Raw genomic sequence first — 57,671 nt, 5'->3', positions numbered from 1 at the left:
CTCAGGCTTTGCAGCATATATTTTACCTGCGGTCCGAGTAATACCACCTGATAGCGGGAAAACTGTTCGTCAAACTCCGCTACGCCAAACGCGTTGATCTCAACGGCTAATTCCCGTTGCGCGGCGGCTTCCACCATTTTCCGCACCAGCATGCTGGTGGACATCCCTGCTGAACAACACAACATGATTCTGTACATGGTTACTGTTCCTCGCCTTTGACACTAAAGTGAGGCTGATTGGATATCATATGGAAACCGGTTTCCATCGACAGCAATCAGAAGTGTGATGCGCGTCAATAAGCCAGATTAGCGGTTTTTTTTAATTCGATTAGGGTCACAAAATTGACCGTAAAAGCGAAGAGGAGGTGGCTTATGGAAAATCGGTTTCCACGACTGGATGAAATGGCTATACTTTGGCCGGCGAACCATTGCGCAGATAAGCAAAGTGAGCATTTTTTGGCATAGCGCCGTTTTCAGGGGAGAAAAATGTCTACTATCAACGATGTATCGCGGCTGGCTGGGGTATCGAAAGCCACAGTTTCCCGGGTGTTGAGCGGTTCACGCGGCGTAAAGGAAGCCAGTCGGCTGGCGGTCCTGAAAGCCGTCGAAGAGCTGAACTACCGGCCAAACGTTATTGCCCAGTCGTTATTCAGCCAGACCACCCACTGTATCGGCGTTATCTGCGCGCAGGAAAACGTTAATCAGATCACCGCCTGGCTTTTCGCTCTGGAAAAGCAGCTTCGTCAGCATCAGAAGCATCTGTTATTGCGCTTTGCCCATAGCAAAAGTGACGTTCTGACCGCGCTTGACGAGCTGAGCTGTGGACTGTGCGATGATGTGCTGATCATTGGCGCGCGTTTTCCCCTTAATATTGATGATGAACATGTCATTCTGGTCGACTGCGCCGAAGCGGAAGGGCCGAACAGTATCCAGTTCGATCACGCTTTTGCCGCCGAGACCGCCAGCAATTTCCTGATTAATCAGGGCCGTCGCCAGATCGCCCTCATCCAGCCTGAGAACGGGGGCACCGCCGGGCAGGTCTTACAGGGTTACAAGCTGGCGCTGGAAAATAACCTTTTACCTTTTAACCGTAACCTGGTGATTACTGATGCGGTCTCTTCGTCGGTGGCGATTCAGATGCTGCTGAATAATGCCAGCAGCCGGAATTTCAACGCCTTGCTGGTGGCTAATGAGCAGGAAGCGCAAAGCGTTATGGCGCAGTTACAGGCCTTTAATAAAGCGGTACCGGATGACGTAATGGTATTCAGCCTGGCGGGATCGGTGAATTTACCCGGTTTACCCACTATTCCGGCAATTGAATACTCTCTCGATGCGATGGCATCACGTATTGTCGGCTGGTTAACCGCCACCACCCAGCAGATGCTGGGCAGTTCGGTATTACGTGGCGATCTGATTATCCCTGACTGGCGGCAGCGCTGATTTTGCAAGGCGGATTAGGCGACGTCGCTTTGCTGATGTTGTAAAAAGTGACAGGTTGCGCCCAGCATGCCGGAATCGTTGCCGAAGGTAGCGGTATCAATGCGAATATCAATTTGATATTTTTCCAGCTGCCGTGAGAGCTCATCAATAAAGGGTTCACGTTCGGTAATTCCCCCGCCGATGAAAATAGTCTGCGGGTCAAATACGCTGAAAAGATTATATAAACCGGCGGCGAGATCCTGATAAAAGCGATCAACTACCTGTTGTGCCTGCTCATCGCCCTGATCAAACGCGTCGAACACATCCTTACCACTGACATCATCGACCGGCTGACCGCTGAGCCGACTGAAATTTTCGCGCAGGGCGGTCATGGTGCAACTCTTTGCCATGGTATGGGGTTCGATATTGTTGTCGGTAGGGCGTGACGTCAGCAGACAGCCAAATTCTCCGGCACGATTGCGGCCACCGCGGATCAGCGCACCGTTACAGAAAGCCGCGCCGCCTAAGCCGGTGCCGATGGTCAGCATCAGAAAATCATCCAGCTTCTTCGCTTTTCCCAGCCAGCGCTCGGCCAGTAAAGCACAGTGCGCATCATTCTCAACCGTCGCCGGCAGCGAGGTTTTATCGGTCAGCCACTGGCTCAGGTTAAACTGATCAAAGTCGCGAATCGTGCCGCCCATCGCAATATATCCGCTCTCCGGATCAATATAACCCGGCGTGCTGACCGCAATGCCGCTGCATGATGGGTTTTGCTTTAGCCAGGCGATAATCTGTTCCAGTATTTTATCCCGATCGTTATGTGAGATATCAGCACTGTCGCTGGCCAGAATATTTCCCTGAGCGTCGATCACGCCCATTTTTAATGAGGTCCCGCCAATATCAAAGGCTGCAATGTTCATCTACGTTCTCTGCGTTTATTGTCGTGAATATCTAGTGTAGCGCTGAAAATTAATCGTAAGCGGTGGCAGGTGGGTAATATTGTCAGGAAAAGTACGGAAATATAAAGTTGATAGCGCACGCCGTTCCGGAATAAGAATTATCTGGCAAGAGACAATCTTAACCAACGTTTTCCGGCACGGCGGCGGGCAGTCAGTTATTAACCTGTGATCTGACCACAAATAACCAACCACACGGATGAGGCTGCGTTTCCATGCCGTGCAGTGATAAGCCGCACGGCATAGTGGCCTGGGATGAGCCCGAGGAGGCTACCACTTACGCAACAGCAGGCTGGCATTAACCCCGCCAAAACCAAAGCCATTCGACATGGCATACTCCAGCGCCATCGGGCGGGCGTTCAGCGCCACCAGATCGAGGTTACCCGCTGCGTCATCGGGATGATGCAGATTGAGCGTCGGCGGCACCTGTTGATGGCGCAGCGCAAGCAGCGTGAATATTGCCTCTATGCCGCCCGCCGCGCCCAGCAGATGCCCGGTTGCCGATTTCGTTGAGGTGATCGCCACCGCTGAATCGTCGCCAAATACTGAGCGAATGGCCGCGAGTTCACCGCGATCGCCGACCTGGGTCGAGGTCGCATGGGCGTTAATGTGCTGGACCGCTTCCGGACCGATACCGGCCTGACGCAGAGCGAGTTTCATCGCCCGGGCTGCGCCGCTGCCATTTTCCGGGCTGGCGGTCAGATGATAAGCATCAGCACTGGTACCGTAGCCGACCAGTTCTGCCAGCGGTGTTGCGCCACGCGCTTCGGCATGGGCCAGCGACTCGATCACCAGCAGACCAGCCCCTTCCGCCATCACAAAACCGTTACGGTCGCGATCAAACGGACGCGACGCCTGATGCGGATGATCGGCAAAACCGACCGACAGCGCGCGTGCGGCCGCAAAGCAGCCCAGCGTTACCCGGTCCAGCGCGGCCTCGGTGCCGCCGCAGATGGCGATATCGGCTTCACCACTTCTGATCAGACGCGCGGCATCCCCAATCGCCTGCACGCCAGCGGCACAGGCGGTGACGGGCGCGCCCAGCGGTCCGGTAAATCCATGTTTGATCGAGACATGACCCGCTGCCATATTGGCGAGAAAAGAAGGCGCCGTGAAGGGAGAAAGCCGGCGCGGGCCGCGTGCGTCGGTAGTACGTACCGCTTCCGCAATCGCGCCAAAGCCACCCACGCCGGAGGCAATGAGGGTGGCGGTGCGTTCACGCGCGGCTTCATCTTCAGGCTGAGGATGCCAGCCCGCCTGCTTCAGTGCTTCGTCTGCGGCCAATAGCGCAAATTCAATAAAGCGGGCCATCTTTTTGCGCTCTTTCGGCAGGATAAAGGCTTCAGGATCGTAGCCAGCCAGCGGATCTTCATCGACCGTCGGGACGCTGCCGCCCACCGAAATGCCGGTGCCGGCACTCATCTCTTCGGACAACCCCCGTATCCCCGACTGACCCGCGTTCAGGCGTTGCCAGACCGTCTCCACTCCGCAACCCAATGGCGAGACGATGCCCATACCGGTAATCACAATACGTTCAGACGCGGCTGAATGACTCATGCAGTTCCTCCTGTAGTGGCTCTGCAAGGTGGTGATTTACCGGTTGCAGAGCCGTGGTTTGATCGATGCACGCTTTCAACCTTAGCGCGGATGACGGAACCCTGCGTAACAGGGACGCACAACGCCACGTCCAGCCCGCCGTGTTTAACCGGAAGGAAATGCCAGGCGCAGCAGCACAGGGTGTCTGAAGATGTTCTCAGACCGGCTACCAGCATTGATCATGTGACCATTTAAGTCAATGGTCACTTTTCAGGGTGCCAGACTGCGTAACACCAGCGCCGCCAGTTGTACTGAGGCTGCTTCCGCCTCATCGAGGTTGTACTGCAGCAGAACCGGGCTGGCATAGGGTTTAATCACCCGGTAGATCGCTTCTGCGGCTTCGTCTGCCGGCGTTTTACGTTCAAATTCGCCCGCCTCTCTGCCCTGACGAAGGATCTGATGAATCAGATTCAGCAGCCGTTCTTCATGCGCCTGGGCCGATGGCCAGCGATCGCGCGAGGCGACTGCAGCAATGTCATAGAGTTTGCGATCGTGGAAAAACAGTTCGCTGCCGGTGGTTGAAAGCGTGCGAAACAGCCGGCGTAGCTGTTCAGCCGCGCCAGGTGCCTCGCTGATGGCGGCTTCCACACGCTGCATGATCATTGCCAGCCGGTTAGCGCAGATCACTTCGCCAATGGCCTGTTTGGATTCAAAGAATTTGTAGATATAAGCCTTTGAAAAGCCAATCGCCCTGGCGAGATCGGAGACGGTGGTTTTCTCGTAGCCGTAATGGGCGAAGTGCTGCATCGCGGCATCGACGATCTGGTCGCGAACGTTATGTTCAGCCGGGCCGCGGCCGCCGTTATCGGTAAACTGTTCTGTCATTTTAACGCCTGATAGGTAGAGTCGGTTGCAAAGTGACCGGTGAAGGATATGGTCACATTTTAAGCCTTTTAGCGGCCGAATGCCATGTTTCCGGCCTGAAGCGGGCGCGGCGCGGATCGCGCCGCTGAGGAAAGGGAAAATTATTGCCGCAGGCTGCTGATCGGAATGTTCCACTGACTGAGCTTGTTGTAGAGCGCGGTGCGTGAAATCCCCAGCAGCTTAGCCGACTGGCGCACGTTGCCGCCCTGCGCGCGAATTGTCTCCAGGATGCAGGCCCGCTCATTATCCTGCAGCAGGCTGGTGGCGGCGGTGGTGGTGGCCGGTGACATGCTGCTGATAAATTCCGCGGGTAAATCGGTCAGTTCAATGCTGCTGCTCTGGCAGAGATTCACTATCCGCTCCACCAGGTTCTCCAGTTCGCGGACATTGCCTGGCCAGTGCCAGGCCTGCAGGCAGCGCATCGCTTCCGGTGCCACCTGCGGCGGCGTCTTATTCAGTCGCTGGCATAATGCGTGGATAAAGGTCGTGACCAGATCGGGGATGTCGCTTTGACGTTCCCGTAAGGCGGGAATGGTCAGGGAAATGACGTTAAGGCGATAGAAAAGATCGCGGCGAAAGGCACCCTGTTCCACGGCGCGCTGCAGGTCGCAATGGGTTGCCGCCACAATGCGGACATCCACTTTAACCGGCTGCGCCGCCCCGATGCGCAACACTTCATTTTCCTGCAGTACGCGCAGCAGGCTGGTCTGCGCTTCCAGCGGCATCTCGCCAATCTCATCAAGAAACAGGGTGCCGCCATCGGCCAGTTCGAATTTCCCTGCCGAGCCACCGCGCCGTGAACCGGTGAAGGCACCGTCGACGTAGCCAAACAGCTCGCTCTGCACCAGATCGCGCGGCAGCGCGCCACAGTTGACCGCCACAAAGGATTCCTGTGACCGGCTGCTGGCGTTATGAATCGCCTGGGCAAACAGCTCTTTACCGGTACCGCTTTCGCCGGTCAGCAGCACGGTGCTGTCGCTGCGGCTACTGGCGCGTGCATCCTTGATCGCCTGTTGCAGCACAGGCGCGCTGCCACGAATCATCCCGAAGGTGTAGCTGGCGCTGACGCCAAGCACCCGCCGGGTGATTGCCCGGATACGCTGATTTTCTCGCAGCGATAAAATACGGCCGCCATCCGGTGCCGGCATCAGTGACACCAGACAGGAGACGCTGCGTCTGCCATCGGGGCGAAACACCATCTCACGGTCGTTGCAGCAGGGAAGGGTGAGCAGCGAACCCGATTGCGGCTGCAGCAACCGATCGATATGCGCATTGTCGGCATCTATTCCGGCGAAAATCTGCCGGGCGTAGCGATTCAGGGTTTTGATGCGGCCATCGCGATCGCAGACCACGACGCCTTCATTCAGCGTTTCCAGAATCGATTGCTGTTCGGCTAGCAGACGGCGCAGAGTCAGCTGTTGTCCAATCGCCTCTGCGGCGGCCTGGACGGTACCAAGCGTGTGAACATTAAAACTGTCGGGAGTGGCCGTCAGCGTCAGCACGCCGATCATCCGGCCGCTGGCATCACGAATCGGGGCCGCAGCGCACTGCTGGTTGCGTTCGCGTAGTGCCAGCTTCCAGTTTTCTCCGCTCAGCACATAGACCAGCCGCTGTTCGCGTAAGCAGCGTGCGGTGCAGTTGGTGCCCAGCACCTCTTCACGCAGGATGCTGCCGACCGGCGTCAGGTCGCTGCCGCAGTAGCTCAGCACCACGCCCTGCGCATCGGTCAGATTGATGTGGCCATCCGGATTATAGGCCAGCAGATTCTGCATCACGCTGTGCGCCACGGCGATTAGTTCACTGTTGTGGCTGAGAATGGCGGACACTTCATCCGGTTCCGGTGCGCTGTAGCTGAACCGGCCCGGATCAATGCCGCGCTGCCGGGAACGTGTCCACGACTGCAGGATGCTGCTGCGGATCCAGTGCGGCTGCTCATCCGCCACAAAGGCCTGCCATCCCTGCGCAAGCAGCTGTTCCCAGCGCGCCGCTTCGCTGCCTTCCGGCAGACTGAAAATTGCGTCGCTCTCTTCTTTATTCGGCAACAAATCATGCAGCGTCGGCATTGCACTCTCCGGGTCGGGATGAAATGTCCATTTTAATGACATGTTAAGTTGACATGTAAATTTTATTTTCACCTGAGAGCGGTTATCTGAGAGGTCGTTCACATAAAACCCAGCTAAAAAACTGGCACCTGTTTTGCAATCCTGACGCTAACGGCCACCTGTAAAAAATAACGGGAAAGTTAAAGCGTTATGCGAAAACATAATCTGAAGTTACTGCTGTTTATCTGTTCGATTGCCTCACTCAGTGGCGTCATTCTTGGCTATGACGCCTCGGTGATTTCCGGAGTGATAGAACCGTTAACAGAACATCTGGCTTTATCGCCGTGGCAAAGTGGCTGGGCTGTTTCAAATGTGATCCTCGGGTGTGTGGCGGGAGCCTGGTGCGTCGGCGCGCTCTCTGACCGGATCGGTCGTAAGCCGACGCTGGTGATCACCGCCCTGTTATTTACGCTGTCAGCGGTGGGGTCTGCGCTGGCCGATACCCTGACCCAGTTTGTACTTTACCGGCTGATCGGCGGGCTGGCCGTCGGCATGGCCTCGGCGATTACGCCGCTCTACATTGCTGAGATCTCACCGAAAGACTGGCGCGGCCGGATGCTTGGCCTGCAGCAGATGCTGATGGTGGGCGGGCAGGTGACGGTCTATGTGGTCAACTATCTTATCGCCCGCGGCATGTCCCATGCGTGGATCGTCAGCGAGGGCTGGCGCTGGATGCTGGCGTCCGGCGTGGTGCCTTGCCTGCTGTTTCTGGCACTGGTGCCGTTCATGCCGGAATCACCGCGCTGGCTGGCGCTGAACGGTAAACGCGATCGGGCTCTGGCGGTGCTGACACGTTTATCGACGCCGCAACATGCTGCCCGCCTGCTGGCAGAAATCAGCGCTTCCGCCGCCAGCCACGGTGATGGTCATGCCCGCACCGGCTTGCTGCGGGATGCCCGGGCGCGCTATATCCTGCTGATTGGCTGTGCCATCGCCATCCTGCAGCAGATCTCCGGCATCAATATCCTGCTCTATTACGCACCGTCGCTGCTGCAGAACATCTCCTCCGACACCCAAACCTCCCTGTTCCACAGCATTTTTCTGGGAGTGGCGCTGCTGGCCGGTGTGGCCTTTTGCCTCAATGCGGTCGATCGCTGGGGCCGGACCCGCTTACTGCGCTGGGGGGCGCTGGGCTGTGCGCTCTGCCTGATGATGACCAGCTGGGCCTTTATTGCCCAGACCGGCGGGCTGCTGCCGGTGATCGGCCTGGTGGCGTTTGTGCTGATTTTCGGCATGTCGTGGAGCCTGGGCGCCTGGTTACTGATCTCGGAAATCTTTCCCAACCGAATCCGCGCCGTCGCAATGGGTTACGCCTTCTCGTCAATGTATCTGGCCAATTTTATTGTCACTCAGAGCTTCCCGATGATGAATCGCAGCAGCCTGTTGATGACCCACTTCCACGGCGCGTTTCCACTGATGCTGTGCACCGTCGGCTGCCTGGTGGCCTTCTGGTTCGTACAGCGTTTTCTGCCGGAAACCCGCGGCGTCTCGCTGGAGCATATTGAGCCGCTGATGTTATCCAAATCCCGTCGCTTTGCCGCTGAGGCACAGCAGACCTCTGAACCCTCTATCCAGCCTGACTGGGCAAACAATAAATAAACAGGAGCTGTTATGAATCATAAAACTGTGCGTGTGGGATTGATCGGCGCAGGCCGAATGGGCAGTTTCCATGCGGAGAATCTGGCACTGCGGGTGCCAGGGGCTAAGCTGACGGCGGTCGCCGATCTGCAGCCAGGTGCTGCGCAAAAGCTGGCGGACCGGCTGGGCGTGGAGAAAGCCTACACCGATTTACAGGCGTTACTGAACGACAGTGACATTGATGCGGTGGCGATTGCGACCCCGGCCCGTACCCATGCAGAGCTGGTGATTGCCGCCGCGCAGGCCGGTAAGCATATCTTTTGTGAAAAACCGATGGCGGTGACGCTGGAGGAAGCTGATCGGGCGATCGCCGCGGCAAAAACGGCGGGCGTGGTGTTACAGGTCGGCTTTAACCGTCGCTTCAGTGCTGGCTTTGCTGCCGCTATCCGCGCAGTAAAAGCCGGAGAAAACGGCACCACGCAACTGAGCCGCTCGGTCACCCGCGATCCCGCGTTACGCGATCCGGCGCCGATCCCGCAGTGGACCATCTTTCTTGAAACGCTGATCCACGACTTTGACACCTTGCTGCATTTCAACCCCGGCGCACGACCGGTTGAAGTCTATGCGCTGGCGGATGCCCTGGTACGGCCAGATTTCAAAGATAAAGGGCTGCTGGATACCTCGGTGGTGACCATCCGCTTTGATAACGGGGCGATTGCCACGGCTGAAGCGAATTTCCAGGCGGTCTACGGTTATGACGTGCGCGGCGAAGTGTTTGGCAGTAAAGGCATGTTGCAGGCGGGCAATATTAATCAGGATAACTGCGTGCGCTATCACGCCGACGGTATTGCGATAGCAACTTCACGGATGGACACCGATCTGCTGCGTGACGCTTACGTGGCGGAGATGGCCGAGTTTGCACACTGCATCCTGCACGGTGAGACGCCGCGCGCCACCGGTATCGATGCGCGGAATGCGCTGGAAATTGCGCTGGCCTGTATCGCGTCGGTGCAGCAGCACAAGCCCATCCTGCTGGGAGCACGCTAATGGCCAGTTATCAGCTCTCTGTCTGTGCCGAGATGGTGTTTCTCGATCTGCCGTTTATCCACCGGGTTGAACGCATTCATGCGCTGGGATTTGGCGTCGAGATCTGGAACTGGGCTAATAAAGATATCGATGCGCTGGTAGCGACCGGTGCGCGTTTCACCTCGATGACCGGTTATCTGAGCGGTAACCTGACGGATGAGGACCAAATCGAACCGCTGCTGCAAAGTGCTGAAACGTCGCTGGCGATTGCGGAACGGCTCAACTGCCCGAGCCTGAATCTGCACGGCACCGGACTTGATGCCAACGGCCAGGCGGTCAGACCGGTTGAGGTGGTGACCGGAACGATGTGGCTCAAAGCGGCAGAGACGCTGGGCCAACTCGCCGCTCTGGGTGAACGGGCCGGACGCGTCTTTACCCTGGAGAACCTCAACCTGGCGGTTGATCATCCGGGGACGCCGTTTGCCCGCGCGGCGGATACCCTGGCGCTGGTCGAGGCGGTTAACAGTCCGGCGCTGAAGATGAATCTGGATCTCTATCATGCCCAGATTGGCGAGGGCAATCTGATTGAACTGATCCGCCGCTGTGGTCCGGCAATCGGTGAAATTCAGGTGGCGGATGTACCGGGACGGAAGCAGCCCGGCACCGGGGAAATCAACTACCGCGCCATTGCACGCACGCTGGCTGAAGTGGGCTATTCCGGCGTTGTTGCACTGGAAGGCTGGGCCGAGGGCGACAGCGAGACGGCGCTGAGGCAGTTCCGCGAACATTTTACCCTGTAATCACTTCCCCGTCGGGTATTTGCCTGTTGCCCGACGGTCTATTAATAATAAAACCCTACAGGATTACCCTATGAAAACCAGACTGTTAGCGTTGTTTCTCGGTATGCTGGTCAGCGTGTCGGCCGGTGCGAAAACGCCAAAAATTGGCGTCGCACTGGCAAATTTTGACCTTAATTTTGTCTCGATCCTGCGAACTCAGATGGTCGGGGAAATCAAGACACTGAAGATGGACGGGCAGTTCGTGGATGCTAAGGGCGATGTTGCTCTTCAGGTTCAGCAGGTTGATGATTTTATCAACCAGGGTGTGGATGCCATTATTCTCAACCCGGTGGATACCCAGGGTGTGCAGCCGATGATCAAAGCCGCCCAGTCAGCAGGGATCCCGCTGGTGTTTGTTAACCGTAAACCGGAAGTCAGGTTGCCGGCAAATATGGCCTATGTGGGCTCAGATTCTGCGCTCGGCGGCGAGATGCAGATGGAAGCGCTGGCAAAAAAGATGAACTATCGCGGCCACGTCGCCATTCTGATGGGGGCTTTATCGAACGAAGAGGCGCGTGAGCGTACGCGTGCCGTAGAAGCGGTAATTGCAAAATATAAGCAGATGGCGGTGATCGAAAAACAGACCGCGCGCTGGCAGCGTAATGAAGCGGTGGATGTGGTCTCGGGCTGGTTGCTGAATCAGCGACCCATCGATGCCATCGCCGCCAATAACGATGAAATGGCGATTGGAGCAATTATGGCGCTGAATCAGGCGAAAAACAGTCATATTCTGGTGGCGGGCATTGATGGAACTCCGGATGGTCAGCAGTTTGTTAAAAACGGCAAAATGACGCTGACCATTTTTCAGGATGCAAAAGGGCAGGCGATCGGCGCGGTAAAAGTGGCAAAAGCGCTGCTGGATAAACAAAAAGTCGAAGAGCTGAACTGGATCCCTTACCAGACCATTACCCACGACAACTACACTGAATTTGCCGCGGCAAATCAGCCATAATATAAATTTAAGCTGTTGATATTAATGGTGTTTAAATCCATCGCCAGGCAACGCAGAGTTTGCCTGGCGCGTAACAAACCGTCCTGCTGTGTTAATGCCTTTCCCGCCATTCTGTCACCTTTAGTGATTCTTTATATAAGCTGCCTTATACTGTGAGCAATTAGCTTAAATTCAGTGATTTCTTAATGATTTATATAATCGATGACAGTATTACTTATAATTCAGATGATTGTACGCTGACTCATCTTCCTACTGAGGAATCTATCAGTCTGAGCATCTCTTCTGGCCGCCTTTTTGAACGCCTGCTGAATTCAGAAGGGGAAATCCTGGCGCGGGATAACCTGCTGACAGAAGTGTGGGATAAATATGGCCTGCGTGGCTCGAATAGCAACCTGAATCAGTATCTCAGTATTCTGCGACGTGCGCTTGCGGCCTATGGCTGTGAAAATTTGATTATCACCATTCCTAAGATTGGGATACGCATAAACACAGAGATTAAGATTGAAACGCAGCCGTCACCCGCCATGCCTGTCGCGGAGCCTGAGCCCGATATTGCAGCCGAAGCATTAACGGTGGCACCGACTGAAAGCAGTCCGATAACACCTGAAACCCCACAAAATGTCATCAGTAAGCCCAGCCATTTTTCCCGTCGCGAACTCTTTTTCGTCTTATTTTCGCTGCTTCTGCTCGCTGCCTGTGGCTATTACTGGTTTGTCGTTTCGTCTGAACGATCCCTGGTCTCGACAACAATAAAATTGCCTGGCGGGTGTGACGTGGTGATATTAAAGGGGGTGGACGATACTGAACGGCAGTCATTGGATAAACAGTTGCTGGAGATTATTAAAGAAAATAATCAACCATGTGATGCCAGTCGGCGCTTCTATTTTGATAATAATACGGCCTTTACGACCCGTAATTTTGGCCGGACGATTTTATCCTCCTGCAAGATTAACGGTCGCGGGGATATTATTTCATGTGACAACTTTTATTATCTCGACTGGAGGAACATTTGAAAAGGAGCATTGCATTTATTCTGGCGCCGGCCGCTTTGTTGCTGATGGTGACCGTTGGATTCGATTATTTCAGCTCCCGGATTGAGCCATTCCCCTTTCGCTGCTCGACCTTTACCCATTACGATCTGAGCCGAAACGAAGGAAGCCGGATAGAGTTTCAGTTAACCCAGGACTTACGCTTTGATAGTAAAAATTCTGGCTATCTTTTACTAAACGGGCAGGCCGTTGCAGATAGTAAAACCACGATTGTTAACCGCAGGATTGTCCTTTCCCGCGGCGAGAAGGTTGATTACGACACTTACCGCTACGCGATTAACGACATTGTAAGCGCTTCAACAGATACGACACCCGATGCGGTGTTCACTCTGTTGCTGGCGGAGCTGACACTGGACCCCTCTTATCTGCAGTTTGATGTCGATAAAATCGACGCACGTTCTTATCTGATTGGCGGGCCTCTCTCTTACCTGTTTACCTGCCAGCGTTACTGAGCATGAAGATCCCTTAGTGGCTTTGTCTGTTTTTCTGATAAAAAAAAGCCGCTAAAAAGCGGCAAAATCATGACAAGCATGAAACAACTGAAAAATGAACAAAGAAACGGGTATTGCCCGGCGGCTCGCCGGGCAAGGGTTAATTATGGGTCCTGAAACTGGCCAGCGTCCCGGAGAAACCAGCTATCTCTTTGTCAGTTAACGGCCCAGGTTTCGAGATTGAAAAAATCAGCAGATCATCCATATCCAGGGTAAAAATAGCCTGCCTCTGGTATTGACGAATGTTATCAGGGCGTAAAAAATCATAGCTGATTAATATCCCATTAGTGACATTATTACCCAGCACCACCGGTTCATACGGCGCCTGATGCCACTCTTTTATTTGCTTTCTTAACATGCTGAGCTGGCTTTCAATATATTCTTCTATGCTGTTGTGATTGCCCAGCCCATCCCGGGAAAGGGTAATGGGAGGCAGGCCAGATCGTTTGTCAATCAGCGTGTTGATCGTTCTTTCACTGTATCCTTCAGGTAGCGTAATGGTGCCTTCGCTAAATTTGCACATGTGATTATTCATTCGGTCCTTCCATTTTTTGGCCATTGTCTGCACGGGAAAATAACTGCTCGGCAGTAATTTCGCTGATTTTACCGTTATTCAACATAACGATTCTGTCTGCGCTGCGGATAGTTTCCGGGCGATGCGCAATAATAATACGTGTGATATTCATTTTCTTAATGGCAGTATTGATCTGCGTTTCATTATAAATATCGAGGTGACTTGTGGCCTCATCCAGCACCAGAATTTGTGGATCGCGATAGAGTGCTCTCGCCAGCAAAATACGCTGTAACTGACCACCGGAAAGAAAGGAGCCCATATCGCCGACCAGGCTTTGATAATTCATTGGCATTTTCATGATATCGCCATGAATTTGTGCCAGCCGCGCCACGCGAGTGATTTTCGCCTGGTCAGGTTCATTATCAAAGAAGCTGATGTTTTCACTGATCGAACCCGAAAAGAGAATATCATCCTGCATGACACAACCAATGCGATTGCGGTGATGTTGTAAGCCGGTCTGCTTGATATCCAGACCGCCTACGCTGATCACACCGCTTTCGGGATGTAACAGACCGAGAATAATTTTGGCCAGCGTGGTTTTACCCTGACCCGACGGCCCGACAATAGCGATACTCTCACCGGCTTTAATAGAGAGGCTGACATCGTCAATGACCCAGGATTCGGTTGGCGCATAGCGAAAGCAAATATGCTCCAGCGCGATATCGTTCGATGTCTGCGGTTCGTCATCGTGATCGATCTGATGAGGACTGGCTTCGTCATTCGGCTCAGTTTCAGACAACACGATGTCTGACAGACGTTCTCCATGCATACGCAGCATACGGAAATCAATGATCGCATTGATCAAACCGGCACCACGGCTCATGAACTGATCTGAGAAGCTGATGAAGGCCGTAAGCATACCGGCAGAAAAGTTACCATCCAGAACCTGTAATGCCGCCAGCCACACCAGCACCACTCGGCCCACCGACGTCAGTATTCCCTGTGCGGACCCAAACAGGATATTGAGCTTCTGCATCACTATCCCTTTATTGGTGCTATCCACCAGATAATTCATATAGGCGGCGAGACGCGGAACCTGCTTGTTGTTGGTTTTCACCGCCTGGATACCGCGTAGCGTTTCCAGCAGTGAGGACTGCGTGCGCGCTGAGCTGATGATCTGCTCTTCATTGGCGCGGCGCACCGGCTCGTAGGCCATGAAGCGCAAGATGCCATAAGCAATGAACAGCGCAATGACTAACCAGGCGAGTTTGGCGTTGTAGATAAAAAGCATCATTACGGTGACGATCGACATTACCCCATCCAGCACGGTACTGATAAAGCGTGAAGTCAGCGTGCTTTGAATGGTATTAAGCGAACCGTAACGAGACAGAATATCGCCGACGTGACGCGATTCAAACCAGTCGAGTGGTAGCTTCAGCATGTGCTGACAGACGTTGATCGTCCACTGTACGCTGAGCTGACTGGAGAACCAGGCCATCACCCATGAGCGCAGAGCAGAAATCATGGTCTGGAACAACGCAATCATGATGAAGCCAACCCCCAACAGGGTTAACAGCGAATAGTCGGCGGAGACCAGCACCATATCCATCACCCATTGCATAAAAAAGGGTGATAACACACCAAACAGCTCCAGTGAGATTGACAGGATAAGCACCTGAACGAAAGCGGACTTCACGCCCGTCACGCTGCCGACCAGCTTCATCATTGAAATGCTGGCTTTTTCCTCTTTTACTTCAAAGGTTGAAGAGGGGATCAGTTCCAGTGCCACGCCGGTGAAGGCTTTAGAGGCTTCTTTGAATGTCAGCTCCCGAACGCCGCGCGCCGGATCGTGAAGCGTAATTTTATTGCCGCTCACTTTTTTCAGCACAACAAAATGGTTGAGTTCCCAGTGCAGAATGCAGGGCATACGCAACTTAGACAGCTCTTCCAGGTCAACGCGCAGCGCGCGCGAACTCATATTCAGCTGTTGTGCCATCGAAATGACATTGGCAAGAGTGGCACCTTTGAGCGAGGTAGCAAACTTCCTGCGCAGAGTGATCATGTCGATCTCATGCCCATGATAGTTGGCAATCATGCCCAGGCAGGCGAGTCCACATTCGGTCACCTGTGACTGACGGATGACAGGCAGACGGTTAAACCATCTGAAATTAAGTTTATCTTTTAACAACACAGCACAGACCTTTTAATCAGAGCGAAATTTTGTGACCGAGCGCGAATAACGGCTCAAGGACCCACTCGTAAAGACGACGTTTATCGACGATAAAATCGGCGTCCAGCGCCATACCGGGTTTCAGCGGCTCATTTTGCATGTAGGCTTTGATAGTCTGTTTATCCAGCGCCACCAGTACCCGATATTGCTGCTCCTGAATGTTGCCTTTACCGGTTAATGTTGAGACTTCCTGAGGTGTCAGTGCCGTACGTGAAACTTCGATGACTTTGCCGTATTGCTGACCGAACTTCTGGTAAGGGAAGGCTTTATAACGCAGCACGACACGTTGTCCTGCCTGGATAAAACCAATAGATTGGGTATTCACCATGATGCGGGCCACCAGTTCACTGTCACTGGGCAGGATGGCAATGGCCGACTGACCTGCATTCAGCATCTGACCGTTTTTGATCATAATCATGCCGACGTAACCGCTTTTGGGGGCACGTAATTCAAAAGAACGGCGAGCTTCGTTTTCAACCAGAGACTGACGGTTATCTGCCAGCTGTCGCTCTATATCGTTACGTTTTTTCTCGTCGTCGAGCGGCTTCTCATGCAGTTGCTGCTGCGCCTGCAGGATTTTCTGCGCAATATCCAGCAGTTGCCGCTGATATTCCTGATAGCGTGCCTGGCCGTCGAGCAGCGTTGATTCCTGCTCTTCCACCTGGCGGCTTGAGGCGTATCCCTCGTTATGCATCGCTTTCAGCTTGGTCAGCTGCAAGCGCGCCAGCTCAACCTGCTTTCTGCGATGCGCTAACTGAAGCCGCAGTTGCTCTTGCTGCAATTTCAGGCTGCTGATCGTCTCTTTCAGCCCCTGCATCTCTACGTCATGCAGTTTGCTAAGGGTTTCCAGATCCTGCTGCAGACGTTCGCGCTGCGCGGCCAGGTTTTCTGAGACCACCTGACGCGTCTGACCAAATTGCGTCGAGACTTCAGATGAGAGCACCATCAGCACATCGCCTTTCTCTACGCGCTGGCCTTCTTTTACCGGGATATCGATAACGGTCGCGCTGACCGGAGGCGGAATAATCAACATGCCGTTTTTCGGTAATAACTCGCCGGTAGACGATTCATATTTGGTGTAGCTGCCAAAAATAAAGAAAAGTGTGGTCGCTGCAGTAATCACCACGACGATGGAAATAACCAGCCATCGGTAAGGTGGACAATAAAGTGCGACGGTACCCAGACTGCCGCGATTAGCAGCATCAAGTGCTTCCTGGCGAAAAAGTGACTGTTCCATTTAACTATTCATCATATGTAAGTGGGTTAACGGCACTGAAAGAAATTCAGCATGTCGATTGATAACGATCCGGTGCTGAGTGCCAGATTAAGCAGGGCGGTTAAATAATTCAGCCGTGCTTCAGCCTGATCTTTCAGCGCGCTGTAATATTTTTGTTGGGCATCCATTTCATCATTGACCGTACGAAAGCCCATTTCGCGCCCATACTTAACCGAGACGACTTTTTCGCGCGCCGAAGAAACCGCATTTTTTTCCGCATCAATAAGCGCCTTGCCATTTTTGAGGCTCAGCCAGGCAGAACGGGTGTCCTGAACCGCTTTGCGTTGCGCTTCGATGGTGCTGTACCTGGAGGCCTCGCGGCGATAAGACGCTTCAAATGATTGTGACAGCTGACTGCCGCCGGCAAAGAGCGGAACGGAGACATTTACGCCGTATTGCAGGTTATTACTTTTCGAGTTGGTGCCGAAAATTGCATCGTAAAGGAAGTTCTGGTCGTTATCGTTGCGGCTCCAGTTTTTGCCATAACTGGCATAAAGCGACACCACAGGCATGTGAGCAGCATCGGCAGCCAGCACATCGGCATCGGCCTGGTCGTGCTGGAACATCGCAACTTTGATATCGGTGTTGCGCTGCTGACTGGCGCTGATCGCTTCGGTTAGCGTGGAGTAGGGCGTTGAATTAAGGCACTGAAAATTAACCGGCTCCAGCGTATCCGGATTGACGCCGGATAATCGGCGAACCGCTTCACCGGCAAGCAGTAACTGATTGCTGGCTTCAATTTCTTTGGCCTGAGCGATGGCATAGTTCGCTTTCGCCTCATCAACTTCTGTACGCGTATTTTGCCCGTTACTCAAACCTGCCTGAAGCTTGTCCATTTGCTGTTTGAAGTTATGGCTAGCGGCCTGTGCGGCCTGTAAGACTTCCTGCTGATAGAGCACGGTAAAATAAGCATTGGCAACGGTACCCAGCAGTTTTTCCTCTGCCTGACGTGCCTGTGCTTCGGCGGTGTTGGCAATCGCGATACCTTTACGCCAGCCCGCATACTTACTCATATCAAACAACGGTTGCCTGACTCGGACATCATAGTTATGCGAAGTGACGCCGCTCTGGTATTTCTTATCCGGTTGCTCCTGGCGATCCCAGCTTCCTTCAAGCGTGAGAGTCGGCAACATTCCTGACATTCCCTGCCAGTATTTTTGTTTATCTGCTTCGCTGGTTTGCTTACTCGCCTGTAAAGCCGAGTCATAATTTAATGCGGCCTGTGCAGCCTGCTGCAGATTTGTGGCATGCACATAAACAGGCATACACATAAACATCAGCATGAGTTTATTTAATTTATGGATTTTCATGTTTTTCGCTGTTTCAAAAAATTAAATGCCTGGGTTAAATTAATTCCTGGGCAAAAACATACTTTATTAGATCTGTATTTGAGTGCAGCTGTAGCTTGCGCATTGCGTTATATTTTTGCGTTGCGATGGTGCTGACGCTGCGCTTACGTATTTTGGCGATATCCATCAGGCTGTAGCCCATCGCGAATAAACGGATGATTTCATTCTCTGAGGGAGACAACAGACTGTTTGTTTTGCTGGCTTGGGTATCAAGCGCCAGGTGTTTCATTTTTTCTGAATAATAAACCCCCTTGTTGGCTGAATATATCCATCGAAAAGCCTCAATCAGCTGCCTGCGATCGTCACGTTTACTGATAATGCCCTTGATAGGAATTTGCAATACTTTATTCAGAATAGCCTGGCTGGTCTGAGCGGTGAAGATAATAATATTAAGGTCAGGCAACTTCTTATGAATCTCCTCAATTTTATTGACGCCGTTCAAATCATAACGCTCAAAGCTAAAGTTAAAGTCTGTAATGAGTATGTCTGGGGCATCCTCCTTAAGGTTTAATAGTAAATCCTCTTTATCAACCGGATAAGCGTTAATTTCGTGCTGAACGAATTCGGTTGATAAAATTGACTGGACTGAGTAAATAATGAAGGGACTCTCATCAGATACACCAATCCGTAGCGTATTTTTTCTTTGGGGCAAATCCACTGACGAATCCTTTGATCAGTTAGAGATGATTGAAATGGCAGGGCTCCGAAGAGCCTTGCCGGTATTTTTACTGATAACTCAATGTATAAGTTGCTACTGCATCCGCCGTTCCCGGGCTCACTTTCTCAGCAGTCTGATAATAACGTGCATATAAAGGCACAGTAATTAACGCAGCAGACAAAGGATAGGAGGCAACGTTAAAGGGTGACGCCAGCGCAACGGGTTGCTGATTTTCATTCAGTATCTGAACGCCAACGCCGGTCGCGGTTGAGGTTGTATTCAGTGCAACGACACCTGCATCTGACAAACCGCTGACCGCATCGCCGTCGAACTGCATCATGACTTCAAAGGTGCCTGATAGCAGTGATTCACAGTTCAGCTGAATATCAAAAGGAATCGGATTGCTGGTCTGTCCAATGCCAGCACCTAACCCGCCACTTTTACTGACTGAATAACTGCCCAGTGGCACCTGTTGGGTAGTATTTCCGGCCACAGAACAGGTTTCATCTTTTACCGTAATCGCATTATTCCTGAGGTTGCTGGCGATGAAAGCTTCATCACTTCCCGTTACTAACGATCCGATCTGAAATAAGTTCAACGTCGTACGTGGTGCCGCGGTCAGTGAGGAGGAGGTACGCACGATCTTATAAGGCACATTCAGCGTAAACTCGGTGTAGTTATTCAGTACTCCGCCGGTTGTGATACCTGCATACTTGTCAACCATCTGTCCGGTGGCGATAGTCCCTGCTTCGTTGGAATATTCACCCCCATAACCCAGGTATAACGTTAACCCATAACCCAGCGAACCCTCGGCGATTGACAGCCGTTTAAAATAAACTTCTGTGCTAAGCCCCTCCTCGGGCCATGTCGTGAGAATATTAATACCGCACTGTACATCAACTGTTGCACTGCCTTCATAAACGACTGTACCGATGGGGACAGCCGATGAGAGGGTAATCCCCAGCGTTCTCAAATCGATTGCGGCTGTGGTGAACGGCGCTCTACAGGTTAATTTTATATCATCAGCAGCGCGGGCACCGGTTGCGGTAACGACAACAATATTGATTGCCAGCATAACCAGAGCCAATACGCTCCTTAATTTTTTTAAAATATTAAAAAATATCATAATAGTTCACCCAATTAACCCTGGCTGTCATTGTCGTTTATGCTAGTTGAAACATAACGAACAGGTTGATTCTGATCGCTGTTACATGTCGTGGTTAGCCTTGCCAGCGATTTATTTTCACTCGCCTGCACTGCGCCTGATTCAAGGTTCACCAGACAATTATCCGTCGGTGCTTTACCCCATGACACATGCAGACGGCTGACATCTTTATTCAACCTGACGTAAATTTGGCCGCCTTGTGAAACGGTTGTTATCAGGTTGCCATTTTCATCATTAACTGATGCTCCAAATGGCAGCGCGTTACCGTTCGGCTGATTAGCGCGAATCAACAGTGGCTTACCTTTCGTTGTTTTATAGTCAAGTCTGACTACCGCGCCCTCAACAGGAATTATGCGTTGTTGAGTTGCTTCCAGTTCGACATCAAGCGGAATACCTTTCGGATCTATTGCCAGTTCGTTTATCCGGTAAGGGTTAAGATTTGGCACAATGGCCCTTCCACTGCTGTTAAGCACAATGTTCGGATAACCCAGTACCCGCGCACCGCCGGCATCTTCTGCGCTTACCACGGTATAGGTAGATGACTGATAAGCGCTGAACGTCAGACTGTCCGGTAACGCTACGATAGTGCCGCTGGCGCCACCTGATGCTGAATAGTAGTTTTCACCCTTGGTATAAGATGCTGTCAACGTGCTGTAAGGAGAACGGTATTGTCCGCCAATCGAGCCCGATTTATTGTTATCAATATCACGCGCGACACCAACGTTATAGTTAAATTGGTTTTGCTCGCCTAAAACGCCATTAACTCCCGTTTGGGCGTTGACCCCATCTTTAGTATGGGTCGCACTTCCAGTTAAATTGTGCCTGTTATCGCTGCCTAAAGGCACTGAGAAGTCGAGTGATAATTGTGTATCGTGTCCGCCGGTTGAATATAATAATCGGTTCGCGGAAATTGTATAGGATACTCGCCCAATTGTATTATTGTACCCCAGCTGAAATTGAGTGTTGGTACCGGTATCATTCCAGTAGTTTTGAACGAAACCAGTAAGATAGAGACTCCCAAATGAATCTCCAAAATTTTGGCTGGCGGTCATTGAAAAACGTTGCTTAGGACGTGAAAGATAATTGACAGTGCCATTTCTGCCATTCTTTTTATAATAGTTGTTAATTTGCAATGCGTTATCAAAGCTGTAATAGCCAGATGAGGAGAATCGGTAGGCTGCCAGGGTAAAGTTAGTATTCGTTTGAGAGACTTTCTTACTGTAGGTCGCCCGGTAACTGACACCCTGTTTCTTTTCATCACCATATTTTGTTTGTGCACCGGTGATGTCCAGAGAAATGGCGCCAATCGGAAAACCAAACGCACCACCCAGTAACACGGACGTATAGTTATCTGATCCCAGAATACCGGAATAACCGGTCAGACTATTAGTGAAGCCATGCTGGATGGTGCCCTGATACACCGAAGGGGTGTAAACCATATTATCGCGGCGCGATACGCCGCCGGTCAGGGAATAGTAGGTCATGCCTGGGCGTTTCAATCGCGCCATGGCTGCGTAAGGCACTGAGAAACGCGTTTCACTGCCGTCAGCTTCTTTTACTGTGACGTCTAAATCACCGCCGTAACCAGTAGGATAGAGATCGGTAATGTTAAACGCGCCAGGTGAGACGGTCGTTTCGTAAATTTTGTTGCCGTTCTGGCTCACTGTGACCTGAGCATTCGTCCGGGCTACACCACGGATTTCTGGTGCATAACCCCGTTGTGAATCGGGCCACATCTGCTCAACTGTTGAAATCTGGGCGCCACGAAAGGAAAGAGTATCGAAGATTTCACCACTGGTATTGCCTTCACCTAACAGTAAACGCGATTTCAGTTGTGGAATGTCACGCTGTACGTAGGTGTTGATGTCGTCATAATGATGATCTTCGCGCCCCTGCTGACGCCGCCAGCTGAGTGCGCCATCGTGACGGAACATCCAGCCACCCAGATTGAAGCCCGCCAGCGCCCGGCCATAAAAAGAATCATATTCACGACCGCCGCTATAAACAGAGCGATAATAGTTAGTGTTATAATTAAGAGTAAGCGCAGTTTCACCTTTATCCCAGAACTCAGGTGCAACATAGCCGCGCGCAGAACGCAGAAGATAGATTTGCGGAATGGAAATATCCATTTGCATATCTGCGCTATTTATTGCAGCATTACTATTATCGATAACGTCTTCCAGTGCCAGGCACTGTTTTCCGGCGCGTAATTCTTCTGCTTGTTGCGAATTAAAAACGCTGTCTTTAATTGACAGGTTTTTTACAAGCTCGTAGGAAAGGCAGGCTTTAGTCTCGTTTCCTTCACGTACGACACGAACGTTGTCGCGGCTGACCTGACGGCCATTAAGAAAAATATCTAATGTGTAAATGCCCGGGTCAATTGGGTTACCATTTGCATAACGAGACACATCAACTTTCACCCCTGGCAAATGTTTTACAAAGGATTCGTCGAAGTCATAATTATCCTCAGCCAGTGCTGGGGTTGTTACAGCGGTAAGAAAAAGCGCTAAAAAAGAGCGACAAAAATGTCTGCCCGCTGGTTTATTTACAGAGACTGTCCTTGCCATCATAGTTACCCTTAATTATCACTACCAAAATTATTGGCTGATCTGGCCTTCTGCATCCCGTGCTGCGCCAAAATCATCCAGAAACTGGTAATGGAATGACGATTTTATTTGATTTACGTTAGCCCCTTTCAGGGTGAAATCTTTACTTCCGCCTGGGGCCAGCATGTCTCCCTTTTCACTTACTACTTTATGACCAGCAGTATCTTCTGCTGTAATTTGTGCCACATTAACGTAATAGGGGGAGTTATTAATTGCAGTTAATTGATTGCTTTTATTACCTTTACGCCAAACCAGTGCAGTCGCAGCCTCTGCTGCATCTTTGGAGTTGAGCGTAGTGGGACGATAGAAAAGTTTGATGCGGCTCCTTATAGCCATTTGCAGTTGGTTTTTATTCGCGAGACTTTTATCCTTCGGTGGGATATCCAGTACGTTTAGCCAGAATATTGATTCTTTATCTGTGGGGAGGTTACTGCCGGTATAAACAATTCGTAAGGTTTGCCCTTTATTGGCTTCCATGCGAAAAACCGGGGGTAATAAAACAAAGGGAACGTTGATCTTATCCAGTGGCTGATTAGGATCACCAGCATCAATCCATGACTGGACCAGAGCAGGCCGATCGCCGCGATTATCCAATCGTACCGTTACTTCTTTTTCTGAAGCAGGGTAAACAACCCGGGTGCCGATGATAGTGACACTGGCAAGAGCTGGCGTGGAAAAAACGCACGCAAGCAGCAATGATGCTATGAAGTTAACGCTTTTTTTTTTCATAATATTACTGGATTTAACAAAGAGGAAAAGAGGTGGGAAGACGGTGTCTCCCCACCAGAATCAATTAGAGGTAATTGATTGAGTAAGTTACAGATGAAGCAACGGTACCTGAAGTTGCAGCAGCGGTAGCGAAGTACTCAGCGGCATAAGTCAGCGTTGCTGCACCGGCTGCCAGTGTTGCAGTCACTGGTGAAGTTGTCTGAGCGGTGCTGCCCGCGTTCAGAGCATTGCTTGCGTTATCCAGCAGCTGCAGTTCAACGTTTTCTGCAGTACCGGTGTTGTTCAGACGGCCATTGGCGTTAACGTTAGAGCCTTGTTCAAAATAAGCATAAACGTCACCAGTCTGAGTAGAGCAATCGCTCAGATCGATAGTAAAGCGGGTGCTTCCAGCGGTCTGTCCTGGAGTTTTCAGCAGGCTTGAAGAGACGGTTGGCAATACTACGGTACCGGTGCTGGTGCCGCCGTTGACGCTAACAGTACAAGTCTGGCTTTCGATCTGACCGGTGAAATTGATGGTGCCATCAGATGCTTCAGCTGCATTAACCTGAGCGGCTGCCAGCAGCAGACCGAGAGAAATCATAGAAACCTTTTTCATATACTTTCCTTTGTATAAAAAATAAAAAGATGAACTGCATTAACAATGAGTGATTGCTATTGGTTGCAATCACTCACATCGGATTTACAGAAGGAGATCACTCCGCCCGTAACTTAAAAAGCAAACAGGCCAAAGGCGACTGCTGCGACAACACTTACAATGCCCATGCCAAAGGCCTGGCCACTAATTGGATTGGCCGCCGGAACTTCTTCCGGACGCGTCCATTCGGTGGTCTCTTCCTGAGAGGAAGCGTTTATGCTTTTAAAAAAGTCGAGGATCAACGAGGTTAATGAGCCGCCGCTGACATTTTGAATCTCACTCTCTTTTAATTCGCGCATGATTTACCTTAAACAGAAACAGGTTTAACGTTGAGATCAAACTGATTTTCTGTAACCTGGTTGAACCAGGCAGCAGTTGTATCCCAGCCATTCATTGCACCGTACAGTGCACCATCAACCAGGCCAAGAACGCCACCAACGATAAAACCAACGCCAGCAGAGATAATACCTAAGCCTAAGACACCACCAGTGCCGCCACCGCTTATGCCCCATTTAAGGCCAAATGCAGTCAGACCAGTAGCAGAACCCACCACTACGGCACCAATAAAATCAAAAAAACCAGCCCCAGAAACGTTCTGAACTTCAAAAGATGTTAACTCTCTCACTTATTTATCTCCCTAATATTAATTGTTGCTGCTGTATCAACTGAGCTGCGCTATTAAATGGATTAATCCGAACGAATTAAATAGTAAAGTATCCATAATTTATTTTTTCGTTTGCAAATTAGATGAAACTCCAGATGTTCGATTACAAATATTTAACCTGCATTGTAATGCTGCGATAATAATTTCTTTTTTGTATGAAGTTAAAAATTCCCATCACTGCCTGGCTTTTTAATCTTTAGTGTTATTTAAGAATTAAATTAATAGCTGAGGATCATGTAGCGCTGCCTCAGTCGGCAAGCTGAATGAATGTATCAGTAGCCGGACGACCAGAGCCTGTCCGCCTGGCTGGCTATATTCCGCCTCTCTTACAGAAAGAGGGCAGATAAGCCTCTCACTCTATTTCTGGAACTAAAAGCTATTTAGTGGCTAATAAATAGAATAAAAAACTATTTATTGGGCATTTTTATATTTAATTGTCTGTTTTGGCACTGGCGTGATTAAATTTACTGGCACTGAGCTGATGTGAGGAGTCAATTTTTTTAGCGAGTATTAACATTGATTCCAAAATTGAGTTTCATATTTTATTTGTGCTTTTTAGATCATGTTAATGTGAAATTCATTGTTTCAATTCCGGTGTGGATAACATTAGTTATCATATGGATATGTAAAAACCAATTTTTAGGAAAAAAGTTATAACGCAATCAGGATGTCTCTGTTTGGTGGATATATGATCTGATAAATAAGTTTTTAGCAGTGTATGGTGTGGTTGTTTTCGTTGTTGCTGGATTTTAATCCTACCTTTTCGCTGGTTTGTGGGATTGAATTTTACTGTGCTGATTTTATTATAGCGAAACCGATAATACTCTTATCCCTAACTGAGGATTTAGAGGGGTAAATAGCTATAGAAATCGCTTCACCAGGAACAAGCAAAGAGAACAGCGCAGACTGGTTTTTTTATAATTTAAATAGTGATCACGGGCTGTCCAGTATCGCCTTGTGAATCAATTGGATTGAGTTAATCGATATGTATAGAGTGACTGAAAATCATGAGCGAATCATCGATGCATTAGCGGGTTACACCCAAATTGCTAATCCCGATGAGATATCGCGTGGAAAGCGCCGCTATCATTTGACAAAAGACAATGTTCGCCGGGTAATGTTTATTCTGGACGGCGATTTTTTGCTAAAACTAAAAGGAGAAAATAAGGTCCTTAACATCCTGTCAGCACCTGCCGTGGTCGGCGTGACTCCCGCACTGGATGAACCACCGATCTATCTTGAAAGGGTTGATTATGGGAAAGTCAGCTTTATCGACTATGAAAAGTTCTGGATGTTGATTTTTGAAAAGAATCTGTTTAATGATGCAATGTCTATTCTCTCCGGTCAGTATTCTGACCTGATGAATTATATTCAGTTGCCTAAAAGCAACTCTTACGATGAGGTGCTGTCATTAATCGGTCGCTGGAAAAAACTGCCTCCACACCTGAAAAGACGATTTTCAGCACTCTACTTAATTGAGCACAGCTCGCATCTTTCCAAGAGCTCCATCTGCCGGGTCTTAAAGGATTTGAAAGAGAAAGGTGAACTGGAGCTGGTTAACGGTAAATTTACCTAGCAGGAAAGTTTCATGCTCGGAAATCTGGATGTTAAAGGGAAAAACATGGATGTTAAGATCATATGCAAGGATGATAACTATTATTTTAAATTTGGTATATCTGAGCTGATAAAAGAAGCATTTCTCTTCAGCGCCAACGTGGGGTTTTTAAACGGTTTTGATAGTGAGAATCTGACAAAAGCGGACATAATCATCATCAATGTTTCGCAATGGCGACTCTATATGTGTCAGCCAGCCTATCAATACAGAAAAAAAGGCAGCATATTGTTGGTCTTTACCGATCAGCCTGACAAAATTATTCCTGAAGAACTGCCGGTCTGCTATCAGTCATTAACCGTGATTGCATGGACAGAATCAGTAAAAAACATCAGGGATAAGATAACCAAAGCCTGGCTTCTTGCGCATGACGAAAATAAAAACGGCTACCAGCCATCCGATTGCACAAGATGCCATTTTTCCCGGATTTCCCTGGTGCAGCTGCAGGTGATGAGTTTTTTGAAGAAAGGGAACAATGTCCGGCATACGGCAAAGTTTCTCGGGCTTTCAACTAAAACGGTATACGCTCACAAGTATAATGTAATGAAAAAGTTTGATATTAAGGGTGATTATGAGTTCCACTCTTTTCTCAACTCAATTTCATTAATTGAATTATATAAGGGTGTGATAAACGATGAGTAGAGGGCAGGGCGATGAGATGCGAGTCAGCCTGTAAAATCCCGCTATGCGAAAAAAGTAAATTTTTCTCAGTTTGATATATTTGATCTATTTTTTGTGTGAGCCAGTTATGAACAATGAATCTCAGAAAAAAACCATCATTATCTCTATCCCCATCAGGGCCATTTTGGCACTCATTATTGGTATGGTGGTTTTTTTGATGAGTTATCTCTACAGTCACTATGCAGTGGCTTCACCCTTGCCGGTTATTCCTGCTCCCGGTACGCATGCGCAGCTTATCGTGTATCGGGTAGATGGCGATACATCGCCTGCGTCAAATAAGGTGGTCAATGTATTCATCAATAATCAATACCATACGAGCATACTTCCGCATAATCGTGCGGTAAAGCTTATCCTTTGCCCTGGTGCAGGATCGCTTGATATCTCGATAGGTCAGCTTGACCAGCATCGCTTTGGCCGTTCTGAAAATCTGCCGGGTAGCTCAACCACATTTCAGGCGGGAAAGCGGTATTTCTATCAGATTGCATTAAATAGTCAGAACGCGGTCACGGCACGCTGGGTACCCGAAGAGGAAGCAGAAAAAGCGCTGTTTAACGTCGAACCACATTTGCTGACGCTGTTCAGCGTTGCAAATGAACACTGCCTGACCTGATCTCTCTGGCGGAGACAGAAAGTCAGACACTCTACAAATTTAACAACGCTGAGTATGAGTAAAGGATTGCGCGAACAGAATCCGGGCGCAGACTATTCATTTCCTGTCAGCAAAAAGCGACAACGCATTACTCTTTATCATCCTGAGTCGCGGCAGCAAAACCGCGCGATGACACCATATCCGCAGCACCAGAGGCCTGAGCAGCAGGGAAGGCCAGCCAGCATTTTCATCCTCCAGGTATGCCTGCTGCCGTATCAAATGATGATGATTACGCCGCGATTGTGACCTGGCAGTATAATCCTGATTAATGCCGTTAAGTCGTTTGCCAGCGCTGTTGATTAAACCTGAAGAGGCGTATGCCGGCACGCAGATCAAAAGGGAATTACGATCCTGTGTCGATGCAACCTCAGTTAACTGAGCCATAACCTCAGGCTAAGCGGAAGCGGCAACCGTGCATTACGACACGGCCGATTCGTCAGCAATCAACGCTGTTCATTGATGAGGGCATGGGTTGCCGCAGCTGCAGCATAAGAGCCTGTACAGGCGGCTTCGGAACAGGAAATCTAAATCTTCATGATGGATCGAACAAAGCCAGCATAATCGCTGGCTTTGTTTATTCTGAACGGAGGCGTTATTGAATAATAACGACCCGATCGACATCAATTTCAGTCTGGCCATCGTCGCGATCAATTTCGCCGTTTATCCTGACCTTTTTACCCACCAGATAGTGATCATCGTCATCATCATCCTCGTCAATATCAATCCGAATGCGGCCAGTCGAATCTTTAAGCCAGTAGTGATCGTCATCGGCACGTCCGGTAATGGTGCCGGTGAGCGTAACATGCCGGTCATCGCGCATTTTTTTCGCCTCAGCCACCGAGACCTGCTGACTGGCGAAAGCCGCCGATGAACCTATTAAGGTAAAGATCACCAGCAAGGTTTTTTTCATTTTCAACTCCTGTCGTGAAGAATTTAGCGCCCTGAGCTAAGAATGTCTGTTAATTAAAAGCTGAAGCGATAACCCGCATTAATCTGGCGCTGATTGAAACGGTTACCATCAACGAGATCCGCCTCCATAAACAGGGTGTGATTACTGATCTGAGCGCTGACGCCGATGCCGTTATTCCAGCCATTTCCTTTAAAGGAAAGATTCTCTCGTGAACCATTCAGCGCATAATGTGTATCGCCCGAAAATTCGCGCATCATTCCGGTTTTGATATAGCTGTTGAGCTTGTAGCCGCTTTGGTGCATCTCATAGCCTGCCAGCACACTCGCCCGGCCGAGTACAGACTTGTAGTTCGACAGGCTGATATTCAGTCCATTGGATGCCCGAAGCGAGCTACTATCCTGATAACCTGCTGTCATCTGCAGCTGCGGTTCCAGATAAAAGCCGTTAGCATCTTCTGAAAAACTGAATTTTTTACCGGCCTCCAGCGATACGCTGAAACCGTATGACGCTGCCGTACCTGAAACCCGATTATTCTGTGTGTCTTTGACACTAAACTGATTTTTGAAACGATTAAATTTCACTACTCCATCGACATAGTAGCCCTCATCATTCATCCAGGTACTGTACATACCGACATGACTGGATCGGGTATTACCGTCGCCGTCTCGATAGTGCGGAGAGCCTTCGGTCACACCCATAAACAGACCGAGATAAAGCGGAATTTCGTCCGAAACGCGTTTATCTACGCCAAACTGATAACCGGTATAGTTCAGGCTGAAGTTACTTAATTTGCCACTCGCAAAACCGCTGAAACGGCCATCAATGCCGCGCAGCCAGACATTGCCGGCGGTTTTACCCTGACGAACGTCACCCATGCGCTGCATCAGCGTTTGGGTTTCGGCGTAATTCATCAGATAACCAATATTGAGGAAATTCGCACCGGCATTTGCAGTACTGCTAATGACTGACGGACCACTGGCTGCAGGCGCTGTACCCGCCGGGGCAGCAGGTGAAGCACTGCTTTGATCTCCGGTTTTGTCCGGTTCTGCTGCAGTATTATCTGCCGGAGAGGCTGGCGTTGTCGTTGCGTTATCCCCAGGCGTGACCGGCGCGGTTGCCCCATTATCCACGGGATCGACCGGCGTGACTGCTCCATTATCCACGGGATCGACCGGCGTGACTGCTCCAGTATCTGCGGGATCGACCGGCGTGACTGCTCCATTATCCGCGGGATCGACCGGCGTGACCTCAGCATCGTCGGCCGGTGTCTCGGCTTCCGCTTTTGGCGAGGAGAGCACCCAGTTAGTATCCTGCTGATTGACGGTATAAACATAACCGCCCAGTTCAACATCTGAATCCCCTTTGAAAGTCGCGACGCCGTCGGGCGTTTCAACGACGGTCAGCACTTCATTACCGGTCGTGACGGCACTGCCGCGGTTCTGAATGAGCAGCGTGTAATCACCCGCGCTGCTTTCAGTAACCACGACTTTATCGCCAATATTATTAACGCCATCCCCGTCACCGACAATATCAGTCCGTAACGCAAAATTACCGCTGCCGCTCAGGTTAGACACCGTCAGCGTGGAGTAGCTGCTGTCGTCGGTGGCGGCGGTCAGATCGACCAGGGAATTGCTCATTTGCAGATTGTCGAGCACAGAGTCGCCTGCAACGCGCCATTCGCTATCAGTCAGATTGACATTAAGGTGGCCGCCATTGACGTTGTCGCTGTTGGCGCTGCCTGACCAGAGTGAACCTGAGGCGAAATTGAGATCGATCAATCCTCCCAGCGAATTAACGCTACCGGTAATCGCCATCGTTCCGTCAGCATTAATCACGCTGGGTGCATAGCCCTCATTATGCTGAGTCGCCATCGCAACCCCTTCAGGCGATCCCATATCAATGGTCAGATCACCCTGAAGATTAACCTCGCCTTCAGCCATGGCGTAAACCCCGATGGTACTGTCCGGTAAACCGGTAATTGTCAGGTTTTCGCCGTTGATCTGCCCGCCCAATGCCCACAAGCCCAGACCCAGGGTATCGACACTATTAATGGTAATATCGGTGTTCAGCAGGTTGACGGTCGCGCCAGCTGACTGTGAAGAGGCGCCATAAGAACCCGCCGACTGCAGCGTATTGCGTTCTGTTTCAGTCCCAAGGTAGTTGACCGTGGCGCTATCGCCCATTGCCACGATAGCACCGGTCTGCGCCGAGAAAATCACACTGCCCGCGCCAACATCGGCAAGCCCGTTTCCTCTGACCGACAGGCCAGCTGATGCCGTACCCGAGGTACTGATATTGAGGTGATCGGCGGTTAAAGTACCCAGGCTCCAGATGCCAACGGAAGTCTCGCCGGTGGTGATGATGGTTGAATTGCTGCCGAGATCGACCGAGCTGTCGGCCTGAATGTTAATACCCTGAGAGCTGTCGCCCAGCGTTTTAATCGTGAGGTGATTTGCTGTTACCAGGGGAACGCTGTCCGTGGCCTGACCGGTAAAGGCATCAATCTGCACGGCATTGCTGCTGGTGCCATTGGTCTGAATGGCACTGTCATTACCTAAACCGGCCTCTGTACCATAGCCGGAAACATGCAGGCCAATTCCGTTATCGCCCTGCGTCGATATTTGCAATTTTTCTGCTGTCAGGGTGGAGGCATTCTTCACCGTTACGCCATCAGCGAATCCACTGCCACTTCCTACGGCGGTCACCGAACTTCCCGTGCCCAAATCAGCACTGGACTGATTACCGGTAAGTTCGATCGCGCTGGCGGTTTTACCCGATACGGTGACAATTAACTTGTTGGCGTGAAGATCGCTGTTTGCACCGTTCAGAAAAATGCCCTGGGCAAAATGATCGACATCGGTAACGCTGACGGTGCTGCCACTACCGGTTTCTACCGTACCGGCAGTGCCGTTTGGCACCAGAATACCGTAGAGTCCGCCATTCAATGTCTGGTCGGCAATCAGTGTCGTACCATCCGGTAAGGTAATATCGCCTCCCGTCTGGCTTCCTGTCACTGCCGCATCGCCGATGCCCGGCATCACGCCTACACCACCGGCTAGCATCAGCATTTTTGCGAGCCTGCTCATTCTGAATTTATTATTCATACCAGTAACTCTTCCTTAAGATTTTATTGATGACTTAGATTCAGCTCAATTGATCCAGGCACCATCAGGGAATGATTAAACGTATTGAATAAGCTTCATGTATTAATAGCGGTCATGTTAAATGAAATCATATATTTTACGACTTCATCTTTAATGAAAACGACAGGATTATGCCGGGCAGCGCTGAATTATGTAAAGAAGCTGAAAGTCTCCGCTTTTAATCAATCGTTACATAAATGAGCCTGTCTGATGAGGTTCCTCTTTGAAATTAAGGTTATGCGACTCTGACAAAGTGGGTATTCCTGTTAAAAAAAATCACACGCATAGTTTTTTGACTATATTTATAATCGGAAGCTGTGAAATTCTTGTCGATAAAGTCAGTTAACAGCGGGTGATTAATCACCTGTTTAATCTTGACCTGATAAAATCAATCCGTTTTTTGACATGACAAGGCCATGACAGGGTCATTAATTAACTAAGAGTGTGATTAACCTTTTCCACTAACAGGGATGATGACTCAAGAGACCGTTCCGAAACTAGTGGCCTGCGTCTGAGTCAGTGAAAAGAACAAACGCATGAACAACTGGAAAAGAGGTGATTAATGCAGCTGATTAAAATGAGTGTGGCTATTTTCGGGGTACTGACAGCGCTGCAGCTCACGGCCTGCGCACAAAAACCCGCAGCGCCTGAACGCATTGGCATGGCGAATCCGGCGACAAACTGGTGCATTAAAGTGGGAGGTACGCCTTCACAGGTGAACACGGACGCCGGGGTTGTTGGATATTGTACGTTACCCTCCGGTGAGCAAGTCGAGCAGTGGACACTCTACCGCCAGGCGCATCCTGCTTCCACGCCTGCGAAATAATCCGCGCGCTGCATGAGGCTGGGTCCAGAATGCGGCTCCGCTTCCACGCCTGCGAAATATCCCCGCATAAGCCGTCCGGTCAGATCAACCTCATTTCTGACTAACGGCTTGTTTTACCGCTTACACAGGAAATTGAGCGGTGAGTAACCCGCGCCGTTTATACTGCTCACCGCCCCGTTACCTCTCCTCGTTATTCCTTCATTAACCGCCGCGCTGATCTATCATCACGCTGGGCAGAACCGTTATCCGCGCAGAGTGAAAAATGGCAACGTCAGGCGCTGAAACTGGCGCTGATGATGTTACGTCAATGTGATGGATGTTATTCAGAATCGATGAGGCAAAGAGCAGAATGCTGTGAAAATAAATTGCCATCATGACAATACGCAGCTAACAAACTTAAATTAATGTCAATAGAAAATATCTGAATTGATGTTTGTTTATTCTCCGCCGGAAAGGCTGACTCAACAATACATAACTTTGCCTTAAAAAATAGATTTTTTCTAATCGCTATTTATTCGCCTGTCTGGTTGCGAAAACAGTAAATATAACTAATGAATGGGCGGCAGTCTATTTCTGGACTGGACTAGGTGTTTTCTTAAATATATTGATAAAGCTGATTCTTATTTGGCAGTGTTTTTATATATTGATTTATTTCAGCGAGTTAGCGTTTAAATTGCATTGAATGGCCGCATTTTATTGATCTCAATCAATCTTTAAGCGGCGGCGGATTTCGGTAACAGATATGTGAAATGATATTATTCCTGCGAGTAAAAAATAAATTAATAAGTGTATTTATTCACAAGGGGAATCCATTGAAATATATTGGAAGAGTCGCTTTTTGCTGCACTGTAGCTATCTGTACGCGCTCAAATGCCGGAATTATGCGGCATGATGTTGATGTGCAAACTTATCGCGATTTTGCTGAAAACCTGGGGGAGTTTTCTGTTGGCGCTAAAAATATCGCCATCTATAAAACAGATGGATCGCTGTCGGGTTATCTTGATTTTTCTATGCCGGATTTTGGCATGGTGGCGACTTACGGTTACAGCACACTGGTTGCGCCATCTTATGTCGCCAGCGTGCGTCATAACACCGGCTATAAAACGCTCAAATTTGGTAACGGTGCGCAGTATGCCGCCAATTACACGCTGATTAATCGTAATGAATCAACACTGTCAGATATTGATTTTCATCTGCCACGCCTGAATAAAGTGGTCACAGAGTCGGCCCCCGCTAGCGTGATCGAAAAATCAGACATGATAGCGGCTGATAAATCGCGCTACTCCTGGTATACGCGCATTGGTGGCGGCACGCAGAGCCAGGTTAATGAGGCGCAGACCGAGCAAATTACCCTCAGCGGTGCTTATAACTGGGTAAGCGGAGGAACGATTAATGCGGCGACGGTGAAGGCGACGTCAGGCTCTCTGCAGGGAACCAATTATGGGCCTGATAACCCACTGACTTCTCCGCTTTCTATCGGAACAATGGGCGGTGACAGCGGCAGTCCTGTCATGGTCTATGACGAACTGGAGCAGGTCTGGAAGGTGGCTGGTGTTCTGCACGGCGCCTATGTAACGGACCAGATTTATGGGCAGACCAGCATCTGGGAATATATTCCTGATAACTACATTCAGACCATCGCAGCCGCGAATACCTCACCCGATGTGGTCGATGTTGCCGGTGGTGGCGCGATTAGCTGGGACAATGATGCGATCAGGCAAAACACGCTGTCGTGGTCCTGGTCCGGGCTGGACACCGCCTACGCAGGCGTTGCTCCGTCGGGCGCCACCAACGAAGAGCTGGATGCCACCAAAGATTTACGATTTAACGGTGCAGGTGGTCTGATTACCTTAAATGCACCCATTAATATGGGGGCCGGAAAACTCCAGTTTTCGAATAACTACACAGTGGCATCGGCCAGTGGGGCCAACGCAACCTGGGCTGGCGGCGGTGTTGAGGTCGATGCGGGCAAAGAGGTGCTGTGGCAGGTCAACGGCGTGGCGAACGATGCGCTGCATAAGATCGGGGCGGGCACACTGCACGTCAATGCTGAAGGGAACAACCCGGGTTCACTCAATGTGGGTGATGGTACGGTCGTGCTCGATCAGCGCGCCGATGCGAACGGGGATAAAAGCGCATTTTCATCCGTCACGCTGGTCAGTGGCCGGCCAACCGTGGTGCTGAGCGATGAGAATCAGGTTGCGGCTGATAATATTTATTTCGGCTATCGCGGCGGTCGCCTGGATTTAAACGGTAATGCGCTGACCTTCAAAAAAATCAATCATACCGACAGTGGCGCTCTGCTGGTCAATCACAACAGCGATCTGGCCACCCTGAATATCACCGGCTATACCGCGAAAGATGTGCCTTTTAATACCTTTAGCGGCAGTAACCCGACAGGCACGCCAGGATCAATTTATGTTTATAACAACCCTTATACGAAGCAGACGGAATATTTCCAGCTGAATACCTCTTCTTACTGGTATTACCCGACAGATCAAAGCTCAACCTCAACCTGGACTTTTTTGGGAACGGATGCGGATGAGGCGATCAACCATCGCTTAACGCAGCTGAATCTGCAGGTTTTCAGAGGCTTTATCGGCGAAAAAGTACAAAACCTGGTGAATGGCGCGATGGACGTCAATATCAGTCCGAGCAACCGGTCAGCGATAACAGCCTTAACGGGTGGCATGAATCTGAATGGCACGTTAAATGCGAACAGCGGTACAACAGTTCTCTCAGGTCAGCCGGTGGCCCATGCGGGTAGCGTGGTCATTGAGGATGACTGGACGACCTCCTTGTTCAGGGCCGATAAAATCCACGTGGGCAGCAATGCTCTGTTTCAGGTGGGGGAATATGCCAGCGTAACCGCAGATATAACGGCTGATGAATCCGCACGCCTCTCGTTGGGTTATAACGACAGTACGCTGGCGGAGGAGAAGAGCTGGCGGTGCTACGCCGTGATCTATAAAGATGACGTTTCCTGCAGTCAGCCGGTACGGGATGCCGACGCGCTGGCGCGTCTTCCTGCCAGTGAGGTAACGGGAGATGTCCAGCTGGCCAACGATGCGTCGCTCTATCTTGGGAAGGTGAACTATCAGGGCGCCGTCAGTTCCAGTGGCACAACGCGCATGACGCTGGATAGTCAGTCAACCTGGAACATGACCGGAAACAGTCATGTGAGTCTGCTGCAGGCCTCACGCGGCGCCACGCTGTCAACGGTGCCACAGACTGGCTGGCAGGCAAAAAGTCTGGATGTCGATACTCTGGACGCCACCGGACTTAATCTGATACTGGGCGTAAAACCGTCCACGCTGGAAAGCGATAAACTGACGATTAACTCTGCCGCCAGCGGCAGCGATAACCTGCTGGATGTAAAACTGATTGTCGGGAGTAATGAACAGGTCGCATTGAATCAGGATCTGGTCATGATCGACGCTCCCGCCGGTACGTCACATGACTACTTTAGCTTTGCCAGCAACTACAGCGGCTTTAGCGTCTATACCCCGAACTATCAGGTGAAGGACGAGAACGATCGCGTTCTGTGGGTGCTTGAGCATAATCAGGAGCAAGAGCCTGCGGAAGTGGTGCCGGAAACGCCAGCGCCAGCAGAAACGGTGCCGGAAGTGGTGCCGGAAACGCCAGCACCAGCAGAAACGGTGCCGGAAGTGGTGCCGGAAACGCCAGCGCCGGCGGAAACGGTGCCGGAAGTGGTGCCGGAAACGCCAGCGCCAGCAGAAACGGTGCCGGAAGTGGTGCCGGAAACGCCAGCGCCAGCAGAAACGGCTCCGGAAGTGGTGCCGGAAACGCCAGCGCCAGCAGAAACGGTGCCGGAAGTGGTGCCGGAAACGCCAGCGCCAGCAGAAACGGCTCCGGAAGTGGTGCCGGAGACGCCAGCACCAGCGGAAACGGCTCCGGAAACGCCAGCGCCGGCAGAAACGGTGCCGGAAGTGGTGCCGGAAACGCCAGCGCCAGCAGAAACGGCTCCGGAAGTGGTGCCGGAGACGCCAGCGCCAGCAGAAACGGTGCCGGAAGTGGTGCCGGAAACGCCAGCGCCAGCAGAAACGGCTCCGGAAGTGGCACCGGAAACGCCAGCCCCGGCAGAAACGGCTCCGGAAGTGGCACCGGAAACGCCAGCTCCGGCAGAAACCGCGCCAGCTGCGGAGCCAGAAACTCCGGCAGCGGCAGAGGCTGCTGCTGAAGAGGAAGCTGAGAAAGAGACACCGGCCGAAGAACCGGCGGCAGCAACCGAAGGTGAGCCCGTATTCAATCCGGACGACTGGTTTACTGTCTATGATAACCAGCCGCTGATTCAGAACACTCGCGCAATGATGGCTTCGCGGCAGTATATCTTTAGCGAAGCGGTAAGCCAGCTGCATCAGCGTACTGACAGCCTGCGGGATGCTTCAGAGAGAAGTGGGCCCTGGGTCACGATCGAGCAGAGAAAAGGCGGTTTTCTGGGTCTGGATGCCAGCCAGCAAACCCTGAACGTCGGCTGGGACAAGCAAAGCAACAATCAGCTCTTTGGGTTGAGCGCCAGCTACACCCAGGGACAGGTTGAAGGAAAAGGCAAAGAGAACCACCGTCTGGCCACCGTTGGCGCTTATTATGGCTGGCAGTCCGGACAGGGATGGTTCGTCGATGCGGCGAGCCGCCTGATGTATCTGAATCAGGAGATTACGCTGGATCCGGCGCTGGGCATTAACGCGCAAAATCGTCACAGTCAGATGCTGGTCGGTAGCCTGCGGAGTGGTTATCAGTTCGGGCTGGCGCAGGATCGATTGACGATCTCACCTTATGTGGGTGTCAGTGCCGGCACGCTTTCCGGTTATTCACTGAAAGGGCAGGATGCTGCGGTCAGTTTAAGCTCGGCGAATCCCTATTTCTTAACCGGAGGGATTATGGTGAAACAACGCGGACTGGGTGCAGGACTGGATAACGTTAATCTGTTTGCGAGCATTGAATATCAATATTCGCCAGGGAAGAACGGATCTAAGACCACGCTTTCTGACCGTCAGTCAGATCGTCAATATAGCGCCTGGTCTGATAATCGCTACCGTTCTTCGGTGGGCATAGAAGGTGAGATCAGCCGTAATCTTTCGCTGAATGCCAAAGTGGATAATAGTTTTGGCGGTGTCTTTAAAACAGACTATAGCGGTCAGGTCGGTTTTTCTTATCACTTCTGAATTTTACAGAGCATCACCCCGGCGGTGGTGCTCTGTTTTTTTACCCAGGCCGACACCTGTTTATTCACTACTCAGACAACACGGGAGGTTACCCGTAATAGATAACTGAGCGAAAGCGGCGGGGTTAATTGACATATCGCCATGCTTCACTGGGTACTTCGCTATAAGTTTCATTCATCACCAGTTCTGCTTTACGGTGATCATAAGCGCCTTCAAATGAAGAGAGATCTTCGTGAGGAACACGGTTACGCATATAGCTGGTCACGATATCGAGAATGTCCTTGCATGGACAATTCCGAAGCTGCATTAAATAATCAATCTTGTTCATATATCCTCGTCAAATCAATGCCATAAATATTTCTAACAACTGCAATTGGGGCGTCAGTCATTACGACGTCTGACCGCTACAGGCGTTTGAAAAACAAGGCGCGGGCCCGGTCTCAACGTTTCATCCACACTCATGAAGAGCGAGAGCTGAAGCGGAAACATCGGGTGGCGTGATATTCCACTCTGCCTGTTTTTCCATCGACGTCATCTGGTCGCCAGTCTGATTCACATCGCTTTTCTCCTTGTTAAGTTAAATGGCAATTTATGTGCAACGCATGAAATGTTTTATGATTTAAAATCATGCCGTTCACACCGTGCTGGTTGTACGAGTCAATGTACCTTTGTCTCTGATTCGGGCGTGCTGGCGTGACAAAAAGCACAAAGCGACGCTGTCAGCGCCGTCATTATCAGGTATTTGAAGTAATAAAAAAGTTGATATAAATCGCTATAATCGTGCTGGCTGACTATTTATTGGTCAGGTTTTTTTTGGCTAAATAACATTGATATTTATATGGCTTTCAATCTGCGTCGCTATTTATCTGTATTTTAAAAGATAATTTACTCTCTGCTTGTAATTTAATCGATTTTTAATTCACCTGAACTCAACAATTAATAAATAATAAGATAACTCTTAGTCCAGAAATAACATGTAAAAGGGAATGGAGTTTACGGACGGTTGATATTAAAAGAGAGGCGATGGTTGTGCTGGCCGACATTTTTGAACTGAGCAGGCGAATAGGAGAATGGCTCAGGCTGATACGCCTGAGCATTTATCCATGCGGGAGGTGTGCCTGTTGCGCGTACGCCGTCTGGCAACGATGCGGCAGCGTAATTCGTAGCTAAGCACTATTTTCTGAGGTGTAAATCACGAACTCAACCTGACCTGCCGCGTAGGTTTCCGGTTTTTCTCCCTGTTCCAGATAATTCAGCAACAGCTGCAGTGCCAGCTGGGCATGTTGCCGGGTATTCTGATCCAGCGTCAGGGCGATACTTTGCTGCGCCATCAGCGTTCGCGTAGTGGAATAGAGTTCATGAGCAATCCATACGCACTGATTGAGTCGGCGATGACGCGCCAGCGCCTGGCCAATTTCAGTGTTACCCATACCGGTATTGTAAATCCCCAGCAAATTTCCGCTCCGGGTCAGCTGCTTCTCCAGTAACCTGCTGATAAGGTCGCGGTCTTCCTGCGCCGCCACTACTTCACGTAGCTGAAGGTGAGGAAAACGATCGGTTAATATTTCCCTGAACCCCTCGGTTCGCTCCCGGTGCGCCGTGTAATCCAGGCGTCCGCTGACAATCAGCACCTCGCCCGGCTGGTGCAGCATCTTCCCCATCAGCTGACCGGCAGTTCGCCCGGCCTTTTTCTGATTGATACCGACATGGCAGAGCCGGGCGGCGTCAGGAAGATCGGTAACCAGCGTGATCACCGGTACGCCGCGTGCCTGACAGTGAGCCAGCGCGTCGTAAATCATCGGATGTGAATGCGCAAATACGATCAGAGCATCGCGCGTTTCACTGCCCGCCAGAATGCGTTTTGCCAGGCGCTCGTGCTGCGCTTCCGGCACGTAAGTACGATGCAGCGTCAATCGCCGATAGCCTGGATGCATAGCGGCTTCAGTAAAATCCTGCGCCAGCTGCCGGAAGAAAAAAGAATCATTGCAGCTCATTAACACTTCTATCTGCCATGGCCGGCGGTGCTCTTCCGGCAAAATGCGTTTTAAGCCGCTTTCACGCGCCGCCTGCAGGACTCTACGTACCGTTGCCGGCGCCACGCCGCCACGCTCGTTGAGCACACGATCCACGGTGGCCAGACCGACACCCGCCCGCCGGGCGATCTCCTTCAGCGACATGGTTTTCTCCCCTGAGGTAAACACCTCAAAAACGCGATGGGGTCAGTGTAACCAGCAAGGTTATCCTGCAAAGGCCGCTTTCCGCTGGATTATGATGGAGTTCAAATAAATGAATAAAAAGCAACGCGTTGCTCTGATCGGCTGTGGCTTTATCGGTGAGGTACATGCCGCCAATCTGCAGGCGCATCCTGCAACAGAACTGGTCTCAGTCGCCGATACGGATAGCGCACGCGCCGCCGCGTTTGCTGCGCGTTTTGCCGCCTGCGCCGCGTCAGCCAGCCAGCTGTTCAATGATGACAGCATCGATATGGTGTTAATCGCCAGCGCCACGCCTACCCACGCCGATCTGCTGGAGACGGCGGCGCGTGCCGGCAAAGCGATCTACTGTGAGAAACCTATCGATCTCTCTCTGGAACGCGCATGCCGGGTGGTGGACCGGGTTTTACACTTCAATGTGCCGGTGACGGTTGGCTTTAATCGCCGCTTTGACGTCAGCCATCAGCAGCTCAGGCAGCAGCTCCGGGAGGGCCGGATCGGTGCAGCTGAGCTTATTCAGATGGTCTGCCGTTCTTCTGAGATGCCGCCGCTCGCCTATTTACAGGCTTCAGGAGGACAGATGCGCGATCAGGCAATCCACTTTTTTGACCTGCTACGCTGGCTCACCGATGACGAGGTGACGGAAGTGGCGGCTATGGGTGCGGCGCTGGCACTGCCCGCCATCCGCGATTTTGCCGACGTGGACACCAGCACGCTGCTGCTGCGGCTGCAACGCGGCGGCCTGGCGCAGCTGGATAACGCTCGCCGTACCGGCTATGGCTATGATGAACGCATCAGCGTGATGGGCGCGGGCGGGATGCTGGTGTCTGAGAGTCAGCAGCAGCGCGGCGTGACCTGTTATCAGAACGCGCAGATCGCGCAGCCCGGGCTGTTGCCCGACTGGTTCAGCCGGGTGCAGGCCACCTACTACGCGCAGCTGGATGCCTTTGTCCGTTCACTCAACGGTGAGACGGTTAGCGATCTGCCGGGACTGGAAGATGGTCTGAAAGCCCAGGCGATCGCGGAAGCGGCGGTGATCTCGCTGGCAGAGCACCGCTTCTGTGCGGTTGAAAAAGTGTCGCTATGATCCGGACCGGCCGGACGCTCAGCCTGCCGGTCACTCACGCGCTGTGCGTTTTTCGTCTGCCGCACGCGCGTGAACAGACCTGCTCACTCTCTGGCATATCCCGTGCCGCCCGCCTGAATCGCTGCCGCCAAATCAGGGACATCAGTTTGTGCTGATCGGCCGCAATCCGCCAGCGCAACTGACCACAATAGCCGAAGCTGGCCGGACGGCGCTTACAGCGGGGGTTTCGTCTTAGCAGTAATGGTGAGGGCAATAGCAACGCGGTCATCGACTATCCCGACCAGCCGATCAACCCGGAAGGCGGTGCGGGATATGGCGGTGGTCGCATGCAGCGTCAGCGACTGCGCTGAAGACGTGAGCGGCTCTCCTCCCTCCAGTGTCGCCAGCATCACCACCGGACGGCTGACATCTTTCACCGTCAGGACGCCAAAGATACGGTATTCTCCCGCCCCCAGCGTGGCAACCCGGCTGCTGACAAAGCGGATGCCGGGATAGTGCTGCGCATCAAAAAACTGGTCACTTTTTAACTGCCAGGTTAATAACGCATTAGAGGCGACCAGCGTGTTGACGGGAATATTCACCTCAACATGATCATCCCTGTCCTGATCGGGGTTCAGCGTCACGGTACCGGTTACACCCTCAAGATGCGCCTGTGAAAAGCTGTGGCCAAAGGCGCGCCAGGAGAGCCCGATGGCGGTTTTTTCGGTGGCGATGGCGTAGGTGATCGGCGCGGCATGAATCGACGCGCTAAAGAAACAGCTCAGGCTTAACAGACAGGCGGTACGGATCATCAGATGGCTCTCTTTTACGTGCAGATAAGGTGTTAACGTCTGTCGGACTGAATCTATTCATTTTAAAACCTGACCAGGTTTACTCTTCGCTGGATAAACCCGATCCGCGGTAAACAGGGGCGGCGAAAATAGCCTTGTTGCCGGGAACCGTCCCTGAGCGCAAACCGCATTTTCTTCCCAATTGAAACTGCTGGCCTGCCGGGTCCTGACCTGACAGCAACAAAAGGGATCTCAATGCGCAGTCAGGACGTGAATAAACAGTCCTGGCTAATATTAAGAAAACCTTAAGCTGATAATATTTATATTCAAATTATTATTTCGTGCCCGTCACATAGCTATTCCATGCCGATCTCAAGCCTGATTTATTTTCATCATCATGAAAAATAATGTTTTTATCTTAGCCTGGACTATTGCTTCAGATTGATGGCAAAGCCATGAGACCTCCTGATCTTCATCGATTATAAACGTATTATCAATAAAGTGAAGAGAGTGGTAGTTGACATGATTATTAATATTAAATAAGTGAACTTTTTTGAAAATGATTAAATGAACTTTTATTTATTTTATTTAATTTAACCGGCTTCATTTAATGTTCAGTTAACTTTTGTGCGTTAGCGTGTATCACCCGTCTGATGTTTTAAATTTCTTAAGAAGAACAATACGCTCTCTTTGGAAAGGGTGCCGGCGGGAGATTCGCTATTTCCTCGCGATTACTGGGGTTGCGCACGATTAACCTTGTGTGCCTGTTTATTGTTTAGAGCTGCAGGAGTTTCACTATGGCCTTTTTGCCTTTTTCCCGCCCGGCGTTTGGTGATGAGGAACTGGCCGCCGTAAAAGCGGTTTTCGACTCTGGCTGGATCACCACCGGCGCGAAATGCGCCGAACTGGAGCAGGCATTTATCCAGCTGACCGGCAATCAGCAGGCGATCGCAGTCAGCTCGGCGACGGCGGGAATGCACGTCACGCTGATGGCGCTGGGCATTCAGCCCGGCGACGAGGTGATTACGCCCTCCATGACCTGGGTTTCTACCCTGAATCTGATCACGCTGCTCGGCGCGACCCCGGTGATGATTGATGTGGACCCGGATCATCTGATGGTGATGCCGGAGCAGATTGCCCGCGCCATCACGCCACGTACCCGCGCCATTATCCCGGTGCACTATGCCGGTGTACCGGTTGATCTGGCACCGATTTACCAGCTGGCTCGCCAGCACGATATCGCGGTGATTGAAGATGCGGCACATGCGGTCGGCACAACCTATCAGGGACAGCATGTCGGGCGCGAAGGCACCGCGATTTTTTCTTTCCACGCCATCAAAAATATCACCTGTGCGGAAGGAGGACTGGTGGTGACGGACGATGCCGCACTGGCCGAGCGCATTCGCAGCCTGAAGTTTCACGGGCTGGCGGTGGATGCCTTTGATCGCCAGACCCACGGCCGCCAGCCACAGGCTGAAGTGATGATGCCGGGCTTTAAATACAACCTGCCTGACATCAGCGCCGCGATTGCGCTGGTGCAGTTAAAAAAACTGCCAGGGTTTATTGCGCGACGCGGTGAGATAGCCCGGCGTTATCTCGATGCGCTCCAGTCACTGCCGTTCACGCCGCTGTCGCTGCCCGCCTGGCCCCATCAGCACGCGTGGCATCTGTTTATTCTGCGCATTGATGAGCAGCGCTGCGGTCTGTCGCGTGATGCCTTTATGCAGGCCCTGAAAGCGCGGGAGATTGGCAGCGGGCTGCATTTCCGCGCTGCTCACACCCACAAATATTATCGTGAGCGCTTCCCGCAGCTGCAGCTGCCCGCCAGCGAACGTAATAGCCAGCAAATGTGTTCCATTCCGCTGTTCCCGTCGATGACGGATCAGGATGTGGATCGCGTCATTCAGGCGTTACATGAGATTGCGGAGGCCTGAGATGCGCGACGTTAAACCCATCAACCTGCTCTCCGTGGTGATTCCGGTCTACAACGAGCAGGAGAGTCTGCCAGAACTGATTCGCCGCACCCGTGCAGCCTGTGATCCGCTGGGAGTGGCGTATGAACTCCTGTTAGTCGATGACGGCAGCAGCGATCGCTCAGCGGAGATAATCGAACAGGCCGCCGCCGTTGCGGACAGCCCGGTGATTGGAGTGCTGCTAAACCGTAACTATGGTCAGCATTCCGCCATCATGGCCGGCTTCAGCCACGTTCGTGGCGATTTGATTGTGACGCTCGATGCCGATCTGCAAAACCCGCCGGAGGAGATCCCCCGACTGGTTGAGGCCGCGCGTCAGGGCTATGACGTGGTCGGCACGGTACGGCAACAGCGGCAGGATAGCTGGTTCCGTCGTCAGGCATCCCGCACGCTGAACCGGCTGATTCAGCGGGTCACCGGTAAAGCGATGGGCGATTACGGCTGCATGTTGCGCGCCTACCGTCGTCATATTGTCGATGCGATGCTCAACTGCCACGAGCGCAGCACCTTCATTCCCATTCTGGCGAATACCTTTGCCCGCCACACCATCGAGCTGCCGGTGATCCATGCCGAACGGGCCTTCGGTGACTCGAAATACAGCTTTATGCGGCTGATTAACCTGATGTATGACCTGGTGACCTGCCTGACCACCACACCGCTGCGCTGGCTCAGCGTCGTCGGTAGCGTCATTGCGCTCACCGGCTTCGGCTTCTCCCTGGTGTTAATCGTGCTGCGTCTCTTCTTCGGTGCCGCCTGGGCAGGTGACGGCGTGTTCGTGTTATTCGCCGTGCTGTTCATGTTTATCGGTGCGCAGTTCGTGGGTATGGGCCTGCTCGGTGAGTATATCGGGCGGATTTATAACGATGTTCGTGCGCGTCCGCGCTATTTCGTTCAACGCGTTGTTAAGGCTCCTGAAGAGCCTTCAGTACAGCCATCAGTACAGGAAAGTTCATTATGAAGACCCTCGTTTTCGCCTATCACGACATGGGCTGTGTTGGCATCACTGCGTTGCTGAACGCAGGTTATGAAATCACCGCCATTTTTACCCACAACGATGAGGCGACCGAAAATCACTTTTTCGGTTCGGTGGCGCGGCTGGCGGCTGAGCATGGTATCCCGGTCTATGCCCCGGACGAGGCGAATCACCCGATCTGGCTCGACCGGATCCGCACCATGGCGCCCGACATGATTTTTTCGTTCTACTACCGGCATCTGCTGAGCGATGAGATCCTGGCGTGCGCCCGGCATGGCGCCTTTAATCTGCACGGATCGCTGCTGCCCCGATATCGTGGCCGCGCACCGCTCAACTGGGCGTTAATTAATGGTGAGCGCGAAACCGGCGTTACGCTGCACCGGATGGTGAAACGGGCCGATGCTGGCAATATCCTGGCGCAGCAGCGGGTGGCGATTGAGGATCAGGACACGGCGCTGACGCTGCACCGCAAACTGTCGGCGGCGGCGGAGCAACTGCTGAACGATCTGCTGCCCAATCTGCGCCGCGGTCAGATCAGCGAATGGCCGCAGGATGAAAGCCAGGCAAGCCGGGTGGGGCGGCGCACCGCTGAAGATGGTCGTATTGACTGGCATCAGCCGGCGCAGGCGATTCACAATCTGGTCAGAGCGGTCACCGATCCCTGGCCGGGTGCTTTTGCCTTTGCCGGCTCGGTCAAATTTATCGTCTGGAAGAGCCGGGTTCATCCGCAGCAACACGCGGCGAAGCCCGGTACCGTGCTGTCGAAACAGCCTTTCCTGATCGCCTGTGGCGACGGGGCGCTGGAGATTCAGACCGGACAGTCTGAGCACGGTGTTTACATGAACGGCAGCCAGCTGGCACAGAGTTTAGGCATGGTGCCGGGCGCGCTGCTTTACTCGCAACCGCAGTCCGTCCTGCAGCGCCGTACCCGGGTGCTGATCCTCGGCGTAAACGGCTTTATCGGTAACCACCTCACCGAGCGGCTGTTACAGGATGACCATTTCGAGGTTTATGGTCTGGATATCAGTTCCGACGCCATCAGCCGTTTTCTGGATCAGCCGCGCTTCCATTTCGTTGAAGGTGATATCGCTATCCACTCCGAATGGATTGAGTATCACATTAAAAAATGTGATGTCATCCTGCCGCTGGTGGCGATTGCGACACCGATCGAATACACCCGTAATCCGTTGCGGGTATTTGAACTCGATTTCGAGGAGAACCTCAAAATCATTCGCGACTGTGTGAAGTATCAGAAGCGCATCATTTTCCCTTCGACCTCGGAAGTGTACGGCATGTGTACCGATGCCAGCTTCGATGAGGACGGTTCTAATCTGGTGGTCGGACCGATCAATAAGCAGCGCTGGATCTATTCGGTATCCAAACAGCTGCTGGATCGGGTGATCTGGGCCTATGGCGAAAAAGAGGGGCTGCGTTTTACCCTGTTCCGTCCATTCAACTGGATGGGCCCGCGGCTGGACAACCTTAATGCGGCTCGCATCGGCAGTTCGCGCGCCATCACGCAGCTGATTCTTAATCTGGTGGAGGGATCGCCAATCAAGCTGATTGATGGCGGCAGGCAGAAGCGCTGCTTTACTGACATTCAGGATGGGGTAGAGGCGCTGTTCCGGATTATTGAAAACAAGCAGCAGAACTGCGACGGCCAGATCATCAACATTGGCAACCCGGAGAACGAAGCCAGTATCAAAGAACTGGCAGAGCAGCTGCTGGCCAGCTTTGAACGTCACCCATTGCGTCATCAGTTCCCACCGTTTGCCGGTTTCCGTGAGGTGGAGAGCAGCAGCTATTACGGCAAAGGCTATCAGGATGTGGAACACCGCAAACCGGCGATCCGTAATGCGCGCCGGCTGCTGGGCTGGACGCCGACCGTAACCATGGATACCACCATCGATAATACGCTCGACTTCTTCCTGCGTACCCTTGAGCAGCAGGCTGAGCATCAATGAAAAAGGTGGGTCTGCGGATTGACGTGGATACCTGGCGCGGCACGCAGCAGGGCGTGCCTGCGCTGCTGACGCTATTCAGGCAGCATGCCATACGCGCCAGTTTTTTCTTCAGCGTCGGGCCAGACAACATGGGACGCCATCTGTGGCGTCTGATCAAGCCGGCTTTTCTGTGGAAGATGATGCGCTCGCGCGCCGCCTCGCTCTACGGCTGGGACATCCTGCTGGCCGGCACCGCCTGGCCAGGGAAGCCGATTGGTCGCGGTCTGAGTCGCATTATGCAGGAGACCGCCCGCCAGCATGAGGTGGGGCTGCACGCCTGGGACCATTTTGCCTGGCAAACCTGGGCTGGCGTCTGGCCGGAAGAGAAGCTGATCGAACAGATTGCGCGCGGCAGCGAGACGCTAAGCGACATTCTCGGTCATCCCATCAGCTGCTCGGCTGTCGCAGGCTGGCGTGCCGATGGCCGGGTGATGGCCGCTAAGCAGAACTTTGGTTTTCACTACAACAGTGATTGCCGCGGCAGCGAACCTTTCCTGCCGCTGCTGCCTGACGGGCAGACTGGCACAGTACAGATACCGGTCACGCTGCCGACCTGGGATGAAGTGGTGGGTCGGCAGGTCAGCGCCAATGGGTTCAACGGCTATATCCTTGATCAGATGCTGGCCGCTGGCGGAACGCCGGTTTACACCATTCATGCCGAAGTGGAAGGCATTGTCGGCTATCAGGACTTTGCCACGCTGCTGACCTGTGCCCGGCGCAACGGCATTGAATTTTGTCCGTTAAGCGCGCTGCTGCCCGCCGATCTCTCCACCCTGCCGGTAGGCAAAGTGGTCAGGGGCGAGATTGCCGGACGGGAAGGGTGGCTGGGCTGTCAGAAACGGATTGATGAGGTGAAATAGCCCGATGCGTATAACCACCCGATGGCTGGTTTTTGTCAGCCTTTTTGCTCTCTATTACCTGATCCCGCCGATGTTCCGCGATCTCTGGCAGCCGGACGAGACCCGCTACGCCGAGATCAGCCGCGAGATGCTGGCAAGCGGTAACTGGGTAGTGCCGCACTTTTTCGGCCTGCGCTATTTTGAAAAACCGGTGGCAGGTTACTGGATCAACACGCTGTGCCAGTGGCTGTTTGGCCATACTCTTTTTGGCGTGCGGGCCGGTTCGGTGATCGCCACTACGCTGACCGCGGTGCAGATTTACTGGCTGGGTAAACGGCTGTTTTGCTCGGCGCGGACGGCGGCAATGGGCGCGATCATCTTCCTCAGTTCGCTGCTGGTTTACGGTGTCGGCACTTATGCGGTGCTCGATCCGATGTTAATGCTCTGGCTGGCGGCAGCGATGTGCAGCTACTGGCTGGCAACGCAATCTGTTGCGCGCTCCGGTCGCCTTGCCGGTTATCTGCTGCTCGGCCTCGCCTGCGGCATGGGATTGATGACCAAAGGGTTTCTGGCGCTGGCGGTACCGGTGCTGGCGATTCTGCCGTGGGCGATCTGGCACCAGCGACTTAAAGAATTACTGATTTATGGGCCGCTGGCGGTGCTGGCAGCGGCGGCGATCAGCGCGCCCTGGGCGCTGGCCGTTGCCCATCAGGCACCCGATTTCTGGCACTACTTCTTCTGGGTGGAGCACATTCAGCGTTTCGCCGAACCCAATGCGCAACACAAAGCGCCGTTCTGGTATTACCTGCCGGTGTTGCTGCTGGGGACGTTGCCCTGGCTGGGACTGCTGCCGGGCGCGCTGATAACGGGCTGGCGCGAACGTCAGCATCAGGCCGGCGCACGTTATCTGCTGAGCTGGACGGTGATGCCGCTGCTGTTCTTTAGCCTGGCAAAAGGCAAGCTGCCGACCTACATCCTGCCCTGTTTTGTCCCGCTGTCGCTGCTGATGGCGCACTACGGTCTGAGCGCCGCGCAGCGGGCCGGACGGGCGCTGAAAATCAATGGCTGGCTGAATGTGCTGTATGGCGCGCTGATGCTGGCTGTTTTGCTGCTGGTGCTGGCCCCGTGGAGCCTGACACACCATCCGCTGTTTGCCCGCAGTGAATACAGCAAGCTGGCGCTGGCGGCGCTGGCGTTCATCAGCTGGTCGCTGATCGGCCTCTACAGCCTCCGCTATGCCAGCCATCGCTGGCAGGCTGCAGCGCTCTGTCCGTTGATGGTGTCGCTGGTGGTCGGGCAGGTGATCCCGCAGAAGATACGGGATGCCAAACAGCCACAGCATTTTGTGGCAGCAATCAGCGATCGGCTGGCGACCAGCCGCTATATTCTGGCGGATAATCCCGGCGTCGCCTCGGCGGTCGCCTGGCACCTGCGCCGCAGTGATATCGGATTTTATGATGAGAAAGGCGAGCTGGAATATGGCCTGAGCTATCCTGACGCACAATCCCGCTTCGTCACTCAGGCGGCATTCCGTGGCTGGCTCGCGGCGCATCGCCGCACGGGAAGCGTCTCGCTGTTGCTGCTGGTCGACTCGGTACACAGCGATATCGGCGCGCAGGTGCCGATGCCGGACGCGGTTTATCGCCAGGGCAGGCTGGTCAGCCTCTATTATGGCCAGACGCGGTGATGATCGTGCTAATCGTGCTGGTCAGCCTGCTCAGCTGCAGCGCCCAGCTGTGCCAGAAACAGGCAACCCGCGTAAGGGGTTCCCGACGGGTGGCCTCTGGCTGGATCGCGGGCAGCGTGCTGTTGCTGGGTATCGCGATGGTGCTCTGGCTGGTGGTGCTGCAGCGGGTGCCGGTCAGCCAGGCCTATCCGATGCTGAGCCTCAATTTTATCTTTGTGGCGCTGGCGGCGCGGATACTCTGGCGTGAGCGCTTAACGCTGCGCCAGATCTGCGGCACGCTGCTGGTCGTGGCTGGGGTGATGCTGATGGGCAGTCAGCGATGAAAGGCTACGGCTGGGTGGCGGGCAGCGTGTTACTGGTGTCGATGGCACAGTTGATGATGCGCTGGGCGATGTCGCAACTGCCTGAGCTGACTGCGCTGGCCGAAGTGGCGTCCTCTTTTGCTCTGCTTCCCGCGCTGCTGCTGCTGCTGCTGCTGACCGGACTCGGCGCCTACGGATTGTCGATGTTGTGCTGGATTCAGGCGCTTCATCATTTTCCGCTTAACCGGGTTTATCCACTGCTGAGTCTGAGTTATGTACTGGTGTGGCTGGCCGCCGTTGGCCTGCCCTTTTTCCATGAGTCTTTCAGCTGGCGCGGGCTGGCGGGCATAGCCGTTATCATCATCGGGGTGCTCTGTATCGCACGTAAGCCCTGACATCGCCAGCAGTCCGGTTGCGGCGTGCAGCTATCAGCCTCATACCCAGTCTGCCTGTAACTGGCGGTGACGTCATTAATGCGTCTCCAGCCCAGCCTTCTTCTGCGGCGCTTGCCGTAATCGAAGAATAACCTCCTGCTGAAGATGGCCGGTTTACCGTTCAGCCTGCTCCGGTCCGCTTCGCCTGTCCCACGTCAGTGCCTGGCGATGAGCGGTGTGCCAGTGTCGCACCGCAGGCCCGGACGGGTATCCGACAGAAAACCCTGCCTGAATCAGTCATAATAATTAGCATGCTTAATGATTAATATCAAAAACGCGCAATCTGTTGTGCGTCCAGCACCGGTGCTTTTGCGACTCCGCTCGCGTTTTTGTTGCGGTTGGCTGATCAGATCAACCGGTGATTCGCCCTGTCCGATGTCGTGCCGCGCCACCATTCGGTAGAGGACTGACTTTTTCCCCGGTGATAATATCCACCTTTATGACCTGCGTTTGGGGCAGTGCCGTTCAGCAGCAGAAACCGTTCCGCACCGTTCCCTCCTTTTTGCCCGCGCTGTTACTGTTAAATGAATTTAAAGGTTAGGCCGCGCTGGCCGATAACTGCAACAGGGCTTCTTTTAACCCATTGCTGCACCTTTTTTCTTTTTTCTCAATACATCCTCTTATGAAAGGTAAACCTTATGGGCCTCGCATATAAAATCTCTGATATAAAAATGGGCAAAAAGCTGGGGGCCGGTTTTGCTGTTGTGATTGCCGCATCACTGGTGATTGCACTGCTTGCCTTTGGTTGTTTTAACAACATCAAAGATAACTCAGCGCGCCGTTCTGTCACCGTGGAGATGGTGAATACCCTGAGTAATGCCCGACTCAATCGCACGCTCTATCAGTACACCAAAGAACAAAAATATGCAGAGCTGAATGTCCAGGCGATTAACGAACTGTTCGCTCACTACAAAAAGCTATCGGCTTTTAAATGGGATGCTGACGGTGAGGCGAAAATCAGCGCGATGGGCGAGAAATTAAATAATTATCAGTCATCGCGTCAGGCCTTTATTCAGGTTTCCGGTGTGCGGGCAAAAGCCCGTGACGCGATGCTGTCAGCTAACCTGTTTACCCAGGCGCATAATCTGGAACAGAGCCCTCTGGCCACGCTGCCGGAAGCCGCACTGCCCGTTTTGCAGCTGGCGTCCGCAGTGAAAGAAGCGGCTTTTAATGTTGATCGCTTTGTTGCTCAGCCGGATGAAACGCAAAAGCAGGATTTGCTCACGCGGTTCAGCGCCATTGATCAACAGGCCGCGCAGTTGCTCTCCATTTTAAGCACTGAGCAACAGACCGCTATCGCCGCCGTCATCAGCGACAGTCAGCACTACGTTCAGGCGCTGTCAGCTTACGCTGCCGATTTTGAGAAAGAACAAGCCGCGTCGCTGGCCCTGACCCAGGCGGCTGAACAGCTGAACGCTTCGGTCGGGGATATTTTTGCCTACCAGTCTCTGCTCTCAGCCGGTTTTATCAAAGTTGCTGAGATGCGGATCGCCTTTGCGGCTCTGCTGTCTGTTCTTCTGAGCCTGTTTATCGCCTGGAAGATCACGCGCGCGATCACTCAACCTCTTAAAACCATGCTGGCCGCTGCGTTACGCATTGCGCAGGGCGATCTGACCGTTTCGCTGGCGACCCGTCGGGGTGATGAAATAGGGCAGCTGATGCAGGCCATAGACAGCATGAATCAGAGCCTGAAAAACATCATTGTCAGCGTCAGAAGCGGCGTCAGCAGTGTGGCCCGCGCCTCTTCGGAAATCTCGGCCGGCAATACCGATCTCTCTTCACGCACCGAACAGCAGTCCGCGGCGGTAGTCGAAACCGCGGCGAGTATGGAACAGCTGACCTCCACGGTGAAACAGAATGCTGAAAACGCGCATCATGCCAGCCAGCTGGCCACCGAAGCCTCAGTGAATGCGGGCCGCGGAGGTGAGATTATTCGTGATGTTATCGCTACGATGGATGGGATCAGCAGCAGTTCAGGCAAAATAGGCGAGATTATTACGGTCATTAACAGCATCTCGTTTCAGACCAATATCCTGGCGCTGAACGCCGCGGTGGAAGCCGCCCGTGCAGGCGAACAGGGACGTGGCTTCGCGGTAGTGGCTGGCGAAGTGCGTAATCTTGCCCAGCGCAGCGCGGTGGCGGCCAAAGAGATTGAGACGCTGATCGGTGATTCTGTGAACCGCGTGACCAGTGGTTCCGTGCTGGTTAACCGTGCCGGTAACACGATGGATGAAATCGTACGTTCGGTGAGTCAGGTAAAAGAGATCATGGGCGAAATAGCGGCCGCTTCCGATGAGCAGAACCGGGGCATTTCCCAGATTTCCCAGGCGATGTCTGAAATGGATACCACGACTCAGCAGAACGCCGCGCTGGTTGAAGAGTCCTCCGCAGCGGCCAGCTCGCTGGAAGACCAGGCGATCCAGCTTGAGCAGACCGTGGCCGTATTCCGCGTCGCTGCGGATGGGCAGCACGCTACTGAACGGCCACAGCCGGTGAAAGCCAGTCCGCCGGCTTTCACTGCCCGATTACAGCCTGCCAGTGAAGCGGGCTGGGAAACGTTTTAAGCTGAATAGTCAGCCCTTTTCCGCAGGTCATCTGCGGGGAAGGGTTTCATCATCCTGGTCATCATGTTTTATTCATACTTCCCACTTTTCCGCAGCGTTTTTAGTCAGAAACAGGGCTTTGTGAAAACTGCCTGGTTCTGATGGCTCCTTCCTCATTAGCATTTTCACCGCCAGACCTCTTTTTATTACCCTTTTCAGGCAGCCGTTAACCTTTCTGACTGGCGAAGTTATCGTTTCCGTGTTAAATCTCTCTTTTATTATTATTTTCAGTCGGAAGATAAAGGATTTAACCATGCTGGTCGGTTTTAAGGCGCTATCAGAACGTTATGCTATCGAGCTGGCGCAACCGCTGCGTGTTGAATCGGCCATCGGCACGGTGCGATCCCGCCATGAGAGTCAGGGCCAGATAGAGAACCGCTATCCGCCCAGCTATCGCCCGGAAGACGATTTTGCCGGTCACTTCGCTTTTGGCCTCAAATATGAAGAGCTCCATCTGGAGTTTCTGGCCCGTCTGTTTGCCGCCACCGGCCCTGAGCCGCTGGAAAACTGGTGCCGCCGTGAACCTTACGGCCAATATGCCCGCCGTGCCGGTTTTTTCTATGAGTGGCTGACCGGCGAGACGCTGGCGGTGCCGGATGTGACCAACGGCGGCTATGTGGATGCGATTTCGGCTAAAGCCTACCTGACGCGCACCGGCATAAAGCGATCGAAACGCTGGCGTATCAATGACAATCTGCCGGGCAGCGTCGATTTCTGCCCCATCGTGCGACGGACCGCCGTGACAGAACAGGCGCTGGCATTTGATCTCCGGCAGGCACTTGCCGAACTGGATAACACATTTGGCGCCGATATCCTGATGCGTACCGCCAGCTGGCTAACGTTTAAGGAATCACGCGCCAGTTTTCTGATTGAGAAAGAGGCCAGCCAGGCCGATCGCATTCAGCGCTTTGCGCATGTGATTGCGCAATATTGCGGCCAGCTTGACGATCCGCTCAGTGAGGCCAGCCTGCACACCTTACAGAAAGGCATTCTGGGCCACGACGCGCTGGGGCTGGGACTGCGCCGCTCGCCGGTGTTTGTCGGACAGGCAACGATGCGGGAAGATATCGTTCATTACATTGCGCCGCACTACACCGACGTTCCGCGTTTTATGCAGGGTCTGAACGCTTTTGAACAGGCCACGCGCGGCGCTGAACCGCTGGCGCGTGCCGGCGTTATCGCCTTTGGTTTTGTCTATATCCACCCGATGCGCGACGGCAATGGCCGCATCCACCGGTTTTTAATCAACGATACGCTGATTCGCGATCGGGCCGTACCGGACGGCGTCATTCTGCCGGTTTCCGCCACCATCACCAGTTCACTGGATTTCCGTGCAGGCTACGATCGCACGCTGGACGTTTTTTCAAAACGCCTGATGCGGCGTTACGCCGGCAGCTATCGTTTCGGTGAGCTGATCACCTATCCGGACGGTACGCTGAGCAACTTCAGTTTCAGTGACTACGACGACGCGCGATTCGCCTGGCGCTACCCCGACTTAACAGAGCAGGTGCTCTACACTGCCCGGGTGATCGCGCATACGGTACAAACGGAAATGGCTGACGAAGCGCGAGTGCTGGTGATTTTTCAGCGGGCGCAGCAGCGTCTGAAAGAGGTGATTGAGATGCCGGATCAGGACGCCAGCCGCATCATCCGGTCGCTGAAGGAGAATGGCTGGCAGGTGTCCGGCAAGCTGAAAAAAGCGTTCCCGCAGTTTGAAGAGGAGGAAAAAGCCCGGCAGATTATTGAGGCAGTCCGATCGGCATTTGAGGAGCAGGGGCGTGATTAAGCGTCAGATTCTGACGCTGAATGCTCTGAAAAATATTCTTTTTCAGCCAGTCGGCCGAAGATTTTTTGCCGCTACGCTGGTGGGAGTAAATTTTCACCGTAAAAGCGGGGGCGAAAAAGGGCAGCGGGAAAGTTTTCACCTTCGCTAATCGGGCAATTTTTCCGGCGACATAAGACGGTATAGCCATCAGCAATTCACTTTCCGCCACAATATGCGGAGAGCTCAGCATTGAGGGCGTTTTGAGGGTGATCCGGCGCGTCAGCCCCAGTCGCGCAAGGTGCGTATCCAGCAGGCCTTTCTTTTCATTCCACGGCGTGACCACCAGATGACCCGCCGCCAGATACTCTTCCAGCGTCAGGCTGACACGCCGGATGTTACTGATCACCACAAATTCATCGCTGAACAAATCGACCTCATCCAGATCCTGATGTCTGACATCATCCGGCTCGCTAAAACTCAACGCCAGGTCCACTTCACCGGCCAGTAATTCATTCAGTGCAGGATTGTGCGGCAGATGGCAGAGTTCGAAATTTATGCCGGGTGCGCTTTTTTCAACCTCTTTAATCAGTTCCGGAAAGATACAGAAGGCGGTGTAATCCGTAACGGCAATCCGGAAAGATTGCGTGCTGGTCAGCGGTTCAAACGGCTTTACCGGGCTGAGATGCTGATTGAGGACGGCGAGGGATGCGGCAATATGAGGCGCCAGCTGATGCGCGAAAACGCTGGGGCACATCCGGTGTCCTTCGCGATAGAACAGCGGATCTTTCAGAAATTCACGCAGGCGCGTTAACGCATGACTTAACGCTGAGGTGCTCATGGCCAGCTCACCAGCCGCCAGCCTGACCGAACGGTGCCGGTAAACGGCATCAAAAACAGGCAGAAGATTCAGATCGAGACGTCGCAGTACATGATGCATCAGATTCACCTGTAATTGATTTTATTGCACTTAATTCATTAAAGAATAGCGATTATCCTTACGGGCATCAAAGGGTACTGAGTAGAGAATATTTATGCGCGTTATTATTCGACAGGCCAGCCCGGAAGATACGGATGCCATCTGTAACATGGTCAATGGCCTCTCCGTATACAGCGAAGCGCCGTTACAGGCGGTGCCGGACGCTGATCAGATCAGACGCACCCTGTTTGCCCCCGACAGCACCGCAGAGGCCTACATCTGTGAAATCGAGGGCGTGGTTGCGGGTTACTGCGTTATTTCAATGAGCTTTTCGACCTGGATCGGCCGCTGTAGCCTGAATATGGAGGATCTCTATTTCACGCCCGACTATCGCGGACGCGGAGCGGGCAAAGCCATACTTCACTATATTGCTCAGCTTGCTGTCAGCCGGAAATGCAGCCGGATTGAGTGGAATGTGCTCGACTGGGATAAATCCGCCAAAGATTTCTATCACAGCATTGATGCGCTTCCGCTGAGCGAGTGGGTACGTTACCGGCTTGATGGCCCGGCGCTGGAGAAGTTTGCGTCGCGTGAGCTCAACTGAACCCATTTGTGAAAAGTGCTGACGCCATTCATGACAGGATGCCGCTGACCGATCGCCATCTGCGAGACGTTTCATAAGAATATGCCGGTGAAAGCACTGCGGTGCCTTTACCCGGTTTAAAGCGCTGCCGCGCGTCAATTCAGGAAGTCTGTCATGAAAGAGAAAGTTGCGCTGCTGGCGTCAGGTTCAGCACGGGCCATTGGTGAAGCTATCGCGGCGGGCGAGATCAGCGCGCTGGAGGCCACAGAGTGGTATCTGGATCGTATCGAACGATACGATCAGGGCGACGCGGGCATTAACTGCGTCAGAAGCCTTTCCCGCCTTGCGCGGGAAGAGGCGCGGCGTGCCGATGCGGAACGTGCTGCCGGACATATAAGGGGACCGCTGCATGGCGTACCCTATCTGATCAAAGATAACGCCTTCACCCTGGACGGCAGCGTAGCTTCAGCGGGTGCCAGTGCGCTGGCTGAGTTTGTTCCACCTTATGAGGCGACGTTAGTCACACGTCTGCGCGAGGCGGGCGCGGTGCTGCTGGGGAAAACCAATATGACGGAGTTTGCAGACTTCGTTGCAGAGACAATGCCTGCCGAATTTAGCGGGGCGGGCGGCGTTGTCCGCCATCCGCTGGGCTTGCGGTATGGGCGGGGAGGCGGCTCCAGCGTGGGATCAGCCGCTGCTGTTGCCGCCGGATTTTGCGGTTTTGCCATCGGTTCGGAAACACAAAACTCTCTTCAGACACCGGCAGTCCACAGTGCCATCGTCGGTTTTAAACCTACGGTGGGTCGCGTCAGTCGTCACGGTTTTATCCCGCTGGTTCCCAGTCAGGATTCGCCGGGCCCCCTGGCGCGCACTGTCGATGATGCGCAGTTGATCTATCAGGCTATCGCCGGCGCGGACAGCAATGACAGCGCGACGCTTGCCACTTTTCCTTCTGAATCCCGCCGCAATATCCGGCTGGCGGGGCTGCGGATCGGTATTCCGCGCCGCTTCATTGCCGACAGTGTACTGACGCCCGCTCACACCGCGGCATTTGACAATCTGCTGCAATCACTGGCTCAGGCGGGCGCCGGGATTATCGACCCTTGCGATCTGCCTTCCGCAGAGCAGCTTAGCCACGTTCGCTCATGCGTATTTCGCACGGAGTTTCGCGCCAGCCTCAACCGCCTGCTGACGGCGCTAAAACCCTGTGGTATCGGCTCCTTACGCGACATCATTGCGTGGAACAGCGCCCATCCGGCGCACATTCCCTATGGTCAGTCTCTGCTGGAGGCCACTGAGGCGGCACCGGATATCCATTCAGCAGAATATGCAGGCGATCGCCAGCAGGACATAGCGCTAAGTCTTGAGAACGGGATTCTGGCTGCGCTGGCGTCCGCACAGGCCGATGTTTTGCTGTCGCCCCTGTCAGCCGCGGCAAAATGTACCGGAAAAGCGGGCGCGCCGGTGGTGGCGATACCCGCAGGCGCAGATGCGGAAGGTTTACCCTTTGGCATTACGCTCTACGGGGCGCCGGGACAGGATGCGGATATCCTTCAGGCCGCTATCGCGGTGGAAAGCGTCATCGGCAAACGGCTGATGCCCGCTTTTAATGAATGAATGACCTCAGCCGCGCTGAACGCGAAAAGGGCTGCCTGCTGGCCGTAATGCCTGTCAGTTAAGCGACAGGTGATAACGCAGTCTGGTGCCGATCAGGGGCTGGCGGTCCTCGCGCCGCTGCGCGGTACCTTCACTTCATTCCTCTGCCTGACGGACCGCCGGGGATGGCACATCCTGTGCCGCCCCGCCTTTCGCCCGCGTCC

General features: G+C 52.8%; 47 protein-coding genes (1 of these 47 running past the window's edge). 24 read left to right on the top strand and 23 right to left on the bottom strand.

Going from position 1 to position 57,671, the window contains the following annotated elements; translation table 11 throughout:
* On the bottom strand, positions 1–197 hold the 5' portion of the coding sequence (locus WFK59_RS20650) for a PTS sugar transporter subunit IIB (protein WP_233988839.1). Its footprint begins 133 nt before the window's first position; the window shows 197 of its 330 coding nt (coding positions 1–197); the start codon lies at positions 195–197; its stop codon lies off the left edge, out of view.
* 288 nt (positions 198–485) lie between these two features.
* Here WFK59_RS20650 and WFK59_RS20645 point away from each other — a divergent pair, with 288 nt between their 5' ends.
* Entirely contained in the window at positions 486–1,439 is a 954-nt protein-coding gene (locus tag WFK59_RS20645) for a LacI family DNA-binding transcriptional regulator (RefSeq protein WP_233988838.1), read from the top strand.
* A gap of 14 nt (positions 1,440–1,453) precedes the next feature.
* Here the strand turns inward: WFK59_RS20645 and WFK59_RS20640 are convergent, their stop codons facing one another.
* From WFK59_RS20640 to WFK59_RS20625, 4 genes are all read right to left on the bottom strand, one after another.
* Positions 1,454–2,338: an ROK family protein gene (locus WFK59_RS20640; protein ID WP_336757110.1), complete on the bottom strand. Its 885-nt coding sequence runs from the start codon at positions 2,336–2,338 to the stop codon at positions 1,454–1,456.
* A 306-nt stretch (positions 2,339–2,644) separates the two neighbouring features.
* Positions 2,645–3,931 (bottom strand): beta-ketoacyl-ACP synthase II, encoded by a 1,287-nt coding sequence (gene fabF, locus WFK59_RS20635; protein ID WP_336757109.1) that lies wholly within the window; start codon positions 3,929–3,931, stop codon positions 2,645–2,647.
* A gap of 249 nt (positions 3,932–4,180) precedes the next feature.
* A complete protein-coding gene (locus WFK59_RS20630; RefSeq protein WP_336757108.1) occupies positions 4,181–4,795 on the bottom strand; it encodes a TetR/AcrR family transcriptional regulator in 615 nt (204 codons plus the stop codon).
* A 140-nt stretch (positions 4,796–4,935) separates the two neighbouring features.
* A complete protein-coding gene (locus WFK59_RS20625) occupies positions 4,936–6,897 on the bottom strand; it encodes a sigma-54-dependent Fis family transcriptional regulator (RefSeq protein ID WP_336757107.1) in 1,962 nt (653 codons plus the stop codon).
* Between the two features lie 189 nt (positions 6,898–7,086).
* On the opposite strand from WFK59_RS20625, the gene WFK59_RS20620 reads away from it, so the two are divergent.
* From WFK59_RS20620 to WFK59_RS20595, 6 genes are all read left to right on the top strand, one after another.
* Complete coding sequence (locus WFK59_RS20620; protein WP_336757105.1) at positions 7,087–8,535, top strand: sugar porter family MFS transporter; 1,449 nt, start codon at positions 7,087–7,089, stop codon at positions 8,533–8,535.
* A gap of 12 nt (positions 8,536–8,547) precedes the next feature.
* Entirely contained in the window at positions 8,548–9,561 is a 1,014-nt protein-coding gene (locus WFK59_RS20615) for a Gfo/Idh/MocA family oxidoreductase (protein ID WP_233988832.1), read from the top strand.
* On the top strand, positions 9,561–10,340 hold the full coding sequence (locus WFK59_RS20610) for a TIM barrel protein (protein ID WP_336757103.1): 780 nt from the start codon (positions 9,561–9,563) through the stop codon (positions 10,338–10,340). Before WFK59_RS20615 ends, WFK59_RS20610 begins: the two co-directional genes overlap by 1 nt.
* A 70-nt stretch (positions 10,341–10,410) precedes the next feature.
* The gene (locus WFK59_RS20605) at positions 10,411–11,331 is read left to right on the top strand and encodes a substrate-binding domain-containing protein (RefSeq protein WP_336757102.1); all 921 of its coding nucleotides are present in this window, start codon (positions 10,411–10,413) and stop codon (positions 11,329–11,331) included.
* Positions 11,332–11,516: 185 nt separating this feature from the next.
* Positions 11,517–12,344 (top strand): winged helix-turn-helix domain-containing protein, encoded by an 828-nt coding sequence (locus WFK59_RS20600; protein WP_336757100.1) that lies wholly within the window; start codon positions 11,517–11,519, stop codon positions 12,342–12,344.
* Positions 12,341–12,832, top strand: coding sequence for a FidL-like protein (locus WFK59_RS20595; protein ID WP_233988828.1), 492 nt, complete (start codon positions 12,341–12,343; stop codon positions 12,830–12,832). Before WFK59_RS20600 ends, WFK59_RS20595 begins: the two co-directional genes overlap by 4 nt.
* Before the next feature lie 139 nt (positions 12,833–12,971).
* Here WFK59_RS20595 and WFK59_RS20590 read toward each other — a convergent pair whose 3' ends face one another.
* The 11 genes from WFK59_RS20590 to WFK59_RS20540 all read right to left on the bottom strand — a co-directional run bounded on the left by WFK59_RS20590 (position 12,972) and on the right by WFK59_RS20540 (position 24,657).
* Entirely contained in the window at positions 12,972–13,406 is a 435-nt protein-coding gene (locus WFK59_RS20590) for a DcrB-related protein (protein ID WP_233988827.1), read from the bottom strand.
* Positions 13,399–15,576 carry a peptidase domain-containing ABC transporter gene (locus tag WFK59_RS20585; protein WP_336757098.1) on the bottom strand — a complete coding sequence of 726 codons (2,178 nt, stop codon included), beginning with the start codon at positions 15,574–15,576 and terminating at the stop codon, positions 13,399–13,401. The genes WFK59_RS20590 and WFK59_RS20585 overlap by 8 nt, the downstream gene beginning before the upstream one ends.
* Before the next feature lie 16 nt (positions 15,577–15,592).
* Positions 15,593–16,852, bottom strand: a complete 1,260-nt coding sequence (locus WFK59_RS20580) for an HlyD family secretion protein (protein ID WP_233988825.1) — start codon at positions 16,850–16,852, stop codon at positions 15,593–15,595.
* Positions 16,853–16,878: 26 nt separating this feature from the next.
* The gene (locus WFK59_RS20575; protein ID WP_233988824.1) at positions 16,879–18,156 is read right to left on the bottom strand and encodes a TolC family outer membrane protein; all 1,278 of its coding nucleotides are present in this window, start codon (positions 18,154–18,156) and stop codon (positions 16,879–16,881) included.
* A gap of 79 nt (positions 18,157–18,235) precedes the next feature.
* Entirely contained in the window at positions 18,236–18,898 is a 663-nt protein-coding gene (locus tag WFK59_RS20570) for a response regulator transcription factor (RefSeq protein WP_293001503.1), read from the bottom strand.
* Positions 18,899–18,965: 67 nt separating this feature from the next.
* Complete coding sequence (locus WFK59_RS20565) at positions 18,966–20,024, bottom strand: fimbrial protein (protein ID WP_336757096.1); 1,059 nt, start codon at positions 20,022–20,024, stop codon at positions 18,966–18,968.
* 14 nt (positions 20,025–20,038) lie between these two features.
* On the bottom strand, positions 20,039–22,633 hold the full coding sequence (locus WFK59_RS20560) for a fimbria/pilus outer membrane usher protein (protein WP_336757094.1): 2,595 nt from the start codon (positions 22,631–22,633) through the stop codon (positions 20,039–20,041).
* A 27-nt stretch (positions 22,634–22,660) separates the two neighbouring features.
* A complete protein-coding gene (locus WFK59_RS20555; protein ID WP_336757092.1) occupies positions 22,661–23,398 on the bottom strand; it encodes a fimbrial biogenesis chaperone in 738 nt (245 codons plus the stop codon).
* A gap of 64 nt (positions 23,399–23,462) precedes the next feature.
* On the bottom strand, positions 23,463–23,993 hold the full coding sequence (locus WFK59_RS20550; RefSeq protein WP_336757091.1) for a fimbrial protein: 531 nt from the start codon (positions 23,991–23,993) through the stop codon (positions 23,463–23,465).
* A 113-nt stretch (positions 23,994–24,106) separates the two neighbouring features.
* On the bottom strand, positions 24,107–24,331 hold the full coding sequence (locus WFK59_RS20545; RefSeq protein ID WP_233988818.1) for a hypothetical protein: 225 nt from the start codon (positions 24,329–24,331) through the stop codon (positions 24,107–24,109).
* An 8-nt stretch (positions 24,332–24,339) separates the two neighbouring features.
* The gene (locus WFK59_RS20540; protein WP_233988817.1) at positions 24,340–24,657 is read right to left on the bottom strand and encodes a hypothetical protein; all 318 of its coding nucleotides are present in this window, start codon (positions 24,655–24,657) and stop codon (positions 24,340–24,342) included.
* Between the two features lie 1,024 nt (positions 24,658–25,681).
* On the opposite strand from WFK59_RS20540, the gene WFK59_RS20535 reads away from it, so the two are divergent.
* The 3 genes from WFK59_RS20535 (at position 25,682) to WFK59_RS20525 (ending at position 27,599) form a co-directional block, all read left to right on the top strand.
* Positions 25,682–26,272: a helix-turn-helix domain-containing protein gene (locus WFK59_RS20535; protein ID WP_233988816.1), complete on the top strand. Its 591-nt coding sequence runs from the start codon at positions 25,682–25,684 to the stop codon at positions 26,270–26,272.
* 12 nt (positions 26,273–26,284) lie between these two features.
* The gene (locus WFK59_RS20530) at positions 26,285–26,950 is read left to right on the top strand and encodes a LuxR C-terminal-related transcriptional regulator (RefSeq protein ID WP_233988815.1); all 666 of its coding nucleotides are present in this window, start codon (positions 26,285–26,287) and stop codon (positions 26,948–26,950) included.
* Positions 26,951–27,056: 106 nt separating this feature from the next.
* Entirely contained in the window at positions 27,057–27,599 is a 543-nt protein-coding gene (locus WFK59_RS20525) for a hypothetical protein (protein WP_336757088.1), read from the top strand.
* A 96-nt stretch (positions 27,600–27,695) separates the two neighbouring features.
* Here WFK59_RS20525 and WFK59_RS20520 read toward each other — a convergent pair whose 3' ends face one another.
* From WFK59_RS20520 to WFK59_RS20510, 3 genes are all read right to left on the bottom strand, one after another.
* The gene (locus WFK59_RS20520) at positions 27,696–28,022 is read right to left on the bottom strand and encodes a hypothetical protein (protein WP_336757086.1); all 327 of its coding nucleotides are present in this window, start codon (positions 28,020–28,022) and stop codon (positions 27,696–27,698) included.
* A 208-nt stretch (positions 28,023–28,230) separates the two neighbouring features.
* Positions 28,231–28,548 (bottom strand): NirD/YgiW/YdeI family stress tolerance protein, encoded by a 318-nt coding sequence (locus tag WFK59_RS20515; RefSeq protein ID WP_233988812.1) that lies wholly within the window; start codon positions 28,546–28,548, stop codon positions 28,231–28,233.
* Positions 28,549–28,601: 53 nt separating this feature from the next.
* A complete protein-coding gene (locus tag WFK59_RS20510; RefSeq protein ID WP_336757084.1) occupies positions 28,602–31,616 on the bottom strand; it encodes an autotransporter outer membrane beta-barrel domain-containing protein in 3,015 nt (1,004 codons plus the stop codon).
* Positions 31,617–32,253: 637 nt separating this feature from the next.
* On the opposite strand from WFK59_RS20510, the gene WFK59_RS20505 reads away from it, so the two are divergent.
* The gene (locus WFK59_RS20505) at positions 32,254–32,517 is read left to right on the top strand and encodes a putative hemolysin (protein WP_233988810.1); all 264 of its coding nucleotides are present in this window, start codon (positions 32,254–32,256) and stop codon (positions 32,515–32,517) included.
* 749 nt (positions 32,518–33,266) lie between these two features.
* Complete coding sequence (locus WFK59_RS20500; protein ID WP_336757081.1) at positions 33,267–37,703, top strand: S6 family peptidase; 4,437 nt, start codon at positions 33,267–33,269, stop codon at positions 37,701–37,703.
* 124 nt (positions 37,704–37,827) lie between these two features.
* On the opposite strand, the gene WFK59_RS20495 is transcribed toward WFK59_RS20500, so the two are convergent.
* Positions 37,828–38,031: an Hha/YmoA family nucleoid-associated regulatory protein gene (locus tag WFK59_RS20495; RefSeq protein ID WP_233988808.1), complete on the bottom strand. Its 204-nt coding sequence runs from the start codon at positions 38,029–38,031 to the stop codon at positions 37,828–37,830.
* An 838-nt stretch (positions 38,032–38,869) separates the two neighbouring features.
* On the bottom strand, positions 38,870–39,880 hold the full coding sequence (locus WFK59_RS20490; RefSeq protein ID WP_336757079.1) for a LacI family DNA-binding transcriptional regulator: 1,011 nt from the start codon (positions 39,878–39,880) through the stop codon (positions 38,870–38,872).
* 109 nt (positions 39,881–39,989) lie between these two features.
* On the opposite strand from WFK59_RS20490, the gene WFK59_RS20485 reads away from it, so the two are divergent.
* On the top strand, positions 39,990–41,003 hold the full coding sequence (locus tag WFK59_RS20485) for a Gfo/Idh/MocA family oxidoreductase (RefSeq protein WP_336757077.1): 1,014 nt from the start codon (positions 39,990–39,992) through the stop codon (positions 41,001–41,003).
* Positions 41,004–41,215: 212 nt separating this feature from the next.
* On the opposite strand, the gene WFK59_RS20480 is transcribed toward WFK59_RS20485, so the two are convergent.
* Complete coding sequence (locus WFK59_RS20480) at positions 41,216–41,794, bottom strand: YceI family protein (RefSeq protein WP_336757076.1); 579 nt, start codon at positions 41,792–41,794, stop codon at positions 41,216–41,218.
* Between the two features lie 776 nt (positions 41,795–42,570).
* On the opposite strand from WFK59_RS20480, the gene arnB reads away from it, so the two are divergent.
* From arnB to WFK59_RS20435, 9 genes are all read left to right on the top strand, one after another.
* Positions 42,571–43,707, top strand: coding sequence for a UDP-4-amino-4-deoxy-L-arabinose aminotransferase (gene arnB, locus WFK59_RS20475; protein ID WP_336757074.1), 1,137 nt, complete (start codon positions 42,571–42,573; stop codon positions 43,705–43,707).
* A gap of 1 nt (position 43,708) precedes the next feature.
* A complete protein-coding gene (gene arnC / locus WFK59_RS20470) occupies positions 43,709–44,704 on the top strand; it encodes an undecaprenyl-phosphate 4-deoxy-4-formamido-L-arabinose transferase (protein WP_336757072.1) in 996 nt (331 codons plus the stop codon).
* The gene (gene arnA / locus WFK59_RS20465) at positions 44,701–46,683 is read left to right on the top strand and encodes a bifunctional UDP-4-amino-4-deoxy-L-arabinose formyltransferase/UDP-glucuronic acid oxidase ArnA (protein ID WP_233988920.1); all 1,983 of its coding nucleotides are present in this window, start codon (positions 44,701–44,703) and stop codon (positions 46,681–46,683) included. Before arnC ends, arnA begins: the two co-directional genes overlap by 4 nt.
* On the top strand, positions 46,680–47,582 hold the full coding sequence (arnD, locus tag WFK59_RS20460; protein WP_233988919.1) for a 4-deoxy-4-formamido-L-arabinose-phosphoundecaprenol deformylase: 903 nt from the start codon (positions 46,680–46,682) through the stop codon (positions 47,580–47,582). Before arnA ends, arnD begins: the two co-directional genes overlap by 4 nt.
* 4 nt (positions 47,583–47,586) lie before the next feature.
* Positions 47,587–49,248 carry a lipid IV(A) 4-amino-4-deoxy-L-arabinosyltransferase gene (gene arnT / locus WFK59_RS20455; RefSeq protein WP_336757071.1) on the top strand — a complete coding sequence of 554 codons (1,662 nt, stop codon included), beginning with the start codon at positions 47,587–47,589 and terminating at the stop codon, positions 49,246–49,248.
* Positions 49,248–49,571, top strand: coding sequence for a 4-amino-4-deoxy-L-arabinose-phosphoundecaprenol flippase subunit ArnE (gene arnE, locus WFK59_RS20450; RefSeq protein WP_336757069.1), 324 nt, complete (start codon positions 49,248–49,250; stop codon positions 49,569–49,571). The genes arnT and arnE overlap by 1 nt, the downstream gene beginning before the upstream one ends.
* Complete coding sequence (gene arnF / locus WFK59_RS20445) at positions 49,568–49,945, top strand: 4-amino-4-deoxy-L-arabinose-phosphoundecaprenol flippase subunit ArnF (protein WP_336757068.1); 378 nt, start codon at positions 49,568–49,570, stop codon at positions 49,943–49,945. The genes arnE and arnF overlap by 4 nt, the downstream gene beginning before the upstream one ends.
* 677 nt (positions 49,946–50,622) lie before the next feature.
* Positions 50,623–52,548 carry a methyl-accepting chemotaxis protein gene (locus tag WFK59_RS20440; protein ID WP_293001476.1) on the top strand — a complete coding sequence of 642 codons (1,926 nt, stop codon included), beginning with the start codon at positions 50,623–50,625 and terminating at the stop codon, positions 52,546–52,548.
* A 292-nt stretch (positions 52,549–52,840) separates the two neighbouring features.
* Positions 52,841–54,373 carry a Fic family protein gene (locus WFK59_RS20435; RefSeq protein ID WP_336757067.1) on the top strand — a complete coding sequence of 511 codons (1,533 nt, stop codon included), beginning with the start codon at positions 52,841–52,843 and terminating at the stop codon, positions 54,371–54,373.
* On the opposite strand, the gene WFK59_RS20430 is transcribed toward WFK59_RS20435, so the two are convergent.
* On the bottom strand, positions 54,327–55,289 hold the full coding sequence (locus WFK59_RS20430) for a LysR family transcriptional regulator (RefSeq protein WP_336757066.1): 963 nt from the start codon (positions 55,287–55,289) through the stop codon (positions 54,327–54,329). The genes WFK59_RS20435 and WFK59_RS20430 overlap by 47 nt on opposite strands.
* Positions 55,290–55,383: 94 nt before the next feature.
* Between WFK59_RS20430 and WFK59_RS20425 the strand changes: the two genes are divergently transcribed.
* Entirely contained in the window at positions 55,384–55,872 is a 489-nt protein-coding gene (locus WFK59_RS20425; protein WP_233988913.1) for a GNAT family N-acetyltransferase, read from the top strand.
* A gap of 153 nt (positions 55,873–56,025) precedes the next feature.
* Positions 56,026–57,468: an amidase family protein gene (locus tag WFK59_RS20420; protein WP_233988912.1), complete on the top strand. Its 1,443-nt coding sequence runs from the start codon at positions 56,026–56,028 to the stop codon at positions 57,466–57,468.
* Positions 57,469–57,671: the final 203 nt, after the last annotated feature.

Origin of the sequence: Pantoea sp. USHLN298 (assembly GCF_037149395.1) — a bacterium.
In the GTDB taxonomy this organism is placed as follows: Bacteria; Pseudomonadota; Gammaproteobacteria; order Enterobacterales; family Enterobacteriaceae; genus Pantoea; species Pantoea astica.
This window is presented reverse-complemented; position numbering and strand designations above follow the sequence as displayed.

Bases quoted from the DNA above. Each gene is read 5' to 3' on its own strand.
- WFK59_RS20510 (WP_336757084.1), bottom strand. From the start codon at position 31,616: ATGCTGATGCTAGCCGGTGGTGTAGGCGTGATGCCGGGCATCGGCGAT.
- WFK59_RS20545 (WP_233988818.1), bottom strand. From the start codon at position 24,331: ATGCGCGAATTAAAAGAGAGTGAGATTCAAAATGTCAGCGGCGGCTCA.
- arnD (WP_233988919.1), top strand. From the start codon at position 46,680: ATGAAAAAGGTGGGTCTGCGGATTGACGTGGATACCTGGCGCGGCACG.
- WFK59_RS20615 (WP_233988832.1), top strand. From the start codon at position 8,548: ATGAATCATAAAACTGTGCGTGTGGGATTGATCGGCGCAGGCCGAATG.
- arnA (WP_233988920.1), top strand. From the start codon at position 44,701: ATGAAGACCCTCGTTTTCGCCTATCACGACATGGGCTGTGTTGGCATC.
- WFK59_RS20560 (WP_336757094.1), bottom strand. From the start codon at position 22,633: ATGATGGCAAGGACAGTCTCTGTAAATAAACCAGCGGGCAGACATTTT.
- WFK59_RS20575 (WP_233988824.1), bottom strand. From the start codon at position 18,156: ATGCCTGTTTATGTGCATGCCACAAATCTGCAGCAGGCTGCACAGGCC.
- WFK59_RS20485 (WP_336757077.1), top strand. From the start codon at position 39,990: ATGAATAAAAAGCAACGCGTTGCTCTGATCGGCTGTGGCTTTATCGGT.
- WFK59_RS20440 (WP_293001476.1), top strand. From the start codon at position 50,623: ATGGGCCTCGCATATAAAATCTCTGATATAAAAATGGGCAAAAAGCTG.
- WFK59_RS20565 (WP_336757096.1), bottom strand. From the start codon at position 20,024: ATGATATTTTTTAATATTTTAAAAAAATTAAGGAGCGTATTGGCTCTG.
- WFK59_RS20630 (WP_336757108.1), bottom strand. From the start codon at position 4,795: ATGACAGAACAGTTTACCGATAACGGCGGCCGCGGCCCGGCTGAACAT.
- WFK59_RS20515 (WP_233988812.1), bottom strand. From the start codon at position 28,548: ATGAAAAAAACCTTGCTGGTGATCTTTACCTTAATAGGTTCATCGGCG.
- WFK59_RS20490 (WP_336757079.1), bottom strand. From the start codon at position 39,880: ATGTCGCTGAAGGAGATCGCCCGGCGGGCGGGTGTCGGTCTGGCCACC.
- WFK59_RS20590 (WP_233988827.1), bottom strand. From the start codon at position 13,406: ATGAATAATCACATGTGCAAATTTAGCGAAGGCACCATTACGCTACCT.
- WFK59_RS20520 (WP_336757086.1), bottom strand. From the start codon at position 28,022: ATGGCTCAGTTAACTGAGGTTGCATCGACACAGGATCGTAATTCCCTT.
- WFK59_RS20500 (WP_336757081.1), top strand. From the start codon at position 33,267: ATGATATTATTCCTGCGAGTAAAAAATAAATTAATAAGTGTATTTATT.
- WFK59_RS20480 (WP_336757076.1), bottom strand. From the start codon at position 41,794: ATGATCCGTACCGCCTGTCTGTTAAGCCTGAGCTGTTTCTTTAGCGCG.
- WFK59_RS20525 (WP_336757088.1), top strand. From the start codon at position 27,057: ATGAACAATGAATCTCAGAAAAAAACCATCATTATCTCTATCCCCATC.
- WFK59_RS20530 (WP_233988815.1), top strand. From the start codon at position 26,285: ATGCTCGGAAATCTGGATGTTAAAGGGAAAAACATGGATGTTAAGATC.
- WFK59_RS20495 (WP_233988808.1), bottom strand. From the start codon at position 38,031: ATGAACAAGATTGATTATTTAATGCAGCTTCGGAATTGTCCATGCAAG.
- arnC (WP_336757072.1), top strand. From the start codon at position 43,709: ATGCGCGACGTTAAACCCATCAACCTGCTCTCCGTGGTGATTCCGGTC.
- WFK59_RS20580 (WP_233988825.1), bottom strand. From the start codon at position 16,852: ATGGAACAGTCACTTTTTCGCCAGGAAGCACTTGATGCTGCTAATCGC.
- arnT (WP_336757071.1), top strand. From the start codon at position 47,587: ATGCGTATAACCACCCGATGGCTGGTTTTTGTCAGCCTTTTTGCTCTC.
- WFK59_RS20625 (WP_336757107.1), bottom strand. From the start codon at position 6,897: ATGCCGACGCTGCATGATTTGTTGCCGAATAAAGAAGAGAGCGACGCA.
- WFK59_RS20620 (WP_336757105.1), top strand. From the start codon at position 7,087: ATGCGAAAACATAATCTGAAGTTACTGCTGTTTATCTGTTCGATTGCC.
- WFK59_RS20555 (WP_336757092.1), bottom strand. From the start codon at position 23,398: ATGAAAAAAAAAAGCGTTAACTTCATAGCATCATTGCTGCTTGCGTGC.
- WFK59_RS20605 (WP_336757102.1), top strand. From the start codon at position 10,411: ATGAAAACCAGACTGTTAGCGTTGTTTCTCGGTATGCTGGTCAGCGTG.
- WFK59_RS20430 (WP_336757066.1), bottom strand. From the start codon at position 55,289: ATGCATCATGTACTGCGACGTCTCGATCTGAATCTTCTGCCTGTTTTT.
- WFK59_RS20535 (WP_233988816.1), top strand. From the start codon at position 25,682: ATGTATAGAGTGACTGAAAATCATGAGCGAATCATCGATGCATTAGCG.
- WFK59_RS20600 (WP_336757100.1), top strand. From the start codon at position 11,517: ATGATTTATATAATCGATGACAGTATTACTTATAATTCAGATGATTGT.
- WFK59_RS20645 (WP_233988838.1), top strand. From the start codon at position 486: ATGTCTACTATCAACGATGTATCGCGGCTGGCTGGGGTATCGAAAGCC.
- WFK59_RS20435 (WP_336757067.1), top strand. From the start codon at position 52,841: ATGCTGGTCGGTTTTAAGGCGCTATCAGAACGTTATGCTATCGAGCTG.
- arnB (WP_336757074.1), top strand. From the start codon at position 42,571: ATGGCCTTTTTGCCTTTTTCCCGCCCGGCGTTTGGTGATGAGGAACTG.
- WFK59_RS20640 (WP_336757110.1), bottom strand. From the start codon at position 2,338: ATGAACATTGCAGCCTTTGATATTGGCGGGACCTCATTAAAAATGGGC.
- arnF (WP_336757068.1), top strand. From the start codon at position 49,568: ATGAAAGGCTACGGCTGGGTGGCGGGCAGCGTGTTACTGGTGTCGATG.
- fabF (WP_336757109.1), bottom strand. From the start codon at position 3,931: ATGAGTCATTCAGCCGCGTCTGAACGTATTGTGATTACCGGTATGGGC.
- arnE (WP_336757069.1), top strand. From the start codon at position 49,248: ATGATCGTGCTAATCGTGCTGGTCAGCCTGCTCAGCTGCAGCGCCCAG.
- WFK59_RS20420 (WP_233988912.1), top strand. From the start codon at position 56,026: ATGAAAGAGAAAGTTGCGCTGCTGGCGTCAGGTTCAGCACGGGCCATT.
- WFK59_RS20425 (WP_233988913.1), top strand. From the start codon at position 55,384: ATGCGCGTTATTATTCGACAGGCCAGCCCGGAAGATACGGATGCCATC.
- WFK59_RS20610 (WP_336757103.1), top strand. From the start codon at position 9,561: ATGGCCAGTTATCAGCTCTCTGTCTGTGCCGAGATGGTGTTTCTCGAT.
- WFK59_RS20550 (WP_336757091.1), bottom strand. From the start codon at position 23,993: ATGAAAAAGGTTTCTATGATTTCTCTCGGTCTGCTGCTGGCAGCCGCT.
- WFK59_RS20505 (WP_233988810.1), top strand. From the start codon at position 32,254: ATGCAGCTGATTAAAATGAGTGTGGCTATTTTCGGGGTACTGACAGCG.